This window comes from Halobellus rarus (assembly GCF_024494595.1).
Taxonomy (GTDB): domain Archaea; phylum Halobacteriota; class Halobacteria; order Halobacteriales; family Haloferacaceae; genus Haloquadratum; species Haloquadratum rarum.
The window spans coordinates 55,388-113,058 of sequence record NZ_JANHDI010000008.1; the positions used below are offsets into that span (position 1 = coordinate 55,388).

Here is a 57,671-nt window from a genome sequence, read left to right on the forward strand (position 1 = left end):
CCTCGCTGCGGGCGAGTCGCGCCCCGCCGACACCGACCGCGAAGGGGGTGTGCGCGTGGACGACGTCGACGTCCTCGACGGCCGCGGGGACCCGCGGCGTGCCGATTCGAAAGCCCTCGTACATCGGGAACGGCAGGCTCCGGACCGGATACTCCTCGGGGTCGGGATCGTACTCGGCGCTGCCGGGATAGACGATCCGCATCGTGCCGCCGCGCTCGCGCCAGCGGTCCCGCCACGTCTGGATCGTGTAGGAGACGCCGTTGACTGTCGGCAGATAGGTGTCGGTGAAGGCGGCGACCGAGGCGGGAGCCATCGGCGGCGATTCACGGACGGAGGCTTAATCAGTTGCGAATCTCCCGGACCGTCTCCAGCGTCCTCCGCGGTCGATCGCTCACCCGCTGCCGTCGACTGGTCACCCACCGCCGTCGATCGGCCGCCCCGATCGTTTGGCCTCGCGGACCTCCTGGTAGGTCGCCGCGAGTCGCTCGCCGACCCGATCCAGACTGTGTTCCATCGCGGTCTCCCGGGCGTTCTCGCCGAGTCGCTCGCGGAGGTCTTCGTCCTCCGCGAGACGCTCGACGGCGTCGACGAACTCCGACTCGGTCTCGCGCTTGAGGCAGTCGTGGCCGTCGGTGTAGAACTCCTCGAACACCGGGATGTCGCGGAGGACCACCGCCTTACCGCAGGCCATCGCCTCGAGGACGGCGATGCCCTGGTTCTCGTTCTTCGTCGGGAAGAGGTAGACGTCGCCCGCGCCGTACGCCCCCCGGATGTCGTCGATCCAGCCGGTGAACGTGACGTTCTCGGGAGGGTTCGACGTCCACCGGCGGACCGCCTTCGAGGCGTGCGGGCCGGTGTCGTAGGGGCCGAACCACGCGAAGTCGTAGGGCGTCGCCTCCGCGACCCGGCAGAACGTCGTCAGCCCCTTCCGCTCGAAGACGTTGCCGACGAGGAAGACGACCGTCCCGTCGAGGTCGTAGCGCTCGCGGTACTCCCCGCGGAGGTCCGCGAACCCCGAAAGCGCCTCGACGTCGACGCCGTTCGTCATCGGGCGGATCGGGGCGTCGACGGGGTACGACTCCAGCACGCGCTTCGTGTACTCGGAGGGACAGAGCACCAGGTCAGCCTGCGAGTAGAACCACTTGAGATACCGGCCCAGCGCCGGCGCGATCGTCGTCGATCCGCGGAACGACTCCGCGAAGTCCTCGCGCGTGACGTGCGTGTGGAGGATAAGCGGGATATCGTGTCGCCTGGCGTGGCGAGCCACCGCGAGCGATCCCGGACCGACGAGGTTGCAGTGGGCGACATCGTACTCGTCGAAGAGGCCGTGACCGGACAGGGCTGACCGGAGGCCGGTAGGCAGGTCGCCACCGCGCCACGGCGAGGTCACGACCTCGACGTCCGTTCGTTCGAGGGCGGCCCGCTGCTGGTCCGCCGCGGTACCGATGCCGCTGCGGTCCAGCCGCGATTCGAGTTCGAGGTAGTTGAGCGCGCGGAGAGCCACGTCGTCGTGGAGTTGCTCGCGATCCTATTTATACGTACGACTCTCGACGTCGGGGACCGGGCGTCGCGCGAGCGACGGCGTCGCCTCCTATCGCCTCCCGCGCGCCGGCGGGACGAGGAGGACGTTGTTGTTGCCGCGGGCGACGATCGATTCCGAGACGCTCCCGAGGAGGAGTCGGCGGAGACGGCTCCGTCCGCGCGTGCCGAGCAGCGTCGTCGTCGCGTCGACGCGGGTCTCCTCTTCGAGGATCTCGTCGACGGGGCTCCCCTCGCGGACGTTGACTCCGGCCTCGATCCCCATCTCTCGTTCGACCTCGTCGGCGAGGTCTTCCAGCCGCCGTCGGGGGTCTTCGACCGCCGCGCTGGCGTTCTCCTTCCGCACGTGCAGGAGGTCGACCGCCTGCGTCGCCCCCTTCAGCATCGGGAGGAAGTCGAACGCCTGCCGGGCATTGTCCGAGAAGTCGGTCGCGAACAGGACGTGCTGGAAGAGGTGCTCTTTCACGACGGCCTTCTCCGAGTCCGGAGGCGCGATCCGCTCGACGAGCAGCGGACGCGTGGCCGTCCGCGCGACGTTCCGCGTCGTGCTCCCGACGAGCCGGTTCGCGAGCGGGCTCTCGCCCCGCGATCCGACGACGATCATATCCGCGTCGAGTCGGTCGGCGAAGCCGTTGATTCGTCGGTGCGGCGTCCCGCGGGCGACGTGCGTCTCGACGGTGAACCCCGCCGACTCGAAGACGTCGCGCTGCGGTTTCAGCGACTTCCGGGTGTCCGTCGCGGCGTCCATCCCCGGGAGGCCGCTGGAGACGTTGTCCGGGACGACCGTCACGAGGTGGACCTCCGTGACGCCGATGTTGTCGAGACAGTCCAGACACGTGCGTGACCGGATCGCCGCCTCGTTCGCGTCCGAGAGGTCCGTGGCGAATACGATGCGCATACTCGGGGTTCGCGCTCCACGAATTAATATTGCACGGTTAATACAATAAAATGAAATACCAATCCGACGTCCGGACCCGATACGACTCGGAACGCCTTTGTCCGCCCGAGTCCGTGCGCCAGTATGGGCATCCCGGCCGAGCGAATCGAGCGACTGCACGACCTCGCCCGGGAAGCAACGGCCGGTTCGGACGTCGATCTCGCGCGGGAGTACGTGCGCCTCGCGCGCCGGATCGCCGAGCGGAACCGGATCAGGCTCCCGCGTCGATTTCGGCGTTTCACCTGTGACGACTGCGACGCGTACCTCCGCCCCGGCTCGACGGCGCGGGTCCGGCTCCAGTCCGGGCACGTCGTCGTCAGGTGTCTCTCCTGCGGCGCGACGAAGCGGTACCCGTACGAGGACCGGTAGCCGAGCCCCGCAACACGACACCGCTCGAACTCGTCGGGAGTCTTAAGTTTCAAACCGGATGCCGACGTATCGAAGCCGTATGGACGAACAGGAGCTGCGCAAGGCGGCCCACGATCTGGACGTCACCGTCTGGGTGGGAAAAGGGGGGATCGATCCGGTCGTCGAGGAGGCGACCGATCAGTTGAAAGACAGAGAACTCGTGAAGGTGAAGTTCCTTCGGGCGGCCCGCGGGGGCACGACAGTGGAGGAACTCGCCGCCGAACTCGCCGAACGCACCGGCGCGGAGGTCGTCGAGACGCGGGGTAACACGGGGGTCCTACATCGATGAGTGCGGGGGCCCCGATGCAGGCCGGAATCGGCCTGAACGACTCGATCGCCGGGCTCCTGGCCGGGTTCGGCGTCCCGGACGCGATCGCCAGCCTGCTCGGACAGGCGCTCGCGTTCCTGGTCGTGTTCGCGGTCGTGTTCGTGGTCGGCCGCAGCGTGCTCCTGCCGATCGCGACCCGGATGATGGACTCTCGGGGACTCGAATCGCACGCCCAGCGGCCGCTTCGACGACTCCTCGTCGTCGTCGTCGGCTTCGCCGGCATCACGGCCGCCTTCGGCGCGGCGGGGTATCCCAACTTCCTCCAGTCGCTCGCGACGATCGCCGCGGCCGCGACGCTGGCGATCGGCTTCGCGATGCAGGACGTCCTGAAGAACTTCGTCGCCGGTATCTTCATTTACACCGACAAGCCGTTCAAGATCGGCGACTGGATCCAGTGGGACGGAAACTCGGGAATCGTCGAGGACATCAGCTTCCGCGTCTCCCGGGTTCGAACGTTCGACAACGAACTCCTGACGGTGCCGAACTCGGCGCTGACCGACGGCGTCATCAAGAACCCCGTCGCGAAGGACAAGCTCCGCCTGCAGGTCCCCTTCGGAATCGGCTACGACGACGACACGGAGCGGGCCACCGAGATCATCATGGAGGAGGCCGAGGCGCACGCGGACATCCTCGAAGACCCCGCGCCCTCGGTGCGACTGACCGAACTCGGCGACTCCTCGGTGACGCTCACCTCGCGCATCTGGATCTCCGAGCCGAGCCGCGCGGACTTCGTGAAGACCCGCGCGGACTACGTCCAGTCGGTCAAGCGCCGGTTCGACGAGGAGGGGATCGACATCCCGTACCCGAACCGCACCCTCAGCGGCGAACTCACTGTCGCCGGTCTCGAAGCGGTCTCGCCCGCGGACGACTGAACCGCCAACTCCCCTCAGAGTTCGATCCGTTCGACGAGCTGGTCGCCCGACTTCGTGTTCACCGCGACGATGCGGACGTGTTCTTCCAGCCCAGATCCGTCGAGCTTCGCCTTCAGGAGGTTGTCGACCTGGTAGACGCCGGCGGCGTTGATCATCTCGATCTCGACGAGGACGGCCTTCCCGTCGCCCGGCCGGAGCGACACGTTCTCGATGGCCTGACTCGACAGCGTGTTGATGCCGCGCCCGCCCTTCTCGTAGGGGATGCGCGAGCGGCCGCGTTCCATGTCCAGCGCGTCGGCGACGCGGATGATCCCCGCCTCGGTCGTCAGCGGGTCCTCCTCGGTGTGGTGACAGAGGATCGCGTGGAGCACCTCGGCCTTCAGTCGGACCGCCTCTTCGGTGTCGTAGAAGCCCAACTGCGGGACGAACCGGTCGAGGAGGTCCGCCGCCAGCGGGATCGAGTAGTAGACGTGGTCGTCGCGGTGGACCACGTGTCCGATGTCGTGCAGCGTGGCCGCCAGCGCGAGGATCACCGCTTCGTCGGCCTCGGCGAGGCCCTGGTCCCCGGCCCCGTTGCAGGCGACGTCGCCGCCTTTCAACAGGTCGTACAGACAGAGCGCGCGGTTTCTGACGATCTCGATGTGTTTCGTGCCGTGGTCGTTGTACCCCTTTCGCTGGACGGCGTTGACGTTCTGCGCCTTCAGATAGGTCGTGATCTCCGGGTCCGAGTTGATCTCGTCGAGAACCGAATTGAGGCGCTCGTCGGGGAAGTTGTGCTCGGCCTCGGGATCGTACTCCCGACCCCCGTTTCCGGTGGATTCAGTCATACTCCTCGCTACTCCGGGGACGGCAAAGTATCTGCGGGAGCGACGCAGTCGACGGGAGAACGGTCCGTACTCGGTTCGGAGTTCGTTGCGGCCACGCTTCTCCGTTGCTGCTGCGGCGGTCTGTTGCGGCCGCGGTGCTACGTCGCGTTTTGTCGCCGTTTTCGGGCGTCCTCGGCCGCGGCGGCGACCTCGTCGTAGTCGGGTTCGACGCCGGGGTCGTCGCTCACCCAGGCGTAGGTGATCTCCCGGTCGTCGTCGACGACGAAGACCGCGCGCTTGGCGAGGTTGCGGACGCCGAGGTCCGCGAAGTCCATCGAGACGTCGTAGGCGTCGATGATCTCGCGGTTGGTGTCGCTGACGAGGCCGAAGTTGAGGTCGTTCTGCGCGCGGAACTCGTTGAGCGTGAACGGCGTGTCGATGCTGATCCCGTAGACCGTCGCGCCGACGTCCTCGAAGTTGGCCATCTGATCGCGGAAGGTGCACATCTCGGTCGTGCAGGTGCCCGTGAAGGCCGCGGGGAAGAACGCGAGCACGACGGGGGCCGAGTCGAGGTGCTCCGAGAGCGTGAGCGAACTCACGTCGCCGTCTGCGAGCGGTGCGGTGAAATCCGGGGCGTCGTCGCCGACTGAAACCATACCGGGCTTTGAGAATCGCGCCGGTTGTATGTTGCTTTTGGCCGGCCTGATTTCGCCAGTTGCGGTCGCAACTTCTCGGGATGGCCGAGCAAAAAGCCTATAATTACCACTGGGTTAGACTCTGGTAGCGATGTACGGAACTATCACCCCACTGTTCCCGGGGCTGCCGGGTGGGCCGGAAGTGCTCGTCGTCCTGCTCATACTGGTGCTTCTGTTCGGCGCCAACAAGATCCCGAAACTCGCCCGTTCGACGGGGCAGGCGATGGGCGAGTTCAGGCGCGGCCGCGAGGAAATCGAGGAGGAGCTCAGCGAGATGGACAACGACGACGAAGAGGAAGAAGAGAAGACGACGACGTCGACCTCGACGGAGACGTCGACCGAGACTAACTGACGCGCTGCACCCACCCGGTTCTTTTCGCGAAACCGTATCAGTTTAAGCAGTGGCTATACAATCAGCCGACGGGACGTGTGGCCTAGTGGACCAGGGCGAGGGGTTCCTAACCCCTAGATCGCGGGTTCGACTCCCGCCACGTTCGTTCGCTTCGCTCACTCACGTGGCGACCTCCCGCTCACTTCGTTCGCGGGAGTCCCGCCACGTCCGTTTTCCACCGAGCGATAGCGAGGCGCTAAAACGACCCGCGGGAGTCGAATCAGGGAGGTCGCCGCGTCCAACGCTCCTCGCTCAGAGGTCGACGCGGTCGCCGATCTCGGCGACTTCGAGCGACTGCGGATACTCGTAGCTCCGGGCGTGGTGATGCAGCACCTTCGGATCGGCGGTCATCCCCTTCCACATGTCCCAGTGGCTCGGGAGGAATCGATCGAATGCGAGGTCCGAGGCCGCCTCGACGGCCTCGTTCTCCGTGGAGTACCACCGCGTTCGAACCGGTTCGCCGGTCTGTTTGTCGTCGATGTTGCCGATCGCGCCGAACGCCAACACCCCCAGATCGACGTCGTACCGCTCGCCCAGTTCGTCGAAGTCGTCGTGGGGTTTCGTGTCGCCGCCGTGGAAGAACGTCCCCGAGTCGTGCTCGAAGACGTACGAGACGGGGTGCGTGGAGTCGGGGTCGTTCGAGAACTCCACGTGGACGGTGAACTCACCGACATCGAGGGTGTCACCCTCGACGACTTCGGCGAACTGGTCGTCGTCGAGGTCGTAGTCGTCGAGCCACGCCTCGTCGTCGAACGCGACCGACAGCGAGTCGTCCGGGGCGTAGAAGGACGCGCCGGTGTTCTCGAGAATCGGTGCCTGACTCGGGCCGTGGGTGTGATCGGTGTGCTCGTGGGTGGCGAAGACGGCGTCCATCTCCGCGACGTCCTCGGGGTCGAACGGCACCGGAATCATCCGGACCGTCCGCGGCGGATCGCCCGTCCCCAGATAGGGGTCGATCGCGACGGTCGTGCCCTCGCTGCCTTTCAGAATGAAACCGTTGCAGCCGAGGTACCAGACGGCGACAGTGTCGGGGTCCGCTGCCTCCACGGCGCGTGGGAGCCAGTCTCCCCAGTCGCTTCGAGTCATACGTGTCGCTGCGGCCGGCGGTAGGCTAAGTGTTCCGGAGACGGATGCGGTATGGCGGCTCGGCACCGCCTGGCTTGCCGGTCGAGATCCCATCATCGGTTATAATAACACGAATGATTACTTATACAGTAGAAAAATAGTAATATATGGTAACTAACCAGGGAGTAATAAAATGAATAACGCCATTTCTCTCAGCATATATTTGTGTGATACCGGCGTCCTCTACGGTATGAATCCCCACACGAGAGAAACGGCGAACTTCTCACAGATGGACGCGACGATCCGGGAACTCGGCTCGTGGAGTCCGCGCCCGGAGCAAAAAACTCCTGATCGACGTCGGTGGGGATCCCGTTCGTTCGTGGGCGACCCTCGTTCGTAAACCCCGATACGCGCGGGAAACTGATCACTCGGCGTCGAGGTTTCCGAACGCCTCGTCGACGAGCTCGCCCGTGTCGGCGATGATGTCTGCCATCACGTCGTCGTCGGGTGCCATCCCGACGAGTCGGGCGATCCGCATAATGCTCACGTGATAGACGGTCTGGACGCCCGGTTCTTCCTGCCAGACCACGACGTTGCACGGGAACAGCCCGCCCATACGCCGCTCGCTCGCGTCGAGCGCGCGGTTCGCCACGCTCGGGTTGCACGCGCCGAGGACGTAGTACGGGTCGCGGCCGGCGTCGACCTTCTCGTTCAGCATCTCCGAGGCAGAGAACTCGGTGGCGACGCCGAACCCGGCGTCGGTGAACGCCTCGCGCACGTGTTCGATCGCCTCGTCGTGTTCCATCCGAAGGGTGGCTCGCTCCTCGCCGATGTCGCCCGCCGCGATCGCTTCTGGGTCGATTGGTAACGTCATCGACGTAGCGTACGACGGCGACCGATGAAAACGTATGGGAGTGTGTCTACCACACACTATCGATCCGTCGGGGCGTACGTCCGCCCCGAAACCGGAGTTGCGGACCCGCTCGTGCACCGTTGCGGACCCGTCCGTCCACCGCTCACAGCGGCACCGGGAGCCAGCGGAGGGCGGCGAGGACGTCTTCCGGCGGGAAGATCGGATCGTGCAACGCGAGCCAATCGAGGAGCGTCAGCCCGAGGCCGTGGGCCACGATCGAGGGCAGGAGCGACTGGCTGTGGTAGTCGACCGCGCCGAAGAGGACGTCGGTCGGCCCCGACAGCAGCAGTTCGATCGGGGGCTTCCCGACGTGGTGCAGCGCGTAGACGACGGGGCTGATGAAGACGCTCTTGAACCCGAACTCCTCGCTGACGCCGACGCAGAGCAGTCCGCGGTAGTACGTCTCGGCGGCGACGACGACAAGCAGTTGCTGCAGCGTGTGCGGGAGGAACTCGCCGAGGGCGGTCGTAGTGTGCCACATCGGGTAGTACGCGCGGATGCTCGGCAGCGACGACCCCACGAGATAGAAGGGGAGGACGAACGCCGCGAGGACGAGGGTGTCCCGGAGGGCCACCCGGTCGACGCGGAAGCCGAGATCGCGGCCGTGGGTGGCCGCGAGGCTGGCCGGAATGGCGAGGAACAGCAGTACGTCGCGGGCGACGCGCGCCCCGAGGTCGGTCGGCGGGACCGCCCACGAACTCCACAGGACCGAGAGCGCGAGGCCGACGAAAAGCGCTCGCTGCAGCCAACTCGATCCGTCGGCGAGCGCGCGAATGCGGGCGTGGACGGACACCGTCGCGGGTCGGCGCTACTCGGTTTCGACGGGGCCGTCGCCGACGACGTCCCGGACGAGCGAGACGAACGTCTGACGCGAGTCGACGTAGGTTTCGTCGACCGCTTCGAGCACGTCTTCGAGGGTCTGTGGACCCGACGGCGTCCGGATGACGCTGTCGCCCTCCTGTTCTACGATCCGGCTCATCTCGTGGGGCCAGGTGAGCCGCGCGGCGACGCGCGCCAGCGGCTGTCCCTCGACGGGCGTCTCCTCGCCCAGTTCGACGACGGGGCCCTCGGATTCCTCCTCGTCTGCCATACGCCCGGATTTGCCACCGCCGACAATAATCCCTTCGACACGCCCTGAGAGGGTGGCTCACACCGACTTTTCGAGTTCGAGCGACGGGCCGTCGTGCGTCCGTCTGACGCATCGTTTTGTGTGAGGCTCCCGAAGTAGCGGTATGCCCAGTCTCTCGGAGGTCTACAGGGGAAAGCAAACGGGGGCGAGCCTCCGCCGACTGCTCTTCGGGTTGGGGCTGTTTCTCGCCGGGGCCCTGCTGGTCGTCTCGGGGATCGTCGTCGCCACGACGGATCTCCTCTACGGCACGGAGCCGGTGGCGCTGACGGCCAAGCGGCAACTCGGAGGCGTCCTCGCCGGCGTCGGCGTTCCCGCGGTGTTCCTCGGCATCTTCGCCGTGTTGCCGTCGGGCCGACTCACGAAGGCCGCCGCCGTCGTCGGTGCCGGCATCGCCGTCGTCGGCGTCGCGCTCTTCACCCACGCGTACCCCTGCCGGTGGTCGGGGTCGCTCTGCGGCGCGGGGAAACCGGATCTGACGCTCCTGACCGTCGGCGTCTACTTCCTCGGCGCGATCCTCACGTTCTGGTGCCTGTTCGCCGGCGTGGCGAACTTCAAGACGCGCAACGATCCCGGCGGCACCGCGATGGTGAACGTGACCCGAAAGCAGGAGACGCAGTACGTGCCGGTCGAGCGCTCCCGCGGCGGCCTCGGCGGGATCGGCTTCTTCGGCGGCACCCCCGACGGCGAGGTCGAGACGCAGACGGGCCGCCCGGACGGGACGGGCGGGACCGCCTCCGACGGCGGCACCGAGTCGGAGTCGATCACCTCGCCACTGGACGGATCGCGCGGCGGGGCCGCCGGCACCGACTCTACCGCGCCGAGCGCCCCCGGCGCGGCGAACGGGCGGTCGCGTTCTCCCTCGGGTGCGTCGTCGCCGTCGCCTGCCCCCTCGTCGGCAGGCGCGGACCGGTCCGGTGCGGGGAACTACGACGCCGCGGACACCTACTGCGGCAACTGCGCGCACTTCGAGTACGTCCGAACGGATTCGGGAATCCAGCCGTACTGCGGCGCTCACGAGGAACTGATGGACGATATGGATCCCTGCGAGGACTGGTCGCCGCGTCCGGAACGCGGTCGCTGACCTGCTGTCGACTTCCGTTCTCTCGATCCACTTGGTTCGACTTCCGCTCTCTCGACTTATCCGGGCACGTCTCTCTCCAGCTGTTGAGACCCGGGCTCTCGATGCACAGCGAGTCCGTCTCAGAAACGCGTCTCGTCACTCAGTCAGTACTCGGCGGACCGCTATTTCGAATCTCGAGGGTGGAATAAGCATAACCGTCCAGCGCCCCTCCTAGTAGAGAGAAACACATGGATATCTCTGAGATCCTCTCCACAAAGTTCACCGAGTTCGACATCGGCACACCGCTCTCGAAGGTCGCCGGGGCCTTCGAGAACCAGGAACTCGATGCCGTCATCGTAACGGACGGCGACGAGTATCGCGGCGTCGTTAGTCGCCGACAGCTGGCTTCCTCGTCCAACCAGCCGTCCGCGAAGGTCGGCTCACAGGTACAGCACGTCCCGACGGTCGACCGCACCGAGGACGTCCGTGAGGTCGCGCGACTCATGATCGGCAGCGACGCCAAAACGCTCCCCGTACTCGACGACGACCGTGTCGTCGGTGTGGTGACCGGCGATGCCGTCCTCGAAGCAGTGCGTCCCTTCCTCGACGCAGCGACCGTCGAGGACGCCTACACGGAAGAGTTGATCAGCGCGACCCCCGAAACCACGATCGGGAAAGCGCTCAATCTACTTCGAGAAGCCGGGATCGCCCATCTCCCGGTCGTCGACGGGGACGACCTCGTGGGAATGCTGAGCCTGTACGACGTCATCGACTTCACGACGCGGGGGGGCACTAAGAGCCAGGGCGGTTCGTCGAGCGACTTCGGTAGCCGCGGCGGCGGCGGGCAGAACCGTGGCGGGTTCGGCGCGCGCGAGGGCGATGCCGACCGGATGCTCGATCTGCCAGTGCGGGACCTGATGTCCGACGCAGTCGCGACGGTCGAGCGGAGCGCACCGCTCGACGAGGTCGTCGAGACGATGTTCGAGCGGGAGATCTCCTCGCTCGTCGTTATGGCCGACGACACCGCCGATCCGATCGGTATCGTCACGAAAACGGACGTCATCGAGGCGCTCACCTGGGAGCGCGACGACCGGAACGCCGTACAGGTGATCGGGATCGACTTGCTGGAGGGGATGGACTACGACGGCGTCTCCGCGCTGATCGAGAGTATGACCTCGAAGTACGGCGAGATGAGCGTGATCAAGGCCAGCATCGAACTGCAGGAGCACAAGGAACAGAGCCGGGGCGTACCGCTGGTGCTGGCACGGATTCGTCTGGTCACCGACCGCGGCTACTTCACGGCCGACGGGGAAGGCTACGGTGCCTCCCACGCTCTCCGTCTCGCAGCGAACGCTGTCGAACGCCAGCTCCTCAAGGGGAAGACCTACGGCCAGTCGAAGAAGCATCCGGACACGGACGAGCAGGAACAGCTCTACGGCTGGTGGCTCGGCGGGTGAACGTCTCGACGCCCGGCCCGCTATCGATAGCCTCCCTCCCTGTCGGGTATCTCCCCTCAGTCGCGGCGTCAGAACAGTGCGGGGCTTCTGAGTGATCGGGATTGCGGCTTCGGTACCGTACTCGCAACAGTCGTCGCAGCCGTCGGTCTCGGGCACTTCTGGTGATTGGCAGTGTAACGGGAGCGGCCGATTGAAAGCCGATCTGGAGCGGTTCCCGATCGCTGAATCGGTCGAGAACCCGGCATCACAGCCCCGCTAAACCACTGTAGTCTCAACTTCGTCTCTCTGTTCTCGACTCTCTGTTCTCGACTCTCTGTTCTCGACCTACTCTTTCACGTCCGCGAGCGTCGCGGCGACGTCGTCCCAGTGGCTTCCCCTCCAGAAGACCTGCCCGCACTCTCGACACCGCCAGCAGTCCGTCTCCCCTGGATCAGGGGCGTACGCCGGCAGCGACTCGCCGGCGGCGACGGCGCGGAGTTCGCCGTTGCACGTGCTGCACCGACGCGGCTGCGCTTCGAGCGTGAGTTCGTACCCCGCCAGGTGAAGCGTCCGCAACTGCTCGCGGACGTCGCGCGACGACAGCAGGACGGCCTCGTCGACGCGCGCCGCGAGGTCGACGTCCCGGGTGAGCAGCGTCCGATCCGACTGTTCCGCCCAAGTCGCGATGGCGTCGTCGGAGGGGTCCGCTTCCGTTTCTGTATCTGATTCTTCGGCCACGTCCCGATCGAGCACGTACGCGGCGTCGTAGCCACACATCCGCAGGTACGTCGCCAGTTTGCCGAGCATCGCGTCGAGGAGGAATCGTTCGGACATCGTCTCAGTGGACACCCTCCAGCATCTCTCAGTGCAGGAACGCCAGCAGCTCGTCGGCGTCGCGGGCGTTCAGCACGTCCGCGCGCTCGCACCACCCGCGGCGGGCCGTGTGAACGCCGTATCTGATGACGTCGAGCGCGCCGGGCGCGTGCGCGTCGGTGTCGACGGCGATGGTCGCGCCGGCGTCGACGGCGACGCGTGCGAGTTCGCCGCGGAGGTCCAGCCGCGCGGGGTCGGCGTTGATCTCCAGCGCGGTCCCGGCTTCTGCGGCCGCCTCGGCGATCCGGTCCACGTCGAGGTCCAGCCCCTCGCGCTCGTTGATGAGCCGCCCCGTCGGATGGCCCAGGATATCGACGCTCGGGTGCTCGACGGCGCGGACGAGCCGTTCGGTGGCCGTCTCGCGGTCCTGCCCGAGCGCGGCGTGCGGCGAGGCGACGACGAGGTCGAGTTCGGCGAGCAGGTCGTCGTCGGTCGAGAGCCCACCGTCGGCGTCGACGTTCGTCTCCACGCCGTGCAACAGCGTCAGGTCCTCGCCGAACTCCTCGCGGGCGTCCGCGATGGCCTCCCGCTGTTCCCGGATTTCCGCCTCCGAGAGGCCGACGCCGCCGACCATCCCCGGTCCGGTCGCGTGATCCGTCACGGCGTAGTAGTCGTAGCCGCGCTCGGCCGCCGCGGCGACCATCTCCGAGAGCGTCGCGCGGCCGTCGGACCAGTCGGTGTGGATGTGGAGGTCGCCGCGGACCTCGTCCGCCTCGACGAGATCGGGCAGTGTCCCCTCGCGCGCGGCGTCGACCTCGCCGGTCCCCTCGCGGATCTCCGGGGGGACGAGCGGCAGGTCGAGCGCGGCGTACATCGATCTCTCCGTCTCGCCGGCGACGCGCTCGCCGACGCGCTGGCCGGCGTCCGGATCGTCGACCGCGGAGACGTCGAAGACGCCGTACTCGTTCATCTTCAGGTCGCGATCGATCGCGAGGTTCCGGAGTTCGACGTTGTGGTCCTTGCTGCCGGTGAAGTACTGCAGCGCCGCGCCGAACTCCCCGGGAACGACGACCCGGAGGTCGATCCGGATCTCCTCGACGCGGACGCTCGCCTTGTGCTCGCCCGACTCGATGACGTCGCTCGCGGCCGGCCACTCGACGAACGCGTCGACGACTCGCTCGCTCGACTCGGACGCGACGAGGACGTCCACGTCGCCGATGGTGTCGCGCCAGCGGCGGATCGACCCCGCCACCTGGGCCCGTTCGACGGCGTCCTGACCTCGTAGGTGTTCGAGCACGTCGTCGGCGAGGGGACGCGCGTCGCCGAGCCGTTCGCGCTCGGTCGCGTGTCTGGCGAACGCGATGTTCTCGCGGATGTTCTGTTCCGTCTTCGCGCCGAACCCCTTCACGTCCCGTATCTCTCCCGCCTCGGCCGCCTCCGCGAGTTCGTCCAGCGTCGCGATTCCGAGCGCGTCGTAGAGCGTCCCGACCGTCTTCGGGCCGACGCCCTCGACGCGCGTGAGCGCCTCGATGTCGACCGGCAGCTCTGCTCGAAGCTCTTCTAACTCGGCGATTTCGCTCGTCTCGATGTACTCGACGACCTTCGAGGAGATGGCGTCGCCGACGCCGTCGATCTCCTCGACTGCGGATTCGCCCTCGGCGGCCAGGTCCTCGATCGGCTCGGGGTACTCCCGGATGTTCTCGGCGGCGCGCCGGTAGACGTTCGGCTTGTACTCGACGCCGTCGGCCTCCAGGAGGTCGGCGAATTCTTCGAGGCGGCGCGCGACCTCCGCGTTCCGGGTCACAGTCGCCCTCCGCCCCGACCGCTCGTGCCGCCGGTGTCCCTGTGGCCGAGGGCCTGCTTCAGGAAGCGCATCCAGCGCTTCCGGTCGGCGGTCTCCTGTACCTCGGCTTCCTGTTCGAGGTCGACCGGGCGTAGCTGTTCGAGCGCGTTCAGCGCGCGGTCGATGCCCACGATGCTCTCGGCGAGGCGTTCGCCCTCCTCGTAGGAGATCTCACCGTCCTCGATCTTCTGGAGGCGTTGCAGACGCTCCCGACGGAGGTTCTTCTTCGCCTCCTCGACGCGGTCGCGCTCCCCTCTCGGGACCGTGTCTCGGCGCTTGATCTCGAAGACGAACTCCCGGAGTTCGATCTCCTCGCCCTGGACGTCGATCTCGTCGGGGATCTCCGCGCCGACGGTCGCGCCCTCGCGGTTGACGCGCTCTAACAGTTGCTTTCGCTCGAACTCCTTCACGGCTCTTGTACTCACTTGCGGCGGCGTCTACTTCGCTCCTTCGCCGCTCGCCGACGCTCCCCTCGTCTCGACTCGCGCACGTCCGCTCGACCGCGACTTTGCGACCGCGACTTTGCGACCGAGAACTGGCCGTTACTGATTTTCGAGGGCGTCGAGGATGCACGCGGCGGCGATCACCGCCTCTTTCGGGACGTTGCTGGCGTCGTCGATGCTGACCGTGTAGGTGTCCCGCAGCGAGAACTGCCCCTCGATGTCGCCGACGTGACCCCCGTCGGCGTCGAATATCTCGTACTTGTTCGGGACGAGGTTCGCGACGGAGACGAGGTGACGGAGCGCCGAGAGGAGCTTGTTCTTCGATCGGATGGTCGCCAGCGCCTCCCCCGTCTCGGGGTCGCGAATCGTCCAGTTCTCCACGAACAGCGAGAAGTCCTCGTCGAGGACGACGACCTCCTCGCCGGTGCCCGCGTCCGTGATGGCGTAGTTCCCGGCGACGTCGAGGATGCCGCCGGCCTTCACCGTGAAGGCGTCCCCGCCGTCGCCGGTGACGAACGGGAACTCCTCTTTCATCTTGAACATCTTCTGCTTCCCGCGCAGGACGACGTCGCCGGCGCTGTCGCGGACGACGTACTTGTTCCGGATCGCCGACTGCTTGACTTCGTAGCGGTCGTCGGTGAGGTCGACCGTGGAGATGTCGTAGGGCGACGACGCCGATCCGGGGGCGGAGGGCTGACTCATCGGTACCTCCTGGTTCGCGTTCGGAGAAAAACGTTCCCCTCCGGGCGGCCGGCGAGGTGCGACGGTCTCCGTCGAGGAGCGCGTCACCGCCGCCGAGCGAGGAAGGCCCCAACGCCGAGCAGCGCGACGATCGCGACTGCAGGCGACAGCGGAAGGCTGGATTCGGACGCGCCGCTCGGTGCCAGTGCGGTCCGGGTGACGACCGGGTACGGCGTCGCCGTCGGCGTCGGTGTAGCAGTCGCAGTCGGACTGGCCGTCTCCGTCGGTGCCTGCGGGAAGGCTACGTCCGCAGTGTCGTTGACGACGGAATCGTTCCCGCTGTATACGTACGGGTCCGCATCGGGGTCATACGACTGGTCTTCGCCGGCCCTGCGCATCTCGACACGGACGGGTTGGGATTCGAAAAGCGGCGTGCTCAGTTCCGCGGTGACGTTCGTGTACTCCCCCGGTTCGAGATAGTCACTGCGTCCGATCGACTCTCCGTCTGCGTCTTCCAAATACACGAACCCTCCTTCGGGGATCTCGGCGCGCTCTATCGTGACCGTCGTCCCGTTCGCCGTCTGATCCGCGATCGTTACCTCCGGATCCGGCGCGACGAGATATATCCGTTGGGACGTTTGCGAAGAGTGGTTGTAGACCCACAGCGTCGCGTTCGTCCCTCGCGGAACTGACGACACGTTCAGAGACGACTCGAAACTCCCGTTCGAATCGACCGTCGCATTACCCAGTTCCAGGAACGAATTCGCTTCGTATCCGCGGAGGCGAACCTCCAGGGGCGTGCCCGGCACTCGATTCGTCCGGCCTTCCACGGCGAACGTTTCGTTGTCCCACGGGTAGTGGACGGAGTCGTTGACCGGCGACAACGACATCGTCGACGCCCGAAGGTCGAACTCGGTGGTCGCCAGCGTCGTCTCCTCCTCGACGAAGCCGCTCTTGGCCGTTAGTGTGATCGTCGCGTGGTAGCGATTGCGGTCCGGACGGGACGCCACTTCCAAGCCTCTCGTGTTCCAGACGACGTAGATCTCGTCGTCGGCGAAGTTCGGCAACACGGTGACTCTGGAGCTCTCGGTTGCGACGTACTCCAAGGCGTTCTCGTTTGGATGGCCGCGTTCCTGTTTGACGCTTATTTTGAGCCCGTTCGACGCTGATGTCCCTGTGAGATTATCCGGATTCAGCGCGGTCTCGAGGCCGCTTTCTTCGAACTTGGCGACGGCGTAGTCGCGGCGCGTCACGTTCGTCCCCGCGATCATCACCTCTTGTAGCGGATCGACAGCGGCGTCCCCATCTTCACCCTCTCCCAGATGTTCTGTGGGTTCGAACGAACTGGGCGCGCGGTAGGACTCGCCGCTCATCTCCGCGCGCGCCTCGACGTTCAGTATCGTCACGTCGCGTTCGACACCGTCGATATCCACGCTGAGGGGGTACCGGGCGGGCTTCATCGGTTCGTCGAGCGGCTTGGAGTGAAGCGTCGCCGACCCGCCCTCGATGAACTCGCCCGCATCTGCCGCGGTTGTTCGGCGGGTATCGAGTACGACTTCGCTCGTGCCGCTCCCGCCGAGATCGACGGTCACGTTGAAGCCGTAGTCCTCCCCGCCAATCGTCAGCGTCGCCGGATCGGAATGTGAGACTGTGATCGTAACCTCATCTCCGCGAGTGACGGTGATGTCGCCGCCACTGATGGATGCGTCCCCTTCGTCGACGTCCGAGTACGCCTGGGAATCGCCAATCGCCGCGACCGTCGCTCTCGTGTCGGCATCCGTCTCGGGGGAAGCCGGCTCGACGCGGTCTCCTGCGGCCGACGTCACGCCGCTGGTCAGGACTGAGAGCACGACGACGAGCGTGAGGAGATACCGTATGCGGGACATTGGAGGACGGTTGGTTGTCCGCGAGTACTGACTACCTCGTATAAAATACTCCGTTGGGAGAATCAAGAGTGATAAAGATACGAGCGCTTACAGAAAATCGAGGAGAACGCCCACGACTTTCCAGTAGGTGCCGAAGTAGCTGAGTCGTCGTTTTCGTTGTTGGTGACCAATCTGTGGTATGATCCACGCAACTGAGGCGAAACAGCTGTCTCGTGCTGCTTCTGCGCTACTATTCACGCATCTTGATTTTGCGACGAAACCGAACGGACAGTATCCGAGCGAGGACTTCGAGAGAGTCCTCGCTCGGAGTGCCTTCGACGGCGAATTTGTCCATACAACCGCGAAAGAGCTTCAGGTCGCTCGGAGTGAAGACATCGATCTCCAGCAACGGAGTCCGCTTGCCAAATCACTGCTTTACCACCTTCGTGGACTGAGCCCGGACGCCATCGACGCTCAGTTCGATGGCGTCCGAGCCGCAATATTCGCTCACGCCCGCCGCCAGCGGGCGTTCACTCGTCCTGTCGATGTTGCGCGAGATATTCACGAATGGCTCTACTACGGATCGGCCGATACACCGCACGTCTGTGCGGTCAATCCAGACCGCGGAACAAACCTCGCGTACGCATTTGTTACACTCTGTATCGTCGATCCCGCCGTTCGATTCACGCTCGCATCAGAATCTGTCGAGGCGAATGACTCCCACACGCTGCGGGAGTCGATTCGCCGACTCGTCGCCACTGCTCGGCAATTCGTTGAGATCAACCGCGTCTACTGTGATCGCGGCTTCTACCGCGTGCCACTCGTTGAGACGTTAGTCGAGCTTGACGTCGACTTCGTCGTACGTGCGCCACAGACTGTGGGCGTCAAGCGTGCGCTTGACGCCCACGACGCTTTTCCATTCGTCACTGACTACGAGATGGTGCGAAAGAATCCACCGACTGGTCGAGTGCCAGTAACACTCGTCGTCGTCCCGCACCGCAGACGGGACGACGACTCGTTTTGTCTTGTAACAAACTGTGCGGTGTCGGAAGATGCCGCTGAACCGCTTGCAGAAGCATACCGCCGCCGGTGGGGAATCGAAACCTCCTACCGGAAGATCGGTGAGTTTCTGCCGCGCACATCGTCACCGACGTTTGCGGTGCGGCTGTTCGAGTTTCTGTTCGCGGTGGCGATGTACAATCTGTGGATTCTGGTGTGTCTGTTCCTTGCTGATAAGCGAGAATTAATTGATCGACCAGCCGTCTCGACAGCACTGTTCCGGCGGTTCGTGCTGTCAGTTCCAGATGGATAGCGACAGATACGGCGGCTGACCCGGAGGAATCCGGGTCAGCACGCCGCTGACTACTGACGAGACCGTCAAACCACTCGCTAGTGCCATTCTCTTCGCTCTCGGACAGTAGTTCGCTGAGAAAAACATCGACTTGATCGGTCGTTCTCGACCACGAGGAATGGAAACCAACTGTATCTCTCAGATACTTCGGCACCTACTGTTCAGTCGTGGGTGGATGTCAAACTCAGTCGCCGTCGACGTACAGTCGGTCTTCGAGATAGCTCGCGATCTCGGACGTCGCTCGCGTCACCCACGCGTCGCTGTCGTCGGTCGAGCGGCGAAGGACGATGCCGTTGAAGAACATCACGAGCGCCGTCGCGACCGCGTCGGGGTCGACGTCGCGGAATTCCCCGGCGTCGATGCCGGCTTCGATCACGTCCGCGAGGTGCGTTTCGAATACGCGATCACTGCGGTTGAAGTGCCGTTGATATCGCTCGTCGTGGATCGCACGTGCCCGCAGTTCGAGCAACGTCTCGAGGTGTGCTTGCTCCGCCGACGAGTTACACATCCGTTCGACGAACGTTTCGAGGTGCTCCCGCGGCTCGGTAATTTCGTTCGTCGTGAACTGCGCTTCGAAGCCGTCCAAGAGAAATTCCAGCGTTTCGAGCACGAGTTCGTCCTTGTTTTCGTAGTGGTAGTACAGGAGGCTCGTGCTCTTGTCGAACTGGTCCCCGATCCGCTGAATCGTGAGGTCCGAGTACCCGTGCTCGTGCAGCGCTCGATACGTGGCCGCGAGTATCTCCTCTCTGGACCCCTCGGGATCCTCGAAAATGTCGTCGTTCACGGGCTCTTGAATGTCCGCTCGGGTGGCTGTCTCGCGGGTGACCGACTGGCGACGGGAGTTCGGTCACGAATCCTTCTAGACTGCTGATCTCGGGCGGAATACACTATTATCTCCGAATTAGCGTGGAACTACTTAACGAAGTTGACTGAACAGACAATCAAAAAGGGTATAGCCACGGAGTAAGACTGTCCGACAATGAGATCGAAGTCCCCGTATCGCGCCCGGACTCCTCCCAGACAGATTGCACGCGATCGATCAGCGACGGGTGAGCGGAACAAGTACGCCGTCGACTCACGGTGGCTCCAATGAAACGGGGCCGACAGGCGCTCGTCGGTGGCTTTGCGCTGTTACTGCTCGTTGGATTGACCGGCGCACCGGCCCTCGTGGCGGCCCAACAGGGCGGCGGCGTGACCAGCGGTGAACCGGATCTCGAAGTGTATCTCCCGGACAACGAACTGTTCCCTGGGACCGAAACGACTGTCGATTTCCAGATCGCGAACGGCGGCGGGGTGAACTACGGATCAGCTGTCGAAGAAGTGACGACAGCACGCGCCGTGACCCTCGAGGTCGAGGACAGCGGCCCCTTCGAGGTGAAGACGGGCGAGACCCCGGTTGGATTGATTCAGGATGGCCAGGTCAGTGATGTCTCCCACCGGATCGTCGTCCCCGAGGACGTCGAACCAGGGACCTACGACATCGACGTCCGGGTCCGATACGAATACACGAACCGGGTCACCTCGAGCGACACCCAGCGGCTCTCCGAGAGCGACAGACAGACGATCACGATCGAGGTCCCCGAGGAACCTGAGTTCTCCGTCTCGGACGTCGAAACGTCCGTCGGGCCGGGATCGAGTGGCGACGCAACGCTTGAGATCGAGAATACGGGGACAAAAACGGCCTACGGCGCGGAGGCGACGATCACCGGCGGATCCGGCGTCGTCATCGGCGGCGAGAGCGCCGAGGAGGTGCTCGGCGACCTCGAACCGGGCGATTCGGTGCGCGTGACGGTGAACGCCGAGATCGCCGAGTCGGTCAGCGAGAGTGGTGCGAAGCCGCTGGACGTGGCGTTCACCTACGACGACGAGGACGGCGTCGAACAGGACGGCGACTCGGTAACTGCGAGTCTGGCACCCGCGGCCGAGCAGACGTTTGCCGTCTCCGAGGTGCGCAGTTCGCTTAGAGTCGGCGAGACGAACACGCTCTCGGGGACGATCACGAACACCGGGCCGAACACCGCCGACAACGCCGTCGTGACGTTCGAGGACCCGGGTCCGACCGTCACTCCCATCGAGACCGAGGTCGCCGTCGGCTCGCTCGATCCCGGCGAGTCCGCGGCGTTCGAGTTCGACGTGGAAGTGACGAGTAGTTCCACGGGGGGCCCGCGCCAGTTCGAGCTCGGCGTCAGGTACTGGGACCAGGACAACACGGCCCAGCAGTCGGACACGCTGCCGACGCGCGCCGAGGTCGGGGCGGAGTCGCCGGAGTTCGACGTCGAACCCGTCAACGGAACGCTCGGGGCGGGCTCGGGCGATGAGTTCAGGGTGACTGTGACGAACACGCGCGAGTACACAGTCTCCGACGTCTCCGCGAAGATCTACACGGACTCGCCGCTCTCGACGTCCGACGACGAGGCGTTCATCGATAGCCTCGAACCCGGAGAGTCCACCGAGATCGTCTTCCAGGTCAGCGCCGACAGCGACGCGACCGCGAAACTGTATCCGGTGAAGATGGACTTCCAGTACGACGACGACGACGGTGACACAATCGTCTCCGACACGTATCAGGTCCCCCTCGACGTCACAGAGCCCACCGACAGCGGGGGACTTCCGATCATTCCGATCGCCGTCGCGCTTTTGATCCTCGCCGCCGCCGGCGGCTTCCTCTATTACCGTCGGCAGGGCTGACCGATGGACCTCGACTACCAGCGCTTCGTCGACTGGGCGGACGACAAGATCGTCAACAGCCCGGAGCGGGTGATGCTCACCTTCCTCCTCGTGACGGTGGTGTTCGCCGCCGGGCTGGGCAACGTCTCCACGGAGGCGGGGACCCAGCAGTTCGCCGAGGACATCCCCGCGGCGGACGCGCTCGAACGGATCGAAAACGAGTTCGAGCCGCCGTTCAGCTCCGATCCCGGGAGCACCCAGCTCGTCCAGCGGAGCGGGAACGTGCTCTCGAAGGAGTCGATGCTCGCGATGCTGCGGGCCCAGCAGGCGCTCGAGGAGCGCAACGATATGTACGTCTCCAGCACCTCGTCGTCCGCGGCGCTCGTGGCGCAGACGATCGACCCGGAGGCGACGACGCTCGAACGACAGATCACCACGCTCGAACGCGCGACGCGGGCGGACGTCAGACAGGCCGTCCGGGAGAACGCGGACAATCCCGGGTTCACCGGACAGTTGAGCAACGACTTCAACGAGCGATCCGCGTCGGCGTCGGCGACTATCGGCGTCGTGCAGCACGACCTGCCCGGCGGGGCCGGCGGCGGCACGGCGGGGCAGTCCGGCGACAGTCCGCTGACGCCGATCCAGAAGGACGCCCAGCGTATCATCGACGCGGAGCTCGACGCCGACATCACCGTCTTCGGCAGCGGGATCATCGCCGACGAGTTCGGCACCGTCATCACGGACTCGCTTCTCATCGTGACGCCTGCGGCCGTCCTCCTGATCGTGGGCTTTCTCGTCGTCGCCTACCGGGACCTACTCGACCTCATCCTGGGAGTCACCGCGCTGGCGATGGCCGTGATCTGGACGTTCGGCTTCCTCGGCCTGGCGGGCATCCCGTTCAACCAGATCATGATCTCCGTGCCGCCGTTGCTCTTGGCGGTGGGGATCGACTTCGGGATCCACGCGATCAACCGGTACCGCGAGGACCGGGCGACCGGGCTCGACATCGAATCGGCGATGCAGGCGACGACCGACCAGCTGTTGGTCGCGTTCTTCATCGTCACCGGGACGACCGTCATCGGCTTTCTCTCGAATCTCGCCTCCGACCTGCCGCCGATCCGCGACTTCGGCGTCGTCGCGGGCGTCGGCATCATCTTCACGTTCTTCATCTTCGGCATCTTCCTCCCGGCGGCGAAGGTCTGGATGGACCGCCGTCGGGACGGCTGGCCGATCCCGACGTTCAGCCAGCGCCCGCTTGGCGAAGAGGGCTCGGCGCTCGGCGAGGTGCTCTCGGTGGGCGTCACGCTCGCGCGGACGATCCCGGTGGTCGTCCTCATCGTGATGCTGCTTTTCAGCGCGGGCGCGGCGGGGTACGCCACCGGCGTCGACACCTCGTTCTCCCAGGAGGATTTCCTCCCGCCGGAGGAGGTCTCGCCGCTGTTGAAGTCACTGCCCGAACCGTTCGCGCCGAGCGACTACGGCGTCGTCGGGACGCTGAACTTCCTCGAAGACAAGTTCACGAGCACGCAGGGGGGGTCGGTCACCATATACCTCGAGGGGCGCATGGAGAACGACGCGGCCCTCGAACGGATCCACCGCGCGGGCGAGGACCCGCCCTCGGAGTTCGTCACTGACGGGAACCGCCGCGCGGAGTCGACGAGCATCGTGACGGTTATCCAGGATCGGGCCGAGCGGGATCCGGAGTTCGAGGCGCTGGTTGAGCGCAACGACCGGAACGGCAACGGCGTCCCCGACGACAACCTCGACACGATCTACCGCGAACTGGAGTCCTCGTCGGCCGGCGACAGTGCCTCGCAGTACCTCGCGGAAGATCACCGCAGCGCGCGCGTCGTCTACACGGTCTCGGCGGACGCCACCGACCAGGAGGCCGTGGCCGCGGCGCACGAGGTCTCCGATCGGTTCCGCGTGGACGCGACGCCGACGGGGCAGACGGTCGTCTTCCAGGCGGTCTCGGATCTCATCTTCACGTCCGCGATCACGAGTCTCGCGCTGGCGCTCAGCCTCACGGTGGTGTTTCTGGTGGCCGTCTACTGGGTACTGGAGGGGCTGCCGTCGCTCGGGATTGCGAACCTGGTGCCGATCGTCGTCGCGGTCGCCTCCGTCGCGGGGACGATGCGCCTGCTCGACATCTCCTTTAACGCATTCACCGCGACGATCCTCTCGCTGACGATCGGGTTGGGCATCGACTACTCGGTCCACGTCGTCCACCGGTTCGTCGACGAGCGCCGCGAGCGGGCGCTGATCCCCGCACTCCGCCGGACAGTCATCGGCACCGGCGGCGCGCTCCTTGGCAGTATGGCGACGACGGCGTTCGGCATCGGTGTGCTCGTCCTCGCCGTCCTCTCGGTGCTCGGACAGTTCGGCGTGCTGACGGCTATCTCGATCGTCTACTCGTTCCTCGCGTCGCTTCTCGTCCTTCCGTCGGCGCTCGTGGTCTGGGACCGCTTCGTCAACGGCGATCCCGAGGTGCCGATGGGATACCCCGACGACGGTGAGGCGGCGATGGCGGCCGACGGCGGGGTCGTCGTCGAATCACCGTCGGAATCATAAGATTGTTGCGTACATAACACGTAGAGTGGAAGCCTACAATTCACAGTACGTGCCGGAGTAACTGAACCGGTGTTTTAGTCGTCGGTGACGTGTCTATGGTATGATCAATAAAACGGGGGTAAATTGCCTCGGGGTCAAGGCCCGAGGCTCTCGCGTGGACTCCCGTTCTACCCACTAACAGTGGGAGGCGAATACTCACCGTTCACGTTCAGGATCCCGCGATTCAAGCGCACATCTACGGGTGCGCCTCCGTCGTTTGCGTATTGCCGACGACGGGGATACTGCAAACCGATATTCTTCGAAGCGTTGTAGTCGTCGTGGTTCTCGTCCCGCACCTCTGACAACAGAACGATTCGCCCGACCGATTGTCGTCGTGGGTACACCCGCACGTCGAATACCGTTTGGACGTATTCCAAGGGCCAACCTGTACGACTGCCACGCCGTACTCCTCGGCTTTGTACTCGGCGTACTCATAGAGGCGCCGGAATGTCCAGATGTGTTGCCACGTCGCCTCCGAGATGTTTTCCCGAATATGGGTTAAGTCCTCAAACACGATGTGTGAGCAGTCGTGTTCGACAGCCTCCTCAATGAGTTCTTTTCCCACCGAGTGCAAGTATATCTCGAAACGGCCTGTTTCTTGGCGACCGACATTTTCGATATTCTCGTGGCCGTAACGAGAACCTCCTGCTGGAGCGACCCCACAACGCTTCTCGTACTCGTTGCGCCAGTGGTTGAACTCTTCTGCTGGCCAGAATCGCCCTGTTGAAGCAACAGCGATGTTGTTGACACCTAAATCCACACCAGGGACTGTTCTGTGCTTGGAATCGGATTCGAGCGGCTCCTCGTCTATCTCGGCCTTTCGCATTGAGGCGTGGAGATACCAGTCACTGTCGCGGTACTGCAAGTGTGCCATCCGAAACTCGAAGTCCTCGTCGGAGACGTACTTGGTTGGCGGCGTCTCCGTGCCGTCAGGGAGAATGTAGTCACACTCGACTCGCCCGTCTACGGTAGACAGCGAAACATAGTCGCGGTGGAACGTCGCGCTCCGCTTGTCGTACACCGCACTATCTGCCGAAAAGTGCGGTTGCGACGCATTTTCGCTATGTTTGAGGTGTTCGACTCCGCTTTTGACGGCTTCGACCGCTCGCCGAATCCCTTTCTGAACGAGATTCGCGGTGAGATCGGTTTCGTTGCGGAGCTGGTCGTAGAGGTCGTGTTCGGCTTTGGCTTTTGAGGTGACGTGGTAGCCGTCGTCGTCACCAGAAACGCTCGGCGTTTCTGGTTGGCAGCCCGATTCTGTCGGAATCTGGTGACGCCCGTGCCAGCACCACTCGCTTGCAGTGTTGACACAGTGTTTGAATTGCTCGACAGCCTCTCGAAAGGAATCGTCGGCTTCCTTTCCGAAGTCAAGCCTCGGAATATCCGCCTTCACTCTTCTGTGAAACAGCCGTCTCGTGCCGCTTCTTTGGTGCTATTCAGGTACCTTGATTTTGCAACGAAACCGAACTACCTGTCTCCGGGGAAGGACTTTCTCGCTGTCACGAAAGACGACTGTCTCATCTTGTCTGTACGATCACTGTTGCCGAACGGCCGGTGGACGACTGTGCGGTTAAGTTCTGATGCTTGCGGGGATCGCTCACCGGGGCGAGATATAGATACTAAATATGATAGTTCAAACCACTCTCGTCTTCGAGGGCATTTCCCAACCCTAGAATAATCGGTTATCAAGCGGTTAGGGATAAATTAACGATTATCTCCGTCGTTATTCATTCACTTACGGCAGAAAACATATATCGGGGTAAATCCATCATTGATTCGCCCCTACCCCCGAAGTCGGCTGCGGCACGGAGTAGTCAGTCGCTCTCGCTCGCGGACGCGGCCGTGAGAGTGGACTGTCGAAACCTGCTGTGGTCGCACTGAACACAAACGAAACAAACAATGACAGAACGAAACTATACACGAAAGGCACGTGCGCTGTTTCTCGCAGCGCTGATGGTCTTCAGCGTTTTCGCTGGGACCGTTGCGTTTGCGGGCACGACAGCGGCTTCTGTAGACTCCCTAGACAACGCGAGTGCTACAGATGTCGACGCGTACAGTGCTTCAGCCGAACAGGAAGTAACGTTTGATGTAGGTGTCGCGGATGGTGAGGAAGACACCTTCACTATTGACGTCAGTACCGTTGATGACATAACACTGAATGATGTTGCAGGTGTTGAATCAAGTAACCCAGATGAAGTGAGCGTCAGTGCCTCCACAGACGGGGATACTGCTGAAATCACTACCACTGACGAAAATGATGATGGCGTCTCTGAGGCAACAATCACTGTCACCTTGGACGTCGACACCGATGGTGTGGCACACACCGTTGATATCGGTGCCTACACAGTCAACGAGGATGGTGGTGCTGCAACTGCTGACACCAACACCTTCTCTGTTATCCCACCAGACGGTGACCAGACGCTCGACTCTGGCTCAACCTTCTGGGCCGGTCAGGAACTAGCACTTGGGACTGGCGCTGAACTGAGTGCCAACGACGAACTCCAAGTCCGCGAATGGGATACCAGCGGTGACACCAATCGAATCGGCGGTCTCGAAGAAGAGTTCTCGCTTGATGGTGACGGTGTCGCCACGCTTGACACCGGCGACTATGACGATGGTGAGTACATCATCGTTGATGCCGATAACTCTAACAATGCTGTCGAATTCACTGATGGGTTCGCTAGCGCTACCTCTACCACCGCAGCCGACTACGGTGGGTACACGTTCGAAATAACGACGCAGAACCTCGACGTTGAGATCGATGAGGACAGCGTCACCGACGATGGTGAAAACGCTGTCACCGAGATCGATGTCGACTCCAACCGAGCGAATTACGAACTCAACGTCAGTGCAAACGGTGACCTCGACGTCAGTGAACTTAGCGATATCTTCGTAGCTAACGGAGATTACCAGCTCGAAGACGACAACGCTAACGATGACGATGACGAGATCACCATCACCCTTGATGGCACGACCGCCGAGGGCGATGGACAAGAAATCAGCTTCGAAGGGATCGATGCAGGTGAATACGATTTCACCTTCAGTGTCCCTGACTCGACAGCTGAAAGCAGCGACACTGTCGAAGTGACGGAACAGGACATCGACTCCGCATTCAGCCAGGGCGTCTCCTCGGATACAGCCGGTGACATCGCAGAGTTCACCGTCGAGCTCGAAGACACCGACGAGATCTACGTCCAGTTCGGTGACGAGGACGTCGGTTTCATCGACGTGCTCTGGCTCGAAGATGACGACGACGACGGCGAGGTTACCTTCGAGGTCAACACGCGGACGCTCGGTAGTCCCGGTGCTGATACCGCTGAGGTGTACCACTCCGAGGACGATAACATCGAAAGCGAGGTCCACGGTGACGACACGGATGCGACCTTCTGGGACGAAGACACCGACTCCGAACTCGGTGACGGGACCTTCGGGGACTACCTCGAAGAGCTCGATCTGATCGACGATGTTGACGACGATCCGCGGACGCAGCTCACGCGGCCACTGCAGCCGGCCGACTACGAACTGATGGCCGCGGCGAACGGCGAATTCATTGTCAACAGCGATGGTGACACTGAGGCCGAGAGAGAAATCGACTCGGCGCTGTTCGAGCTAACGGCACCGAGCCTCGATGGGATCACGACGCATGTCGCCCCCGAGGACAACGCTGATGCGGACGACGAACTCGAAGATCTCCTCGATGCGGCTACTGCACGCGAGGAGATCGCCGAGGATGACCGTCTCATCATCCAAGTTGAGGCCTCCGGCCTCTACGGTGCGATCGTCCACGCCAACGGTGGCGACTTCAGCGTCCTCGAGGACGGCACGACGCTCGCCTCCCTCGGCGTCCTCACGGGGGAAGACACGGACGAGCAGGACTGGACAGGAGAAGGAATCTCCTTTGACGTCGAGGCCGACGATGCCACGGGCAACCAGGAAGCCACCTCGCTCGACTTGGAAAACAATAACGCGGGCGACGGCTACGTGCTCTACGACGAGGAGAATGGCCAGTTCTTCGTTGTTGTTGATACCACGGGTGACGCCTTCACCCAGGACGTCGGAGACGGTGACGAGTTCGACGTGACAATGGAGTACGAGACCGACTCCAACGACCGCTACGAGTTCATCGACGACGCAGAGGCTCCATACGAGGGTGGTGCTGGTGGTGACATTGGCGACGAAGCGTACCCGTACTTCCAGACGGGGTCCTCTGAAGAGCTCACTAGCACGGTTGAGATTGTCGAGCAGTCAGTCACGTTCGATAACGTGAACAACGGCGTGCTCGAAGTCGAAGCGGGCGAAGAGGCAACAATCTCGGGTATGACGAACATCGCGCCCGGCTCGGACGCCGAGATCCGCGTCTCCTCGACGGATGCCGACCCGTCGTTCCGCAGTACGTCTGACGTCGACATCGAAGATGACGGATTCTTCGAGGCGACGTTCGACTTCAGCGAGCAGTCTGAAGGCGACCTTGCTGATACGACGTTCCGTGTCGGCGGCAGTTCGGTCGACACGATCGACACCGAACTCGTCGACGCTGTGAGCGAAGAGACGGACACGCCGGAACCGGATACGGACACGCCGGAACCGGATACGGATACGCCGGAACCGGATACGGATACGCCGGAACCGGACACGCCCGAGCCCGATACAGACACGCCCACCGAAACGGATACCGGAACACCCGGCTTCGGTGTGGTTGTCGCACTGACGGCGCTCATCGCTGCAGCCCTGCTTGCGGTTCGACGCGACTGAATCGAACGACTAACCACCGGGCTTTCGCCCGGCCGTCGACTTCCCTTTCTTTCGGACGCGACACCCGAGAGCGACAGTGATTGATTGTTGGTTGTCCTCGCTGAGTCTTATCACCCGCCACTCGTCCTTTGTTGGAACTTTCGACACCACAGAGCACCGAATTGTGTCGCAGGCGGACGTCAGACATGAGTCGACAGCGTTTGGCGAGATGGTTGGGTAATTGTGCCTTTGCTTTCGCGACGGTCACTCGTTGACGTCAGCTTCACGAACGTGACCTTCGACGATCTATGAATGGGCCGTTCATTAAGTCACTGCGCAGGCGGGCGATGCTGAGAGAGCCGGCAGTCACACGGATCCTCCAAGAACGGGAGCATCGCCCAGTCAGCAGGAGATCAGTTAGTAATCGTGGGCTCTGCTTACATTCCACTGCTGTCCTGCAAACCATCCGGTTGATCGGATTAACAGCCACTTACTCGTTATGAAGCTTGTAACTTGTACCGCTCAGATACACAAGACATTTAACACAATGGCAGTGACGTTTCAGTACCCCTACCCGAAAGTCGGCTGCAGTATGAAGTAATCAGTCACGCCCGGCTGGTCGGAACCCAGAGATACAGTCGGTCCACGTCGACGGCGGGGGATGATGGCTGCTTGAAACTGCTGTGGCTGCACGCGAATGCGAACACACGACAAATAATGACAGAACGAAACTATACATACAAGGCACGCGCGCTGTTCCTCGCAGCGCTGATGGTCTTCAGCGTTTTCGCTGGGACCGTCGCGTTTGCGGGCACGGCCGCTGCTAACGCAGAACAGACAGATAGTGACGTGACCCTCAACTCGGGGTCCACGTACTGGGATGGTCAGGAAGCCGGTATCTACATCCCGGACGATGTAGACGGTGACACCACCTCCACTACTGACTACCAGGTTCGATCGTTCGATCCCGACGGCAACGACGGGAGCGGCTCGATCGGCGGTCTCGAAGAAGAATTCTCCCTCGACGGGGATGATCGTACGGCCGTCATCGACACCAGCGGCTACGATGGCGAGTTCGTCATCACACCCGCCGATGACAGTAGCACCGCGATCGTCTTCGTTGACGGAAACGCGGACAGCACTGAAACTAGCGACGGTAACCTCGAAGATGCCGCCTTCGAGGTGACCACGCAGAACCTTGACGTCGAGATCGACGAGGACAGCGTCAACGACGAAGGTGAAAACGCTGTCACCGAGATCGACGTCGACTCCAACCGCGCGAACTACCAACTCAACGTCAGTGCAAACGGTGACCTCGACGCTGGCGAACTCAGCGACATCTTCGTGAACAACGACGGCGATGACGCTGACTACCAACTCATTGACGAGAACGAAGGTGACGACGATGAGATTACTATCGCCCTTGCGGAGAACTCTGAAACTGCCGAGGGCGACGAACGGGAGATCAACTTCACCGGTATCGATGAAGGTGAATACGGCTTCAACTTCAGCGTCCCTGACTCGACGGCTGAAAGCAGCGACACCGTCGAAGTGACCGAACGCGACACCGATTCCTCCTTCAGTGAAGGCGTCACCACCGACACCGCCGGTGACATTGCCGAGTTCACCGTCGAAATGGACGACACCGACGAAGTGTGGGTCCAGTTCGGTGACGAAGACGTCGGCTTCATCGATATCCTTCGTCTTGAGGACGACGATGATGACGACGAAGTGACCTTCCAGGTCAACACCCGTACCCTCGGTACGAGTGCTGATCGTGACGATGTGTACAACTCCGAAGACGACATCGTCGAGAGCGAGGTCCACGATGACGACACCGGTGCGACCTTCTGGGACGAAGACACCGACGAGCAACTCGGTGGCGGTGAGTTCGTCGACTACCTCGACGAACTCAACCTCATCGACGCTGATGGCGATGCGGATGAAGATGACGTCGACGAGCAGCTCACGCGGCCGCTACAGCCCGCCGACTACGAGCTGACGGCTGCGACTGACGGTCAGTTCATCGTCAACTCCGATGGTGAAACTGAGGCTGACGAAGAACTCGACTCGGCGCTCTTCGAGCTGACCGAGCCCGGCATCGAGGGCGTTACGATCCACAAGGCGTCCGCCGACAATGCCGACGAGGATGACAACGTCGCCGATCTCCTCAACTCGACGACCGCCATCGAAGGCGGCGAGGAAGTCGCGATGGACGATCGCCTTGTCGTTCAGGTTGAAGCAACTGGCCTCTACGGCGCAGCCGCCTACGAGGCTGATAGCGGCTTCGACGCCCTCGAAGACGGTACCACGCTCAACCAGTTTAACCGCATCCTCACGGATGATAACCACGGTAACAACTGGGCGGGCGAAGGTATCAACTTCGAGGTTGAAGCCGACGACGCCACGGGCAACCAGGAAGCGACTTCCCTGGACCTGACTAACAACAACGCAGGCGATGGCTACGTGCTCTACGACGAGGAGAACGGCCAGTTCTTCGTCGTCGTTGACACGAGCGCTGACAGTAACGTCTTCAGCGACGAACTCGACGAAGGCGCGGAATTCAGCGCGGAATTCGAGTACGAAACCGACAGCGACAACCGCTACGAGTTCAACAGCGAGAACCCGGCACCGTACCAGGGTGACGCTGGTGGCGACGGCGACGGCGACGCCGCGTACCCGTACTTCCAGGCAGACTCCACGCAGACGGAGTCGACCTCCTTCACCGTTGAAGAGCGGACGGTTACGTTCGACAACGTGAACGATGGTGTCCTGGAGATTCCGGTCTCGGACTCCGCAGAAGTGACCGGCACGACGAACGTCGCGCCCGGTTCGGACGCTGAAGTGCGGATCTCCTCGACGGACGCTGATCCGTCGTTCCGCAGCACGGCTGACGCTGAAATCTCCGAGGACGGCACGTTCTCGGCGGAGTTCGACTTCAGCGACCAGTCTGCAGGCGACCTCGCTGAGACGACGTTCCGCGTTGCGGGCAGCTCCGTCGACACGGTCGACACGGAACTGGTCGAATCTGTGAGCACGGAGACTGACGCTCCGGATACGGAGACTGACGCTCCGGATACGGAGACTGACGCTCCGGACACGGAGACTGACGCTCCGGACACGGAGACTGACGCTCCGGACACGGACACGGCAACTGAGGAGCCGACCTCGACGTCCACGCCCGGCTTCGGTGTGGTTGTCGCGCTGACGGCCCTCATCGCCGCTGCCCTGCTCGCAGTCCGCCGCAACGACTAACTACCGGAGCTAACTCCGGCCTTTCGACACATTCCTTTCTTTCGGACGCTACAACCCAAGAGCGACAGCCAACGAGTACACTTCGTGTCGTGATACAGTGACGAGCGCATACCCCATCTTTTGGCGGGGGAAAGCGGACATAGCGTCCACCTCCACTAAAGGCCGCTTCGCTGGAATCCGCAAGCTTTAGTCAGTACCAAGGGATCTGCGGGATAGGATGCTTCGAGTTCGGATCCCACTTGTCCCACGGTCGCTTCGGTGGGGTGTCGTCCTCGCGGTCGCGGCGACGATTCTGTATTACTCTGTCTTCACGCCCCCGGGTAGCGGTATCATCCGGACCGGCCCCTTTGGCGTGCTCGCGTATGGAACGTGGCTTCACGGGCTTGCCTACGCCGGGCTTGCAGTCACGCTTGCGTACGCCTTCCAGGATCGTCCGTGGCGTGATCGAACCGTCTTGCTCGCTGTGTTTTTGGTTGCTGTCGGATACGGCGCAGGGATCGAGCTACTGCAGTCGACGCTTGAGACGCGGACCGCCGATATCGTCGACCTGCTCGTGAACGCGGCCGGGGCGGCGATTGCTGCCGTCTGTTGGCGACTCCTGGCGCGACGGGTTCGGTTCTATCGCGCGCGGCGACTGGCGGCCCTCGAGATGCCGGTGCAGTAACGAGTCCATTCAAATACACGCAGTCGCCGGACCTTTCTCAGCGAGGGACGGCCGACAGCGTGATCGGGATGAGAGAGGGGAACCGTATCGATTCGCTCGGGATCGTCGCTTGCTTGCCGGAGTGGATAAGCGAGGCAGCTCCCGCTGAAAACGTAGTGTCTGTTTGTAGTAACGATGTGGTGCTTCCCGGGTGGGGGTCCGACTGGCGACTGCTCGGAGAGCCGGAAGCTAAGACGTTTTTCCCCGACAAGGAGCGAATCTCTACTCTGTAAATTCTCGTTACTCGGGACGGGGCATCTCCTCGATTTCAGCGATCTCGCCGGTCTTCTCAACGCGAGCGTACTGTCGCTGCCAGGCGTCCTCCGGGAATAGATCGTTTCGATCGAATAGCTCTCGGGCTTCCGGGGTGATCTGATAGAACTTGTACGGGTACCCACGCACGCGATTGCCCGGCTCAACGACCAGCTCCGCAACAACGCCGATATCTTGTAACACCCTGAGATGTCGACGGATCGCGTCCTCACCGAGCGCAGGGTTCATATAGTCGAGTTCTTGGACGCTCGGAGCTTCTTGTGGGTGGCCGACGATGTCTGCGATCAAGTTTGCACGGGTTTGATCAGTAGCCTTCTGGAGTGCCGTCCACGCTTCGAACCCATCGGGCTCTCCACCAGTGTCCGCCGTGTTCGTCTCTGCGAGGTGGGGATGCATACGCGCTACTACGGATAGGTGGAGCATAAACACTTGGTTGCTAGATGCAATCGATTACTCAAGTAGTTACCTAACCAGTATCACTATCAAACTACAAACTAGATAATGGTGTAGAATGCCAGACGGTGACGCCGATGACAGCCGCGATACTGTTCGTGGTGATATCGACGGTGAGAGACGTGATGACGACGATGCTGTCAGTGAGGCCATTCACCACTCAGAAACAGGTCTTATTGGCGACATCGAAGATGGGGAACTCTATGATGAAGCGACGTTGTCTCTCACACCCGAGCAACATCAGCGACTCAAGGACGGGCTCCACGGGGCCCGTTTTGACGATATCCGTCGTGCCAGCCGTCGGTATCTCGTGGTCGGTAGCGGATCGAGTGAGTCCGGGGAGCGTCGCCGGCGCGTGTGTTCCCGGTTGGATGACCGGCGGGATGCCGTCGCGTTCCGGTTAGAGGAGTTCGGGTTCGATGCTGACGACCTTGATCTGTGGGCGCCGGCCTTCGAGGTGTTGTCGGCGCAGGCGACGTGGGTTGTCGGCGTGATCGAAGACTTCGACGGCGGCTATGTCTGGGAGCTTGGCTACCTGTATCGACGGCAGACGAGTGTGCGAGATGTGTTGTGGCTCCTCAAGCGTGTGTACGACGATCTGGAAGAACAGCGGGCGCAGTACGAGAATGGGATGGCCGCGTCCCACTTGGCCGCCCTTGAGGCAGCGGTGGGCGAACGGGTCGTAGAGTGGTCAACTCTCGATGAGCTCGATAGCGCCGTGGATCGGATCCCGTGACGGGGCGTCAACGCACTCGTACGTTGGCTTGTCGTAGCTAGCTGGGGAGAGAGGGTCGTGTTTGTGAAGACGCGGGAATCCCACGGTACCGTACCGCTGAGTTGGGATATTAGGGTTTGCAGTCTACCACTTGTTCCTGCGGTAAGAATCCGCTGGACAAGTTATGAAGATAGACTGCTGGCTGTGCCAACCAGCCGGTACTCCTATCCCCGCCCAAACTGGACGCTGACTCGGAGTTACCTGAATTGAGGCGCTAAGTCCCCTTCCTCAACGAGCGAGCGGAGCGAGTGAGTAGGGAGGGGTAGTTCACCGTGTCAATGAACCACTCCACCGATGGATCTTTATTCGTTACTGATGGACGACTCCCTACATGGCTCGTGCTGTCGGATATCGAATCATGGCACTCGGGGTCTCTGTCGTACTTCTCAGTGCACTCTTTGTGCTTGCTGGCGCAGGATATCCAGCGCCCACAAGTCCGGGGCCTGACCTCGCGGATCCTGACGTAGCACCAGCCGATCTGGCCGGCGACCATGTTGAAACTGGTGGCGTCGTGATCGCAACCGACCCTGTAATCATCGAGATCACCGACGGCACCACCACACAACAACTTCCTGTCGAGAATGTGCCGGCCGTCGCCGTTGGCCAAGACATCATCGTCGATGGCACGCTCACGACGGACGGGACGCTGACCGCAACTCGGGACAGTACAGTCGTCCGAGAGCCGTGGGAGACGACATATATGTACGCGATCTCGCTGCTTGGAGCGCTATTCGTTGCCGTTCGCATCGTCGATGGGTGGCGATTCGATCCGGAGACGGTCACCTTCTCACCCCGGGACACACCGCTTCGCACCCGTTATCTATCGGAGGATGAAGCCAGTGGCTGATCTCTTCACCCATATTTTGGTTGGGTACACCCTCGCGATCGTGCTCTCGTGGCGGTACGAGTGGATCTCCTATCCGTTCGTCACGGCGGTGATGATTGGATCGACACTCCCAGATCTCAATCGGATCGATCTGTTGCTCCCTGAGGAAACGATGACAGCTCTCTTGGGGCTGCCGTTCACGTGGAGTCCGCTCCACCGTGTTGGTGGCACGCTCCTGATTGTGTGTATTGGCGCACTCGTCGTCCCGAACGCGTATCGGTGTGTCGTGTTCGCCCTCTTGAGTGTTGGCGCTGGGTCTCACTACGTGCTCGATTTTCTATTGTATAAGCCGTCCGGGATCACAAGTCCGTTGCTGTGGCCGTTCGTCACACATGGCTTTGCTGTCAATGGGTTTTATCTCAGTAGTGATCGGTGGCCGATAGTCGCTGCGACGGTGCTTGCTGGTCTCGTTTGGGTCGTCGATCGTCGCTGGATGCACACCGGTCATCCAGACACGTGACGACGAACCTGCGAACCTCCTGCTGAAACTGCTCATAGCTTCCGTTTCTGACCGTTAGGTCAGAACGGCAGCGGGACAAGTCACGCCAGCGAACCTGTTGGAGCAGGTCCGCTGTGACCGATTCCGACCCAAACACATCTAGCGGGATCATCCGTCTCGGGCACCGCTGAGGCGGTGTGCTTGTCCTCTTCGACTCGACAGCGATAGCTCAGCAGTATCAACAATCTCCTACAGAAGAGAGGTCATCAATATTCGGCTCAGTGAGAGGTTCCATTTTCGAGAACGGCAACGACATCGGACAGATCGAAGAGGCGGAGATCATCACGCTCGTCTGCGGCTTCTTTGACGGAGGGTTTGAACCCAGAGCGGCTGAACAAGGCGAATTCATACGTGGGCTCACCATCCCCCGTGGGTGTCCAGTCGATGTGCTCCACGTCGTCTTCGAGATCTGAAAGCACATCATAGCGGAGGGGGGCGGTAGTGAATTTCACTTCACCAGCGATCAGCGTTGACTCGTCAGTCGGCGCGACGATATCCACCTCCCGGCTCTTGTACCACCACTGGCTTGGCACTTGTGTGAGCTGGTAGTCTGCATAGAGCGCCGGCACCGCCTGGTGACAGAGCGATTCGAACGTTTCGCTGACGAAGTCGGGCAATTCCGGTTCGATGAGATCCGCGTAGGCGTTCTCACCGTAGAGTTCGTACTGCCCCCCGCGGCCGTAGAGATAGCGGAAGTAAAACCGGAATACGGGATCTCGAATCCGGTATCGTGTCCGCTTGCTGCGTGCCGGATCGGCGAGTGCCGGATGGTGTTTCTCGATGATCTGAAGCGTTTCCAGCCGGTCGAAGTAGTACGACGTGTTGGTGCTCTCGATGCCGGCTCTCTGGGCGATCTCGTTTCGACGACGGTTCCCGCTAGCCATCGACTCCAGCACGGAAAAATACGTGTTCACCTCATTGAGCTCCATCTGGAGGACGGTTTCGGGCTCGTCGTGGAGTGGGCCATCCGGATCGCACAGCAGCCGCGTGATGTTTTCTCCGAGGCTCTGTGATGCATCGAGCGGGCTGAGATATCGGGGTGTGCCGCCGAAGACGCCATAGACGAACACCCGTTCTTCGGGATCGTACGTCGGCACGAACTCTTGGATGGAGCGAAACGGGAGCTGTGTGAGTTCGAGGCGGCCGTTCGGTGTCTGGGACACCCGGCCGTAGAGTGGTGCACCGCCATCGAGGACGTGGGTATGAATCATACCGATCGCAGAGCCCGTGAGTACGAGCGTTGCCTGGCTCTCGTCGACAGCGGTATCCCACAGGTGCTGAATGATCGACGGGAGCCCCTCGTTCGATTCGATAAGATACGGGAATTCGTCGATGACGATGATGGCATCTCTGTCGGCGAGGTACGCTAAGAGTGGCTCCCACTCCTCTTTGACGGCCGTGATGTCTGGATACGTCGTCGCTGCTGCCTCGACGAACCGCCTGAGCTGTGTTGTCGCTGTTCCCTGGACTGCTTGATAGTATACGGCATCGTCGCGGTCGACAATCGATCGGCGGACGAGTTCGCTTTTGCCGATCTGGCGACGTCCATAGATGATTGCGAGTTCCGCAGCGCTACTCTCATAGAGGGTCTGTAACCGGTCGAGTTCATCGATTCGATTGACGAACTGGTCCATACCCCCAGTTGTTGTGGGGACTACATATGCACTCCGATGTTAGAAGACAAACAATAATAGTTTAAACAATAATAGTTGAAACTCTAAGAGAGATAGGCGTTGAAACAACACTCGATGGTATAGATAGACTGGTGGCTGTGCCAACCAGCCGGTACTCCTATCCCCGCGCAAACTGGACGCTGACTCGGAGCTATCTGAATTGAGGCGCTAAGGCTTCTTCCTCAACGAGCGAGCGGAGCGAGTGAGTAGGGAGGAGATACAGCGTTCACGAGAGCTCTGCTCTCGTGTGCGAACGAGACGCGAAGCGTCTCGTCAACGCCGTCATCGTCTTTCATCAATGCGATACTGCCGGCCCGCAGGCCCACGTTATCGATAGCGTTATGTTTATACTTAGTTTAAATATAAATAATGGATCGGTACGAGATTGAAGGGCACGAAGTCCACGAATCCGAGGTCAAACCTACCGGCAACGGAGCTCACGTCCTCGTCCCGAAGAGATGGCGTGGTGCCACCGTCAAGGTCGTTCGCGTCACTGATCCATCCGACGAGTAGACTATGCGCTACAACTACAGGTATCGACTCAACCCAACCGACGAGCTCCACGAGCGATTATCGTGGACCGTCGATACCTGCCGACAGGTCTACAACCATTTCCTTCACCGACTCAACCGGGTAGACGGGACCTCCGCTTACTCCGAACAGTCGCTTCTCCCCGACCTCAAACGTACGTGGGACGACTTGAAGGACGTTCACTCGAAGGTCCTTCAAAAAGTCGTACAACGACTGTACGACAACCTCTCGACACTGAAGGGGCGGAAGGACAACGGCTACCGCGTCGGCGAACTGAAGTGGAAAGCTCCGCAGGAATATCGCTCGATCACGTACAGTCAAACCGGCTTCAAGCTCAACAACACGAGCGGTCGGCCTGTACTCTCTCTTTCAAAGATCGGCGACATTCCAATGGCCTACCATCGAGACGTCCCCGACGATGCCACGATCAAGGAGGTCGTTGTGAAACGGGAGCCTACGGGCGAGTGGTTCGCTGTTCTGGGAATCGAAACCGAGAACGACGCGCCGCCAAAACCCGAGCATCCCGAGAAATGCGTCGGTATCGACGTGGGAATTCTAAAGTACGCCCACGACAGCGACGGAACCGCCGTCGAAGGCCCCAAACTCTCCGAGGAACGCGAGCGGTTGGAACGCGCACAACGCGATCTCTCGCGGAAGGAACACGGCTCGGCGAACTACCGCACGCAACAGCGCGTAGTAGCCCGTCGCCATACCGACCTAAAGCGAAAGCGTCGGGACTTCCTGCACAAACTTTCGAACTACTACGCTCAGGGATACGACCTCGTAGCGGTCGAAGACCTCGACGCCAAGGGTCTGATGGAACTCCCGTCCAACAGTCGAAACCGTGCCGGAGCGGCGTGGGGGACGTTCCTGCAGATGTTGGTGTACAAGTGCGAACGCGAAGGAACCCACTTTGTCGCCGTGAATCCACGTGGAACGACGAAAGAGTGTTCCAAGTGTGGCGTTTCGACCGACAAACCGCTGTGGGTCCGCGAGCACTCGTGTCCGTCATGCGGATTCGAGGCGGACCGCGACCTCAACGCAGCGTACAACATCCTTTCACGCGGACTCGATCAGGTAGGGGTGGTTCACCCCGATTCAATGCCTGCGGAGACTGCGCTCCCTACGGGAACCGATTCGGTTCCTGCAAAGCGCGTCATCGAAACAGGAAGCCCCGTCCTCAGCGAGGCCGTCAGGCCGAGCAGGGCGGGGTAGTTCACTAAGTACCACGCCGCTGAATCTAACGATATGAGCAGCATCGATCTCCCGTCGGACGTGCTGGACGCGATCGCGGCACCGCCGGAGGATCGCGAACCGATCGTCCGGCAGGAACTCGCGGTGTCGCTGTATCGGGAAGGATACCTGTCCTTCGGGAAGGCACGAGAGCTAGCCGGTCTCTCGAAGGCGGAGTTCCACCGGCTTCTCGGTGAACGCGAGGTGGAGCGACACTATACTGAGGAGGATCTCGCGCTCGACGTCGAGTACGCGCGAGAATGACGGTCGTCTCGAACACGTCACCGCTGTTGAATCTGGCACTCATCGAGCGGCTTCGCCTGATCGACGCCCAGTTCGGTGAGGTGGTCGTTCCGACGGCGGTCTGGAACAAGCTCACAGCCGGGTTCGACGGCCGCGACCGCATCGAAGCGTTCCGCGATCAGGGCGGGATTCGAGTCGTGTCGCCGGACCCGACGGACCTCCGAATTGAGTTCGAGCGGGAACTCGATCACGGAGAGGCTGCGGCCATCGCGTACGCCATCGACATCGACGCGGACCGGGTGCTCATCGACGAGCGTGAAGGCCGGGCGACCGCTACGCGTCACGACGTACCGGTGACCGGCGTTGTGGGGATCCTCCTCCAGGCGTCCAGCCGGGGAAAAGTCGACCTCGAAACGGAACTCGACGCGCTCCGCGAGGCGGGCTTTTGGATCTCGGACGCACTGTACGAACGCGCGCTCGAGATGGACGCAGAGTGAGCACCGTCGCTCCCGGCCAGAATACAGGTCCGACGCCAGGCACAACGTTGAAACGGCTACGCGCGGCGTCTCGCATATGGACGCGGTCATCCCTGCTGCCGGGCCAGGCAGTCGACTCGGCGAACTGACGGCGGACCGACCGAAGGGGCTCGTCGACGTTGCGGGGCGGCCCCTGCTCGCGCACGTCTTCGAGACGGCAGTGGACGCTGGGGCCGACGAGCTGGTCGTGATTGTTGGGTACGAGGCGGCCCAGATCGTCGACCGGTTCGGCGACGCCTTCGAGGGAGTCCCAATCACGTACGTCCACCAGCGCGAGCGGCTGGGTCTCGGCCACGCCGTGTTACAGGCCGAGCCGTATGTCGACGGGACGTTTCTCCTATTGAACGGTGACAACGTCTTCGCCGAAAGCGTCGAACCGGCGGTGAAGGCTGTCGGGGAGGCGGACGTCGCGCTCGCTGTCGAGGAGGTGTCGCCCGCAGTCGCGAAGACGACCGGTGTGATACGGACGGACGAAACAGGAGATGTGACGGGAATCGTCGAGAAGCCGGCCGAGCCGTCGTCGGCCCTCGTCACGACCGGGTGTTACGTCCTGCCTGAGGACGCCTTTCACGCGTGTGCGCTGCTCCGGCCGTCGGCCGAGGGAGAGTACCAACTGAGCGAGGCCGTAGGGCTATTGGTGCGGGCGGGGTACGAGGTCTCGACAGTGCGGCTCGGTGAGCGCGTGAACGTGAACACGCCGGAGGACGTTGAACGGGCGGGCGAGTTGGTCGACTGACAGCAGTCTATGTCTTGTGCTTGCCTCTCTGGCGATGATGGCGTGATCGGTTCGGAGTGAGAGAGTACGTTTCGTGTGCTTTCCGTCTTGGCCTCGGAAAATACGAGGATATGACGGGCGAGCTAGCGGGCCAGTGGAGCAAAGTGAGGCGAGTACTCGACACCCCACCGCGTCGAGTGCTTTCTCACTGGGGCAGCAGTCGGACCCCACACCCCACTATGTCGAGTGTTCTCGGGGACAACCAACGACAAGTCTCGTGTCACACCCCACCGCATCACGTGTTCGACGTGGATGACGCTCGCGTTCGAGCAGGAGACCCCGGAGCAGATACGGGAGGTGTAGCCGCTGTATCGACGTATTGCGGAGGGATCCAAGTTGGAGCGCGTGCGCTGACGGTGGCGGGGGACACACCTCGTTTCGTCTGTCCTGGAAACGGCCCCGGCAGGGTTCCCTTGATTACCACTCGCTCACTAGCAAAGCGAGAGAGTACGTTTCGTCTGTCTTCCCGCCGAAGTGTCACGGGTCGCGTTCCGCTTCGATCTCTCCTCTGATGTCGAGAACGATCTCGGGGTCGAGATCGAGGCCGTATTCGTAGTATCTGCCGCCGCTCTCGCCGCGATTCCGATCACTTCGTCGCAGGAACCCAAGCATATGGAGGTCCGAGAGGTGGTTCTGGATGCTCTTGAGTGTCGTGAGTGGGTCCACGGCGTGCGAATCCGCTACGCTCTCGTATCGGGTCTTGATTGTCTTCGAACGGGCTGGCGTCTTCTCACGCTGCTCGAGATATGCGAGCGTTTCGAGCAGCAGTTGGGCGTGCTGGGTCTGATCGCGGATCCGATTTCGCAATCGACCGCGTTGGACGAGTTCCTGGGCTTCGATAATATGTGAATCATCGACGTAAGGATCGCCTTGCTTTTTCGCCACCTCGCCGCCGACTCTGAGGAGGTCGATTGCTTGACGTGCGTTCCCTCGATCCTTCGCTGCGATCGCCGCCGCCCTCGCGACGGCCGAGTCGTCACAGACGCCGTCGACGAACGCACGATCGGCACGATCGGCGAGTATCGCTCGAAGTTCGCTTGCGTCGTACGGGCTGAACGAAATCTCGGCTTCCATCAGCGTGTCCTTGACCTTTGGCGAGAGGCCCTGTCGAAACGTATAGTTGTTGCTGATCCCGATGACGCCGACCTTCGAGTCCGTGATATGACCGATCGAGCGTGCCCGCGGGAGTTCATACAGAAGCGTATCGACGTCGCCGAGGTGATCGATCTCGTCGAACACGACGAGGTGTGTCCCACCCCGCCGGTCGAGTTGCGCATACAGTTCCTCGAATGCGTCGGCCGTACTGAGCCCACGTTTCGGGAATTCACTCGCCGTCTCCGGGAGCAGCTCGTTGACGAGCGTTCGGACGACAGAGTATACGGTCTTTCCGTTACAGTTCAGTTCGTGGACGAACAGTTCATCGGCGTCAGGACGCTCCGTGACTTCGTCTCGAAGCGCCTCCATCATATACTTCGTCACCGCGGTCTTACCGAGTCCGGCCCTCCCGTACAACATTACGTTCTGTGGCGTTCGGCCGAAGAGAACGTCCTCGAGCGCGTGGCGATACTCGTCGATCTCATCGTCACGCTCGAGTATCCGATCGGGCTGGTAGTCTTCGGAGAGGACCTCTTTGGCGGCGAAGATCGAACGCTCGATGTCGCTGAACGGCCCGTCCATTTGTCTATTCGTCATAAGTCACTAGGCATATTTAAAGCCTGCTTTTGTTTGTCTCGTTTGTCTTCATTCATTGCGCAACATCACTCAACGCCCACCGAGACGATATTTGATCACCACTTCGTCAGAAGACAGACGAAATCTACTCTCTCCTTTCTGAACGAGCACGGAGCCGAGTGACCGCGGTCGTTCTATAGCCGGGATCGCAATCGAAGACAGACGAAACGTACTCTCTCCCTCCGAATGTGTATTCGTCGACCTACGGACGCGTAGAAAGGATCCGACACGAGCCCACTGGCAGATTAACCAAGATCCACTGCTGGGGAGATCGAGACAGACGAAACGTACTCTCTCACTGACCTAGTGTGTCGACGAGGTCGTGGATCCGCTAGTTGGCTTGCGGTGAGGGGAAGGCGTTCAGGATGTCGTCCGGTGTGAATAGTGAGACGTCGTCTCGATTTGTAGCGGCCTGTTTGAGGTCGGCTGAAAACCCGGAGCGACAGAAACAGCAGTAGTGGTGGTCGCGGTCTGTCCCTGCTGGGGGTGACCACTGGATGTGTTGTGTAGTCCGCTCTAGGTCGGCTAGATCCCCTTCAGTCATCTTTCGAGTCGTGTATTTACACTCGCCTGCGACGAGTGTGCCGTCGTCAGCAAGCCCGACAACGTCGAGTTCGTGGTGTTGGTGCCACCAGTAGCCGATTCCATTGTACACGTTGGGAACGAGTGACGGGAGGGCGTTCTGGCAGATCTGTTCGAACATCGGCCCCATATACTCAGTGAATGTTGGTTCAACCAGTTGCTCGTATGCGTTATCGCCGACCTGTGCGAGTTTTCCATCCTGTCCATAGACGTATCGGAACCAGAAGCGGAACAGCGGCTCTTTGAGTCGATACCGGCTTTTCCGGGTTGCATTCGGGTTTGCTGTGACTGGGATATCCCGTTCGATGAGCCGAATACGGCGGAGTTTCGCGAGATATGAGCCAAGTGCGTTGGAGTCAATGCCGACGAAGTCAGCGATCTCGTTGGCGGCACGCTTGCCGGTTGCGATCGCTCGGAGAATTGTATAGTAGGTCTGTGGTTCGCGGATCCCGAATTCGGTGCGGAGCAAGAACTCTGGCTCATTATGGAGAACGCCGTGTTCCGAGAGGATGTGTGAGTTGATATTCTCGGCTAGTGACGCAGTTGGTGTGAGGGCTTGCAGATAGAACGGGGTGCCGCCAAACACGCCCCATGACTGGAGGATTGAATCCGGGTCATCGGTAGGATAGAGCTGTTTCGCATCGGCGAGAGCAAGCGGTGGCAGGTCGATTGTTCCAGTCCGTCGCCCGTACAGGGGGCTGCCACCACCGAGGACTTTGTCCTCCATAATGCTGATTGAGGACCCGACGAGTACTAGTGTGATTTCGCTCTCTTGGAGATGAAGATCCCAGACGCGCTGAATCTTCGACGGGAGTGCCTCATTGGATTCGATCAGGTAAGGGAATTCGTCGAGGATGACGACCGCGTCTTCTCGGCTCAGTGCTCGGAGGAGGGCCTCCCAGTCGCGCTGGATGTCCTCAAGAAGTGGGAACGTTTCGCTTGCGGTTTCGACGAAGTTCGTCAGCTGTGCGTCGTCGGTTTCTTCGGTTGCCTGCCAGTAAACTGTATTCTCGCGGTCTTGAATTGCTTCACGAACGAGCGCGCTTTTCCCCAGCCGTCGGCGCCCATACACGACGAGCAGGTCGGCTCTCTCACGTTCGACCCGCGATTCCAGGAACTCGAGTTCGTCTTCGCGATTAACGAACCGCGGTCGCTCCATACGTACTATCCTACCCTACCAACCGTAATACTACCGATTATCTAAATTACGATTTTACTAATTGTGATTTTACTAATTGTGAGCTAGCTTTGAGAGCCTCTGTTACCCACCAGTACAGAATTACCGTCTCAAAATCGCCTCATCTAAGATTTCGAGAGGAACAAATCTCTCCGGCATCGATTTGATTCGACATCTACCGTTTACGACGGGGTGGATGTCACTGCCGATCGAAAGCACACGAAATCTACTCTCCCCTTCATTGAGTCTGCGGTCGCGAAGATGATGGGCGTGATCCGGGCGAATTCGATTGACGAGTGTCTGTACACGGATCGGAGAGAGAGAGCAAGGCGAGACCGACGACATTATTCGGGTCGCCATCCGAAATCGGAACAACTCACCGCTATGTCATCGTCAGATCCCGAACCGGTCTCCAGACGCGAGAAACTCGATGCCCTCCGTGACGTCGCGAAGTACAACCCGACGTACACGACAGCAGTGGTCGTGCTCGGGGTCGTCGCCGCGGTGCTTGAGGGCGTCGGCCTGAGCTTCATCCTCCCAATCGTCGAACTCGTCCAGCTTCAGGACCCCGCCGCGGAGGCGGAGGGACTGCTCGCGGTGTTCGTCACGGCCTACCAGGCACTCGGGGTCCCCTTTACGCTCGGATACGTCGTGGTGGGCGTGTCGGCTGTGATGGTCGCGCGGTACACGACCAGCTTCGCAGTCGCGTGGTTCCGGGAGGCGCTGCGGACCTACTACATTCGAGATCTCCAGACGCGAGCGTTCCGAAACGCGTTGAATGCACGCGTGGAGTACTTCGATAAGGAAGGGTCTGATGACATACTGAATGCGATCGTGACGCAGACGTACTATGCCGGGCGGGTGATCCAGCGAGGAATCCAGACCTTCGAACAGTTCTTTCTGGCCGGAATATACTTCCTCGTGGCGTTGATCATCGCGCCGGCACTGACGATCATTACCGGGCTCGTCCTCGGCGGGTTCACGATTTTCTTCCGGCGCGTCCTTGACTCGGGATACGATGTGGGTGACGAAGTCGCTGAGGCGAACGAGAGACGACAGGAGGCCGCACAGGCAGGGACACAAGGGATCCGCGACGTGCGGATCTTCGGACTCGCTGATGAACTCTTCGAGGATTTCTCACAGGCGGTCAACCAGTATACAGAATCACGTATCACGCTACGACGAAACGAAGCCGCGATCGACAAGTTCTATAATCTCGTCGTCGCTGTCTCGGTGTTCGTGTTGATCTACCTCGCGCTGACGTTCGCGAGCCTCTCGGTCGGCGAACTGGGCGTCTTTCTTTTCGCGATGTTCCGACTCGGGCCGCGAGCGAGTAATGTGAACAAGCTCTACTATCAAGTCGAGAACGATCTGCCGCATCTCGTAAGGACCCAAGAGTTCATCGAAGAGCTGGAGTCGTACGAAGAACCGAGTGAGTCAATTCGGGAAGTCCCCAAGGAGATCCAAGAAATCGAATTCGATGACGTCCACTTCTCGTACGACGACGAAGAGAAGGTGCTCCGCGGGATCGACTTCACCGTCGAGAAGGGTGAGTTCGTCGGATTTGTCGGACAGTCAGGTGCGGGGAAATCGACGATCGTTTCACTTCTCGCCCGGCTGTATCCGGTCGATAAAGGTGAGATCCGAGCAAATGGGATCCCGGTCGACGAGATGGATATCGCAGAGTGGCGCGACCGACTCTCGATGGTTAGACAGGACCCGTTCATCTTCAACGATACGCTCCGGTACAACCTGACGCTCGGGAATCGAGAGGTGTCTGGTGAGGAACTCGATCGGGTGTGTTCGATAGCTAAGGTCGATGAATTTATCGACGAGCTTCCGGCTGAGTACGATTCGCTTCTTGGCGACGATGGGGTTCGGCTGTCGGGTGGACAACAGCAGCGCGTCGCGCTCGCGCGGGCACTACTCGAGGACGCGGATGTATTGATCCTTGACGAGGCGACGAGCGACCTCGACTCGAATTTGGAGAAACAGGTCCAGCAAGCGATCGAGGAGATGGATCGGGACTATGCGGTCGTCACGATCGCGCACCGACTGTCGACAGTGAAGAACGCCGACCGGATCTACACGATCGAGGAGGGCCGGGTTACGGAGACGGGACAGCACAGTGAACTCGTTGAAGAAAATGGGAAGTACGCGGAGTTATACGGGATTCAGTCAACGGATTCGTTATAGTATGGTACTTGACTTCGCACGTTCTGTTGTTGGAACGCGGAGAGACTACGTGAACCGTTGTTGCTGCCGATCACATTGTTCCTGTTATGTCCTGAGCCAATCGACCAGTTCGAGTGCTTCTTGACGAGGTAGAAACACCACGCCAAGACCTACGTCACAGATCTTGTTGCCGCCAGCAACAACACCATTCAGAGTTTCTCGAATATTGTTCTCCTGGCCAAGAGAACGCCCCTTGAATAAGTTCCTCACCATATACAATGGGACGAAGAACAGCTCAACAAAGAACGACTCGAGCTACTCCAGCAGACCGATGAGACGCGATAGACCAGTAAAGGTGTTGTCACCATCGACAACACCTTCACGCACAACACGGGTGAAAACATTCCTCACACAGGGAATTCTACGATTACGGAATTCACAGCTATAGTAGTCATTAGAAATAATTGCTCATATTAGGGAGCGAAAGTTGGTCGAGAGCGGTATCGATCGTGGTGGTCAGTTGCTCAAGCGAGTCGAAGAACCGGTTGCTGAGGGCGTCTTGGAGTTGTCGTCAGCACTCTTCGACACGGTTGAGTTCCGGCGAATACGCCGGTAACGTGACGAAGTCGAGGTCGTCACGGGCCGCCAGGTCCGTGACGACCGACGCCTGGAAGTACGGCGCACCGTCCAACACGACGATCAAGTCTTTTTCGAATTCTTTGCATAATGCGAGAATGAAATGTTTTGCGTGATCGGCGGTAACGTACTCGGTGAACCGTGAGAAAAAGCAGTCGCCGTCTTCGGTGATCGCGCCAAGCAGGCACGTCCAGTCGCGTTGGCCGGACAGTTCGACGCTCGGCCGCGTTCCGCGCGGAAACCACGCGGCACGCGGCTCGACCTGCACGGATTTTTTGGTTTGGTCGACGCAGACTATTGTGGCGTCCATCTCCGCCCGCTTTTTTGATCTCGTCATAGAACTCCTCTTGGTCGGATTCCTCGGCTTCGGCGGCTGTACGGCGAGGTTTTTGATAGTTTAATCCAGCTTCTTCCAACAGCCGCCGACAACTCGGATAGGAGTACTCGACGCCGTAGGTTTCTTCGAGAAATTCCTGGACGAGCGCCGGCTTAATCAGCGGTCTCACGTCCTCTTCACGCAGTTTCTCACGTAACTGCATCCAGTCGTAACCTTTGTCGGCGGCGAGGCTGGTCAGGTCGCCTGCGTTGCGGGAGGCGACCTGCTAGCCGAGCTGTGTGTCGTGCGTTTTCTCAGTCGTACAGTGAGCGTCAAGGACAGCTTGAGATTCTGTATCGACGAGAGCGGTCGCTTTGAGTGTCTGAACGCGGTAATTCGTCCGGCGGCAGTAGTGCTTGCTCGCGTTTTCGCGGTCGAAGAACGTAGCACCGATGGCGGCGTGACCTGAGAAGTCGCGCAGCAGCACTCGCCAGACCTTCATCTGGAACCTATCAAACGCCTTAACCAGCGTAGAGTATCTGGGAGATTGCCCTCTTCGAGGCCGATCTCCCCAAGAATATGCGGCATTTCGCTCAACAGATCCAGAGCATTGCGGTACGACGCATCAAGGTAAATCCGCAGACAGTGCAGCGAGACGAGAGCGTAGTCGGCGAAGCCGCCACCCCCTTCGGGGGCGGCGACTTCGCCTCGGCCACCAACGGCATTTTTAGCTAACGTGACCGCTTTCTTCGTGAAGCGGGAGATTTTCGACATAGCCATCGACACTCTCCCGCTTCATCTTCCAAGTTCTAACGGTCGAACTTGACGCTGTCTAGTGATTCTCCAGAGCCCCTCAGTTACTTCTATTCATCACGGATTCAAATCAATCTCCCCAAGAATATCCTTAGCAATGAATGTATTTATATTCCCAATACCGGTAGAGTGCTGATTATATTCCGTCTTATCAACCAGTCCGTACCAGGCTAATGGATGGTTCTTATACATCTTCTCCCTTTTATATCTATAATAAAATGGTTTCATAGCATTTCCAACTGAGGTCCCTCGGAGGTTAGTTTTGATTTTTTCAGAGATCGTTGATCTTTCTGTTCTTACCTCTGTCCCTGGTTTGAACGTACCCACTTCACTACATCTCCTCGAGACATAATCATTGTATAATTTTCTGTTGATGCGTTCACGAACTGGGACTGATAGCCAAAATTGTACTAATTCACGGTCCCAAAGAGGGAGATACCAATCATAATTAAATGTATCCCACAACCGAACCGAATTGATAATGAATTTTGACTGTCGATTGTTGAAACCCCATCGTTCATACGCTTCTAGAGCTGAATTACGGGTCTCGATATCTGGAGAGTCAATCGTCCTTCTAATACGGGATCTTACCCGCTCTTTAACGTCGTCGGACATCGATGATAGTGTATAGTGTTCATCCATAACTAGATTAATAACATCTTCTAGACAAACCTGCTTTTTTTGGTGTATCGTTTTGGGCAGACTTGCGCCAGAAATTGTATCTCCACCGTATCCAGGAGTAAATACAGAATCAGATGTGATTTGATTTTTTTCTTCTAGATACCATAATGCTGGCCCGGCTTCGATGTGCGGAATTGAAACAAGTGTATCTGAGTGTTCGTACAACTGCTCACGGCGATCAGAATTATACCATCTTCGCCAGAGTTCTTCAGTATATGGGATATGAATCCATTCTAAATCTAATGAGTTTGCTGTCTTTTTTGCTAATTGGACCTCTTTACTGTTTCTTCGACCATATGTAAAACATAATACATTTTTGTAAGCAGAATCTTTAAGTTCAGTAGCAATTAACCGAGAATCAATACCTGCACTAAGTGGAAGAACTATTTGTCTCCCATCTGCATAATCAGTCAACCGCTGTATCGCGGTTTGAGTAACTTGTCTTAGGTTATTATTACCACTCTCATTAATATACTTAAAATCAAAGTGTGAATTCGTGCTTAATTTTTTATTCTTTCGGTCGTATCTACATATGCTTCCGGGAAGTAACTGTTTTATTTTTGGATTTCTGGTATCATTGTCAACAACATATCCTGTTGTTCTAAATTCAATATTATATATCTGATCACGGAAAGTGCCTACCTTATTTTCTATCCATTTAATGCTGTCACTAAATATGAAATCATCCCCTATTTTCGAATAAAAAATAGGGATACTTCTAACGTGATCCACAATTAGAATTACTTCATCATCGGTTACGCGGGCTAAAGCATAGAATCCATTATTCTGCGACAGTTTATTTGCATTCGTATTGAGCGTGGGATCAGCTGCTTGGTCTGATCGTACGTGCCAACCTTTCTCTGTATGCCAGTCAGAATTAAGTGCATACTCTACCTCAGCCATATTATGAAAGATAGAGAAACAGCGACAAAAATATTCTCTTATTAGAGGGTGTCATAGAACTTTTCTCACACTGTGATCACGGTACTGCCTGGTTGTCTCCTCGTTCATAGTTGGTGATAACGACGACAAGGCGAAGGCACAGGGTCGCGTTAAGTTAGAGGATGAGGCGTTCGAGTTCTGAGTGTCTATGGCAGAATCCGAACGCCTCAGCGAGTGTATCGAGTGGATCGACTTGTCGTTTGTGGAGCGAAAGCGGACTCCCGAGTGGGCGATTCAAGTGGGCATCCGGTGTCATCTTGCCAGTATGTCAACGAGGGATGCCAGTCAACTTCTCGATGAGTTGGGAGTCCAGCGCAGTCACGTCACTATTCACAACTGGGTGCACAAGGCTGATCTACAGCCGATTTCGACGGTCACTACAGATCAACTCGCGATTGACGAGAAAGTGATCCGCGTCAACGGCGACGACTACTGGCTATACGGTGCCGTGGATCCCGAAACGAGCGAAATCTTGCACGTCAGGCTGTTTCCAACGACGACGAAACAGACGACGCGATGGTTTCTGGCCGAGCTTCATCGACGATATCAACTCAACAACGTCGAATTTCTCGTTGATGACGCCGATTACTTGGTGAATGTCCTTGAGGAAGACGGGTACCGATTCCAGATGATTTCACATGGGAATCGGAATGCCATCGAACGTGTCTTTTGGGAAATAGAACGACGAACGTCTTCGTTTGCAACTAGCTTCAATCATCTCAATCCGAAGACAGCAGAATCGTGGCTCCAAGCTCTCGCCGTCCGGCACAATTCACGCCAAAGTTAACGCGACCCGGTGTTTATGTCACAATCTCACAGCCGAATCAGCCGTGAAACTCTGCTTGCGTATCTATCAATTGGTCCGTTCCAGTGCCTCGATTGTTTCTTCAGCGAGGGTTGCCACAAGTTCATCTGCTGGTTGCTCCTTCTGGGTTAATCCTGCGCTCTGTCCTGCATAAAGCAGCAGTTCTTTCACGGCGCCTTCTATACCGGGGACTGCAAGCGAATCCTCATACCGACGTATCGGTGTGCCATCATCCGTTTCTGCGACAACCTCGTCCTCTCCCGGGCGCTCGGTTTCTGGCTGTCCTGCCGCTTTCCAGTCCGCGACAGTCGTGTTTTCAAGTACTCAATGCGGCACATCCGGCCAGCCTTCGTCGAAGAGAGCCGAGTAGACCGTTTCGGTCTCATCCGCTCTGAGTACCCGCTGTCGATATAGTCGATGGACGTGAGCTTCCTCCGTTACGAGAAACCGCGTGCCGAGCCACGCACCAGTCCCCCCGAGCGTGAGTACGGCGGCAATTCCACGCCCGTCTGCGATTCCGCCAGCAGCAATAACTGGTGTGTCAGGAACTGCATCAACTATACGTGGCACCAGTGGCAGTGTTGCAACCGTACTCTGCACGTGACCACCTGCTTCCCACCCCTGTGCAACGAGAACATCGACACCCGCATCAACGGCTGCTTTCACCTCTGCAGCACTCCCTACCGTCTGAAGGACAGTACCGTCGTGCGAGTGGATTTGCTCAATGTAGGGCACAGCATCCCCGAATGAAAAGGAGAAAATATCGGTTCCTTCGTCAAGGCAGACCTCCACGTGGGTCTCCATCGGAATGTCTTTTGCGTCTGAATCCGCAACAACGTTTACGCCAAAAACACCATCTGTTCTGCGGTTTGTTTCGGTGATAACCTTGCGAGTCGCCTCTTCGTCTCGCTATGTGACAGCGAGCATCCCGAGTGCGCCAGCGTCAGCGACAGTAGCTGCCAGTGCGGGGCAGGTCGCGCTTCCAATCGGCGCTTGAACGATGGGAACGTCAAGACCAAGGGTATCAGTGAGAGTCGTCGTCAGTTGTGACATCGTAAATCAGGTAGATCTCTAATGGAAAATTCTTGATTCTGATGATATGTGAACACTCTTCACTGAGCGATTCTGGGAGCGGAAATACAGGTGTGCTAACCGTTCTATGACACCCTGGTGTTTCTCCAACTGACCTCACCGACTACTCTTCATCGCGAGGTAAACGTTCTCTCAGGGCCCGACTCTTCGCAGACCACTTATCGGCGTCGCCGTCCACTTACATTCCCAACATTCATCTAGCTCACTGTCTAAGTCCTCGTTGAGCAGGTCTGCAAGATTCTGGATAGGATACTTAACAGCCTGCTCGTTCCTAAATCTACGCTAACGAGACAGTGCCCTCTACTGGATCACTTCACGCTTATTAGAGGTTTGAATAGATGAATATAGAATAGCGAGAGCAATACCAACTACTAACCCATGGGTTAGTAGTGTAGTCGTAAGGGCGCTATTTATGAGACTGAAAAAAGGAATGATGACCGCAGTAGTGGCGATCGGATCGGTTGAATCAATCATACTATTCGCAATAAGAAGTACAAACCCCAAAACGATAGATACAATTAAAATACCCAGTAACCCGAGTTGAGCGTATCCATCAGCGAAGTATGCCGCATTTGCGGATGCCCCAGAGAAATACTCACGACCGATAATCGTTGGAAGTGATTCTTCATACACCTCATCAATGAAGAATCCCACTCGACTCATAGAAAAGTATGCAAATTCATTCTCGGAAAAATAATCGTAATAGTGTGTCTGAGCTTTTGGAGGCAAAAAGAAAACGCGTCGGATCATAATTGAAGGTATGATCAGAAGGTCGGAAAACAAATAAACAATATATGATGAAACAACAGAGATAGAAAGAACCTTACTTAGTGTAAGAGAAACACTTCCCTCAAAAAGAATCCAAATAAGAAGAACAACTAACCCAATTGAAAATAAGTATATTTTATGAGATGTATATAAATAAGTACCAAGCTGAAGACAGAAAGCAACTAGCCCCACCATATATTTTTTATTTGTTATCCCATATGCGATTAAAAATGGATTCACTACCTTTGCCTGCCAAGAAACTAGGTAGACAAATAGCGTTCCACCATATATTGTCGTACCACGGACCTCATAGACATCTCTTAGATCTAGAGCAGTTAGCTGAGGTAATCCATTCTGGATTAATAGCCATAATCCGATAAAAATTGAAAAAGAAAGAAGCAAAGTTGTTAAATTATATATATTTATTGGGAGAGAAGGGCGAGTTAAGTGTATTCCTAGGTCGCTTATCAAAATAGTAAGTATAAAGCCAATACAGATAATAGAGGTATAGATCAAGTTCCCCGGACCCAATATCGTATAAACAAGTAAAGGGACAAGAGAGAATGCGAATAAAAAATGTAGGATTATTAACCGCAAACTTGTCTCTTTTACTGGTAGAGACAAGCCTATTATAACAAATAACGTAATACATATACCCAACTCATATGGTGATAATGACATCGAGAAACCAGAATATGAGAACATCGGAACAACAAATATTATATAAAAGAGAGACAATATAAGAGCAAAGACTATATAGTAAAACACCATTAATAATTTGGATTTGTAAATAGTTTGATATGGATTGATTTTATTTAATTGTGGGTTCATATAGCGCTTATTCTCTTATAGACCGTTATACTCGTTAGTTAATAGACTTGCTAAAACAGTAGCTATCTTGTTGGGAGTTACAGGTAGTGTTTAGTTTGGACCATTCTGCCAGCGAGCGAGGCTTGGAGCCATGATTCGGCTGTTTCTGGTTCGACGTGGCTGAAGCAGGTCGAAAACTACGAGGTTCGGCGCTTCAACTCGCGAAAAATCCGTTCGATGGCATTTCGATTTCCGTATCGAGATATCTGAAATCGGAGGCCGGCTCGGTGAAGCGCGGTTTGGAGGTGTTGGGCGCCATCGACGAGGAAGACGGCAGTTTCGACATCGTGTTTTTCTCGCAGTTCGCGGAGGAAGATCTCGGTGAGGGCGGTTGTCGTCGTCGAAAACAGGTGGATATGAAGCAGTTCGTTCGTCGCTGGATCGCCAGCAGCGTACACAGAATTGCTGGTCGTTGATGCGAATCACGGTTTCGTCGAGCGCGACCTGATTCGGTTCTCGGCCGGATTCGGGCTGTAGATCGGCTTTTTGCACCCAATCGTGGATCGCTTTTCGGCTCCGCTGGACACCCAGGTCTTTGAGCAATTCGACGGTATTCGACAATGAGAGCCCCCCGCAACGTGCGATTGAATACCGAGTCCCATCGCTGACTCGGGTGTCCGCTCTCGCTCCACAAAGTCCAAATCGATCCAGTCTCTATGTCTGGTGAGGCGGCTGATTTCTGGCATAGGCACCAAGAAATTGGTCCGCTTCACTTTTCACGCTTAACTAAACACGACCCGGCAGGCTGCCGAAACTTACTTCACGCAAATTATCCTGCGCATCTCAGCCGGAAATCACGTGCTGCTGGGATGAAGTACGCAAAGTCGCGTCCAATGGATCCGCGTCGCCCGGAGAACGCAGAGGAGATTCTCGCCGAGAAACACGATCTTTCAGACACTGAGTTTCTGGTCGATGACTACGGATACTTGACTGCCCTCTTTCGCGTCGGATTGAGCGGTCACCTAGACTACGTTGACCGAAACCTCATCGAAAAATGTCCTTGTTTCGAGGTGATAAAGTCACCGAGCAAGCGACTCGACAGAATCCGTCGAATGACTGTATATGTGCTCGAACAGTACAACATTCTCAGGAAGAACAGCCGGGAGAGGAAGTCCATTTCGGGTCATCCTCCGGAGTTGGACGAGAAATTCACAGACTGAGGAGAGCTGCCGCTCACAGCGGCGGCGCTCCAACCACTGCGAGACGAATTCAGCCGTAGGTTCGCAACGCCGTGTTCCATCGTGTGCGGATCGTTCGGATCGCTTCCGGAACGCCACTCCGAAGTGGGTGGCGCTGCCGGAACCACTTGACCAGCATATACCCGATCAACGTACAGAAAATATCGAATAAAACGCCATTCAGCGATTGTGAGTGGAAATTTTTGATATTCGTGTACTGTTTCAGTTCTCGGAAGACGATCTCAATCATAGTTCGAAGCGTGTAGATGCTCATCACCTCTACAGGTGCGTATCCTGACGACAACGTCGTCAGATACGCGAGTTCTTCGCCATCGACGTCTTCGAAGACAATGCGGCGAAATTTCTCACCGGTCTCAGCTAGCTCAATTCGTTCATCGCGGAGGTGTCGTGTCTCCTGTTCGTCAGTAATCTCGACATCTTGGACGTGCTTCAAGATGTCGGCCCGAGCGTCAGATTGGAGTAGACAGATGAAGTCCTTGCCACGCTCCTTGAGTGAGCAGAATTGCTCGTAATCGAGGTAGCCGTGGTCGAACACGTGAATTGTCGAGTCGAGGTCTGCAAAGACCTTGACGTCGCTCTGGAGATGACCAAATTGGGTCGGTTCCCGCATCACGCCTGGCGTAATCGTGACACCAAATGGAGACTTAGCGTCGCCGTCAACGCGAGCGGCAGGATTGAGATGGAGCCCTTCCTCACCCGACAGAATCACCCGCAGGGTCTCGCTGTCACGGCTCTCGCTCGGCATAGCAATTGATCTGGTGAGGGTGAGATTCGTAGCATCAGTTGCCACAACGGCTCGCTCTAGCCAGTCGAGGCGTTTGCGTTGGACCCCGCGTTGGTGATCGAGTTGCGGTGAATGAAGTAGCTCGAAGAAGAGACGAACGACCGCGCGGTAGTCGCGGTCGTTCGTCAATCGAGAGAAGGTCGAGCCAGCCATATACGCCACCTGCTCGTGGGTGTTGGTTTTCTCATCGACCTCGGCAAGCGAGTGGGGGGTGAATTCCCTCAAGAATAGCGACTTTGTGGTGGTTGTCGAAATCGTGTTTCGCAGTGTAAGTGCTGATTTCGAAATCGTCAGCAATGGACTTGCTGTCGACTGCGTCGAGCAGCGAATAATATTCAGCTCCGACGGTTAGTGAGGAGGTGCTTTCGATCGGGCATTCAGTTTGTGTTCCCATCAGCCCGGATCTAACTACTCGAAACGGGACAGATTATACTAAGTCCAAATCAGGTCAGTTATACGTCTGCTCCTCACCTGTTGTTGTGATGGATAGTCTACACCTAACAACCGCCCATACGCCGATAGACACCCGGATCTTCGACAAGGAGGCCACCAGTTTGATACAGGCGGGGTTCGATATCGGGATCCTCGCACACGATACGCCGGATGAAGACCGAAACGGCGTTCGATTTTTTGATCTCGGATCGGTCGACACACGCGCTAAGCGATGGCAGAGCATTCCACAGGTCGCTCGAACGGCAAAACGTCTCGACGCGTCGATATACCACTTTCACGATCCGGAGTTGATCCCAGTTGGCCTTTACCTCTCGGCGACGACTGATGCAGCCATCGTGTACGATGTCCACGAAGATTACGGACACATCGTTACGACGCGCGAGTGGATTCCGAAGCCGGTATCGGTTCCGCTGTCGTATACAGTCCCCAAAATCGAGAGGTACGCAGCAGAGCAGTTCGACGCCATAATTACGGTTTCCGACTGGATTGCTGCTCCGTTCCGCGATCGAGGGATACCTGTTACAGTCGCCCACAATTTTCCCCGGACGGAATCGTTACAGCAGGCAACGAACTCGATCAAGCGAACCCGAACACACGTCCTCTGTTACGTCGGTGGGTTATATGAGCTACGTGGGATCTACCGAATGCTCGAACTCCTCGAAACGTTGCTGGAGCGTGACGTTGATATCGAGTTGTGGGCACTCGGGGAGTGGTCTCCAGACGAGGATCACGCGCGAGTGAATCGTTTCATTCAACAGCGAGATCTCAAAGACCACATTCGATTCCCTGGTTATCTTCCGTACGAAGATATGTTCCTGTACCTCCACTCTGCCGACGTCGGGCTCGCATTGCTTGACGTCGAACACTACAAGAAAGGCGTTCCAACGAAGTTCTTCGAGTACCTCTATGCGGGCCTGCCGATCGTGACGACTCCCGTCGATGCAGTTGAGGAGTTTATGCCCGAACAGTACTGCTATGTCGTTCCACAAGGAGATACGGAGGCCACGGCAGACGCCGTTGAGAAAGCTATCACGACCGACTACGGCGCGGAAGTGATGCGCTCCCTAGTCGAGAAAGAGTACAGCTGGGAAGCTGAAGCCGAGAAACTCGTCGCTCTGTACGAGGATCTACTCCGATAGCTCACTCAACGCCCGAAAGATCGTCTCCCCCGCTTTGCCGTCTCCATAGGGCTCTGAATCCGACGACGACCGAGGTGGGTCAGCCAACGCCCCCGTGATCGCGTCGGCGTCCGCACCCACCAACACGTTCCCACCGGCTGCGACTGTCTCCGGCCACTCCGTTTCTTCACGCAGCGTCACGCAGGGAACGTTGAGGAAGAACGCCTCCTTCTGAATGCCACCGGAATCGGTCACGATGATTTCCGCACCGGCCTGAAGCATAACGAAGTCCAGATATCCAACTGGATCGATGAGCGTGAGATTTTCTTCGGCCATCTCCAGAAGATCGTATCGCTCTAACCGTTCGATCGTCCGCGGGTGAGTTGGGAAGATGACGGGACGCGGATCGGCAGCAAGACTCGCAAGGATCGTCTCCAAGCGTGCCCGATCGTCTGTGTTCCGAGGTCGGTGGACTGTCGCGAGGAGGTACTCCGTGTCCCCAACGCCGAGATACTCACGGATCGTCGAATGTTCTGCTCCTTCCTCGCGCGCCCACAACAACGAATCGTACATCACGTCGCCAACGTTGTACACTCCGTCAGTGATCCCCTCGGATTCAAGATTGTCGACGGCGCGTTCGCTGGGTGTGAACAGGATATCCGCGGCGTGATCGGTCAAGATTCGATTCATCTCTTCGGGCATATCCCGATTAAAACTTCGTAATCCCGCCTCAACGTGTGCCAGCTTCACGTCCACCTTTGAGGCGACAATTGCGGCCGCGAGCGTCGAGTTCGTGTCCCCGTAACAGAGCAGTACGTCCGGTTCGTACTCGTCTACCAACTCCTCAAGTCCGATCATCATCTGAGCGGTTTGAGTGGCGTGACTATCCGATCCGATACCGAGGTTGTGATCCGGCTCAGGGATTCCCAGTTCCTCGAAGAACACGTCGGAGAGTTCCTCGTCGTAGTGCTGACCGGTGTGGACGAGTATCTCGTCGTGGTCGCGACGCAATTCACGGGAAACCACGAAGGCCTTGATGAACTGTGGTCTAGCTCCGACAACCGAAAGAACGTCCATATCGGATATCGATAACTCCAGAACCCAGTTATAC

General features: G+C 59.3%; 45 protein-coding genes, 1 tRNA gene and 9 pseudogenes (1 of these 55 cut by a window edge). 25 read left to right on the top strand and 30 right to left on the bottom strand.

Annotated elements, in window-relative coordinates; all coding sequences use genetic code 11:
- From NO876_RS10110 to NO876_RS10120, 3 genes are all read right to left on the bottom strand, one after another.
- A protein-coding gene (locus NO876_RS10110) for a glycosyltransferase (protein WP_256421560.1) crosses the window boundary here: on the bottom strand, nt 1-313 show its 5' portion. Its footprint begins 806 nt before the window's first position; the window shows 313 of its 1,119 coding nt (coding positions 1-313); it begins with the start codon at nt 311-313; its stop codon lies off the left edge, out of view.
- A gap of 99 nt (nt 314-412) precedes the next feature.
- Complete coding sequence (locus NO876_RS10115) at nt 413-1,504, bottom strand: glycosyltransferase family 4 protein (RefSeq protein ID WP_256421561.1); 1,092 nt, start codon at nt 1,502-1,504, stop codon at nt 413-415.
- 87 nt (nt 1,505-1,591) lie between these two features.
- On the bottom strand, nt 1,592-2,437 hold the full coding sequence (locus NO876_RS10120; protein WP_256421562.1) for a universal stress protein: 846 nt from the start codon (nt 2,435-2,437) through the stop codon (nt 1,592-1,594).
- Between the two features lie 123 nt (nt 2,438-2,560).
- Between NO876_RS10120 and NO876_RS10125 the strand changes: the two genes are divergently transcribed.
- The 3 genes from NO876_RS10125 (at nt 2,561) to NO876_RS10135 (ending at nt 4,084) form a co-directional block, all read left to right on the top strand.
- Nucleotides 2,561-2,845, top strand: a complete 285-nt coding sequence (locus NO876_RS10125) for a ribonuclease P protein component 4 (RefSeq protein ID WP_256421563.1) — start codon at nt 2,561-2,563, stop codon at nt 2,843-2,845.
- Between the two features lie 79 nt (nt 2,846-2,924).
- On the top strand, nt 2,925-3,173 hold the full coding sequence (locus tag NO876_RS10130; protein WP_256421564.1) for a YhbY family RNA-binding protein: 249 nt from the start codon (nt 2,925-2,927) through the stop codon (nt 3,171-3,173).
- On the top strand, nt 3,170-4,084 hold the full coding sequence (locus NO876_RS10135) for a mechanosensitive ion channel family protein (RefSeq protein ID WP_256421565.1): 915 nt from the start codon (nt 3,170-3,172) through the stop codon (nt 4,082-4,084). The genes NO876_RS10130 and NO876_RS10135 overlap by 4 nt, the downstream gene beginning before the upstream one ends.
- 14 nt (nt 4,085-4,098) lie before the next feature.
- On the opposite strand, the gene NO876_RS10140 is transcribed toward NO876_RS10135, so the two are convergent.
- Together NO876_RS10140 and NO876_RS10145 are read right to left on the bottom strand one after the other, a co-directional pair.
- Nucleotides 4,099-4,911, bottom strand: a complete 813-nt coding sequence (locus NO876_RS10140; RefSeq protein WP_256421566.1) for an HD domain-containing protein — start codon at nt 4,909-4,911, stop codon at nt 4,099-4,101.
- A gap of 137 nt (nt 4,912-5,048) precedes the next feature.
- Nucleotides 5,049-5,546: a redoxin domain-containing protein gene (locus NO876_RS10145; RefSeq protein ID WP_256421567.1), complete on the bottom strand. Its 498-nt coding sequence runs from the start codon at nt 5,544-5,546 to the stop codon at nt 5,049-5,051.
- 130 nt (nt 5,547-5,676) lie between these two features.
- On the opposite strand from NO876_RS10145, the gene tatA reads away from it, so the two are divergent.
- The gene (gene tatA / locus NO876_RS10150) at nt 5,677-5,937 is read left to right on the top strand and encodes a twin-arginine translocase TatA/TatE family subunit (protein ID WP_256421568.1); all 261 of its coding nucleotides are present in this window, start codon (nt 5,677-5,679) and stop codon (nt 5,935-5,937) included.
- Nucleotides 5,938-6,008: 71 nt separating this feature from the next.
- Nucleotides 6,009-6,082, top strand: a tRNA-Arg gene (locus NO876_RS10155).
- Nucleotides 6,083-6,228: 146 nt separating this feature from the next.
- On the opposite strand, the gene NO876_RS10160 is transcribed toward NO876_RS10155, so the two are convergent.
- The 4 genes from NO876_RS10160 to NO876_RS10175 all read right to left on the bottom strand — a co-directional run bounded on the left by NO876_RS10160 (nt 6,229) and on the right by NO876_RS10175 (nt 9,044).
- Nucleotides 6,229-7,062, bottom strand: a complete 834-nt coding sequence (locus NO876_RS10160; protein ID WP_256421569.1) for an MBL fold metallo-hydrolase — start codon at nt 7,060-7,062, stop codon at nt 6,229-6,231.
- A 403-nt stretch (nt 7,063-7,465) separates the two neighbouring features.
- Nucleotides 7,466-7,915 carry a DUF302 domain-containing protein gene (locus tag NO876_RS10165; protein WP_256421570.1) on the bottom strand — a complete coding sequence of 150 codons (450 nt, stop codon included), beginning with the start codon at nt 7,913-7,915 and terminating at the stop codon, nt 7,466-7,468.
- A 142-nt stretch (nt 7,916-8,057) separates the two neighbouring features.
- Nucleotides 8,058-8,747: a CPBP family glutamic-type intramembrane protease gene (locus NO876_RS10170; RefSeq protein ID WP_390276534.1), complete on the bottom strand. Its 690-nt coding sequence runs from the start codon at nt 8,745-8,747 to the stop codon at nt 8,058-8,060.
- 15 nt (nt 8,748-8,762) lie between these two features.
- Nucleotides 8,763-9,044, bottom strand: a complete 282-nt coding sequence (locus tag NO876_RS10175) for a DUF5789 family protein (protein ID WP_103991503.1) — start codon at nt 9,042-9,044, stop codon at nt 8,763-8,765.
- Between the two features lie 142 nt (nt 9,045-9,186).
- On the opposite strand from NO876_RS10175, the gene NO876_RS10180 reads away from it, so the two are divergent.
- Complete coding sequence (locus NO876_RS10180; protein ID WP_256421571.1) at nt 9,187-10,164, top strand: cell division protein CdpA domain-containing protein; 978 nt, start codon at nt 9,187-9,189, stop codon at nt 10,162-10,164.
- A gap of 227 nt (nt 10,165-10,391) precedes the next feature.
- On the top strand, nt 10,392-11,600 hold the full coding sequence (locus NO876_RS10185) for a CBS domain-containing protein (RefSeq protein ID WP_256421572.1): 1,209 nt from the start codon (nt 10,392-10,394) through the stop codon (nt 11,598-11,600).
- A 324-nt stretch (nt 11,601-11,924) separates the two neighbouring features.
- Here the strand turns inward: NO876_RS10185 and NO876_RS10190 are convergent, their stop codons facing one another.
- From NO876_RS10190 to NO876_RS10210, 5 genes are all read right to left on the bottom strand, one after another.
- A complete protein-coding gene (locus NO876_RS10190) occupies nt 11,925-12,413 on the bottom strand; it encodes a Mut7-C RNAse domain-containing protein (RefSeq protein ID WP_256421573.1) in 489 nt (162 codons plus the stop codon).
- 28 nt (nt 12,414-12,441) lie between these two features.
- Nucleotides 12,442-14,196 (bottom strand): DNA polymerase/3'-5' exonuclease PolX, encoded by a 1,755-nt coding sequence (polX, locus tag NO876_RS10195; protein WP_256421574.1) that lies wholly within the window; start codon nt 14,194-14,196, stop codon nt 12,442-12,444.
- Nucleotides 14,193-14,645, bottom strand: coding sequence for a DUF5788 family protein (locus NO876_RS10200; RefSeq protein WP_256421734.1), 453 nt, complete (start codon nt 14,643-14,645; stop codon nt 14,193-14,195). The genes polX and NO876_RS10200 overlap by 4 nt, the downstream gene beginning before the upstream one ends.
- Before the next feature lie 132 nt (nt 14,646-14,777).
- Nucleotides 14,778-15,380, bottom strand: coding sequence for an LURP-one-related/scramblase family protein (locus NO876_RS10205; RefSeq protein WP_256421575.1), 603 nt, complete (start codon nt 15,378-15,380; stop codon nt 14,778-14,780).
- An 83-nt stretch (nt 15,381-15,463) separates the two neighbouring features.
- Entirely contained in the window at nt 15,464-17,245 is a 1,782-nt protein-coding gene (locus NO876_RS10210; RefSeq protein ID WP_256421576.1) for a DUF7282 domain-containing protein, read from the bottom strand.
- A gap of 178 nt (nt 17,246-17,423) precedes the next feature.
- On the opposite strand from NO876_RS10210, the gene NO876_RS10215 reads away from it, so the two are divergent.
- A complete protein-coding gene (locus tag NO876_RS10215) occupies nt 17,424-18,536 on the top strand; it encodes a transposase (protein ID WP_256421577.1) in 1,113 nt (370 codons plus the stop codon).
- Nucleotides 18,537-18,759: 223 nt separating this feature from the next.
- Here the strand turns inward: NO876_RS10215 and NO876_RS10220 are convergent, their stop codons facing one another.
- On the bottom strand, nt 18,760-19,359 hold the full coding sequence (locus tag NO876_RS10220; RefSeq protein ID WP_256421578.1) for a TetR/AcrR family transcriptional regulator: 600 nt from the start codon (nt 19,357-19,359) through the stop codon (nt 18,760-18,762).
- A 305-nt stretch (nt 19,360-19,664) separates the two neighbouring features.
- Here NO876_RS10220 and NO876_RS10225 point away from each other — a divergent pair, with 305 nt between their 5' ends.
- Together NO876_RS10225 and NO876_RS10230 are read left to right on the top strand one after the other, a co-directional pair.
- Nucleotides 19,665-21,263 carry a COG1361 S-layer family protein gene (locus NO876_RS10225; protein ID WP_256421579.1) on the top strand — a complete coding sequence of 533 codons (1,599 nt, stop codon included), beginning with the start codon at nt 19,665-19,667 and terminating at the stop codon, nt 21,261-21,263.
- Nucleotides 21,264-21,266: 3 nt separating this feature from the next.
- On the top strand, nt 21,267-23,813 hold the full coding sequence (locus tag NO876_RS10230) for an efflux RND transporter permease subunit (protein WP_256421580.1): 2,547 nt from the start codon (nt 21,267-21,269) through the stop codon (nt 23,811-23,813).
- Nucleotides 23,814-23,980: 167 nt separating this feature from the next.
- Here the strand turns inward: NO876_RS10230 and NO876_RS10235 are convergent.
- Nucleotides 23,981-25,245: pseudogene (locus NO876_RS10235) on the bottom strand (RNA-guided endonuclease InsQ/TnpB family protein).
- A gap of 506 nt (nt 25,246-25,751) precedes the next feature.
- Here NO876_RS10235 and NO876_RS10240 point away from each other — a divergent pair.
- The 3 genes from NO876_RS10240 to NO876_RS10250 all read left to right on the top strand — a co-directional run bounded on the left by NO876_RS10240 (nt 25,752) and on the right by NO876_RS10250 (nt 32,502).
- Nucleotides 25,752-28,604, top strand: a complete 2,853-nt coding sequence (locus NO876_RS10240) for a BGTF surface domain-containing protein (RefSeq protein WP_256421582.1) — start codon at nt 25,752-25,754, stop codon at nt 28,602-28,604.
- Nucleotides 28,605-29,300: 696 nt separating this feature from the next.
- The gene (locus NO876_RS10245) at nt 29,301-31,838 is read left to right on the top strand and encodes a BGTF surface domain-containing protein (RefSeq protein WP_256421583.1); all 2,538 of its coding nucleotides are present in this window, start codon (nt 29,301-29,303) and stop codon (nt 31,836-31,838) included.
- A gap of 217 nt (nt 31,839-32,055) precedes the next feature.
- Nucleotides 32,056-32,502, top strand: a complete 447-nt coding sequence (locus NO876_RS10250) for a VanZ family protein (protein ID WP_256421584.1) — start codon at nt 32,056-32,058, stop codon at nt 32,500-32,502.
- A 279-nt stretch (nt 32,503-32,781) separates the two neighbouring features.
- On the opposite strand, the gene NO876_RS10255 is transcribed toward NO876_RS10250, so the two are convergent.
- Entirely contained in the window at nt 32,782-33,210 is a 429-nt protein-coding gene (locus NO876_RS10255) for a helix-turn-helix domain-containing protein (protein ID WP_256421585.1), read from the bottom strand.
- 115 nt (nt 33,211-33,325) lie between these two features.
- Here NO876_RS10255 and NO876_RS10260 point away from each other — a divergent pair, with 115 nt between their 5' ends.
- Nucleotides 33,326-34,003, top strand: coding sequence for a DUF8170 family protein (locus NO876_RS10260; RefSeq protein ID WP_256421586.1), 678 nt, complete (start codon nt 33,326-33,328; stop codon nt 34,001-34,003).
- A gap of 109 nt (nt 34,004-34,112) precedes the next feature.
- Here NO876_RS10260 and NO876_RS10265 read toward each other — a convergent pair.
- Nucleotides 34,113-34,253 (bottom strand): annotated as a pseudogene (locus NO876_RS10265) (RNA-guided endonuclease InsQ/TnpB family protein); the annotation flags it as partial.
- A gap of 120 nt (nt 34,254-34,373) precedes the next feature.
- Here NO876_RS10265 and NO876_RS10270 point away from each other — a divergent pair.
- On the top strand, nt 34,374-34,889 hold the full coding sequence (locus NO876_RS10270) for an OB-like fold-containing membrane protein (RefSeq protein ID WP_256421587.1): 516 nt from the start codon (nt 34,374-34,376) through the stop codon (nt 34,887-34,889).
- On the top strand, nt 34,882-35,388 hold the full coding sequence (locus NO876_RS10275) for a metal-dependent hydrolase (protein WP_256421588.1): 507 nt from the start codon (nt 34,882-34,884) through the stop codon (nt 35,386-35,388). Before NO876_RS10270 ends, NO876_RS10275 begins: the two co-directional genes overlap by 8 nt.
- 19 nt (nt 35,389-35,407) lie before the next feature.
- On the opposite strand, the pseudogene NO876_RS10280 reads toward NO876_RS10275, so the two are convergent.
- Nucleotides 35,408-35,539, bottom strand: a pseudogene (locus NO876_RS10280) (IS1595 family transposase); the annotation flags it as partial.
- A gap of 106 nt (nt 35,540-35,645) precedes the next feature.
- Nucleotides 35,646-37,061 (bottom strand): ATP-binding protein, encoded by a 1,416-nt coding sequence (locus NO876_RS10285; RefSeq protein WP_256421589.1) that lies wholly within the window; start codon nt 37,059-37,061, stop codon nt 35,646-35,648.
- Nucleotides 37,062-37,469: 408 nt separating this feature from the next.
- Between NO876_RS10285 and NO876_RS10290 the strand changes: the two genes are divergently transcribed.
- The 5 genes from NO876_RS10290 to NO876_RS10310 all read left to right on the top strand — a co-directional run bounded on the left by NO876_RS10290 (nt 37,470) and on the right by NO876_RS10310 (nt 40,379).
- Entirely contained in the window at nt 37,470-37,613 is a 144-nt protein-coding gene (locus tag NO876_RS10290; protein WP_129115280.1) for a DUF2080 family transposase-associated protein, read from the top strand.
- A 3-nt stretch (nt 37,614-37,616) separates the two neighbouring features.
- Complete coding sequence (locus tag NO876_RS10295) at nt 37,617-38,846, top strand: RNA-guided endonuclease InsQ/TnpB family protein (RefSeq protein WP_256421590.1); 1,230 nt, start codon at nt 37,617-37,619, stop codon at nt 38,844-38,846.
- Nucleotides 38,847-38,879: 33 nt separating this feature from the next.
- Nucleotides 38,880-39,128, top strand: coding sequence for a UPF0175 family protein (locus NO876_RS10300; protein ID WP_256421591.1), 249 nt, complete (start codon nt 38,880-38,882; stop codon nt 39,126-39,128).
- The gene (locus tag NO876_RS10305) at nt 39,125-39,604 is read left to right on the top strand and encodes a PIN domain-containing protein (protein WP_256421592.1); all 480 of its coding nucleotides are present in this window, start codon (nt 39,125-39,127) and stop codon (nt 39,602-39,604) included. Before NO876_RS10300 ends, NO876_RS10305 begins: the two co-directional genes overlap by 4 nt.
- Nucleotides 39,605-39,680: 76 nt before the next feature.
- Nucleotides 39,681-40,379 (top strand): sugar phosphate nucleotidyltransferase, encoded by a 699-nt coding sequence (locus tag NO876_RS10310; protein WP_256421593.1) that lies wholly within the window; start codon nt 39,681-39,683, stop codon nt 40,377-40,379.
- Nucleotides 40,380-40,895: 516 nt separating this feature from the next.
- On the opposite strand, the gene NO876_RS10315 is transcribed toward NO876_RS10310, so the two are convergent.
- Both NO876_RS10315 and NO876_RS10320 read right to left on the bottom strand, forming a co-directional pair.
- Nucleotides 40,896-42,095, bottom strand: a complete 1,200-nt coding sequence (locus tag NO876_RS10315; RefSeq protein ID WP_256421735.1) for an orc1/cdc6 family replication initiation protein — start codon at nt 42,093-42,095, stop codon at nt 40,896-40,898.
- A gap of 385 nt (nt 42,096-42,480) precedes the next feature.
- A complete protein-coding gene (locus tag NO876_RS10320; RefSeq protein ID WP_256421594.1) occupies nt 42,481-43,890 on the bottom strand; it encodes an ATP-binding protein in 1,410 nt (469 codons plus the stop codon).
- Nucleotides 43,891-44,292: 402 nt separating this feature from the next.
- On the opposite strand from NO876_RS10320, the gene NO876_RS10325 reads away from it, so the two are divergent.
- Nucleotides 44,293-46,104, top strand: coding sequence for an ABC transporter ATP-binding protein (locus tag NO876_RS10325; protein ID WP_256421595.1), 1,812 nt, complete (start codon nt 44,293-44,295; stop codon nt 46,102-46,104).
- A 433-nt stretch (nt 46,105-46,537) separates the two neighbouring features.
- Here the strand turns inward: NO876_RS10325 and NO876_RS10330 are convergent.
- The 3 genes and pseudogenes from NO876_RS10330 to NO876_RS10340 all read right to left on the bottom strand — a co-directional run.
- Nucleotides 46,538-47,219, bottom strand: a pseudogene (locus NO876_RS10330) (IS630 family transposase); the annotation flags it as partial.
- Nucleotides 47,208-47,809 (bottom strand): annotated as a pseudogene (locus NO876_RS10335) (IS5 family transposase); the annotation flags it as partial. The pseudogenes NO876_RS10335 and NO876_RS10330, both read right to left, overlap by 12 nt.
- Before the next feature lie 96 nt (nt 47,810-47,905).
- A complete protein-coding gene (locus NO876_RS10340; protein WP_256421596.1) occupies nt 47,906-49,432 on the bottom strand; it encodes an asparagine synthase-related protein in 1,527 nt (508 codons plus the stop codon).
- 187 nt (nt 49,433-49,619) lie between these two features.
- Here NO876_RS10340 and NO876_RS10345 point away from each other — a divergent pair, with 187 nt between their 5' ends.
- Nucleotides 49,620-50,258: an IS6 family transposase gene (locus NO876_RS10345; protein ID WP_256421597.1), complete on the top strand. Its 639-nt coding sequence runs from the start codon at nt 49,620-49,622 to the stop codon at nt 50,256-50,258.
- A gap of 66 nt (nt 50,259-50,324) precedes the next feature.
- Here the strand turns inward: NO876_RS10345 and NO876_RS18025 are convergent.
- The 3 genes and pseudogenes from NO876_RS18025 to NO876_RS10365 all read right to left on the bottom strand — a co-directional run bounded on the left by NO876_RS18025 (nt 50,325) and on the right by NO876_RS10365 (nt 53,692).
- Nucleotides 50,325-51,329 (bottom strand): annotated as a pseudogene (locus NO876_RS18025) (NAD(P)H-dependent flavin oxidoreductase).
- 339 nt (nt 51,330-51,668) lie between these two features.
- Nucleotides 51,669-52,817: a hypothetical protein gene (locus NO876_RS10360; RefSeq protein WP_256421600.1), complete on the bottom strand. Its 1,149-nt coding sequence runs from the start codon at nt 52,815-52,817 to the stop codon at nt 51,669-51,671.
- A 240-nt stretch (nt 52,818-53,057) separates the two neighbouring features.
- Nucleotides 53,058-53,692, bottom strand: a pseudogene (locus NO876_RS10365) (IS6 family transposase).
- Between the two features lie 183 nt (nt 53,693-53,875).
- Here NO876_RS10365 and NO876_RS10370 point away from each other — a divergent pair.
- Nucleotides 53,876-54,008 (top strand): annotated as a pseudogene (locus tag NO876_RS10370) (IS6 family transposase); the annotation flags it as partial.
- 207 nt (nt 54,009-54,215) lie between these two features.
- Here NO876_RS10370 and NO876_RS10375 read toward each other — a convergent pair.
- Nucleotides 54,216-55,383 (bottom strand): annotated as a pseudogene (locus tag NO876_RS10375) (IS4 family transposase).
- Between the two features lie 88 nt (nt 55,384-55,471).
- On the opposite strand from NO876_RS10375, the gene NO876_RS10380 reads away from it, so the two are divergent.
- Nucleotides 55,472-56,581, top strand: a complete 1,110-nt coding sequence (locus tag NO876_RS10380; RefSeq protein ID WP_256421601.1) for a glycosyltransferase family 4 protein — start codon at nt 55,472-55,474, stop codon at nt 56,579-56,581.
- Here NO876_RS10380 and wecB read toward each other — a convergent pair.
- The gene (gene wecB, locus NO876_RS10385; RefSeq protein ID WP_256421602.1) at nt 56,570-57,637 is read right to left on the bottom strand and encodes a non-hydrolyzing UDP-N-acetylglucosamine 2-epimerase; all 1,068 of its coding nucleotides are present in this window, start codon (nt 57,635-57,637) and stop codon (nt 56,570-56,572) included. The genes NO876_RS10380 and wecB overlap by 12 nt on opposite strands.
- Nucleotides 57,638-57,671: the final 34 nt, after the last annotated feature.

Excerpts from the sequence above, each read along its gene's own strand:
- NO876_RS10290 (WP_129115280.1), top strand. The coding sequence starts at position 37,470 with ATGGATCGGTACGAGATTGAAGGGCACGAAGTCCACGAATCCGAGGTC.
- NO876_RS10225 (WP_256421579.1), top strand. The coding sequence starts at position 19,665 with ATGAAACGGGGCCGACAGGCGCTCGTCGGTGGCTTTGCGCTGTTACTG.
- NO876_RS10205 (WP_256421575.1), bottom strand. The coding sequence starts at position 15,380 with ATGAGTCAGCCCTCCGCCCCCGGATCGGCGTCGTCGCCCTACGACATC.
- NO876_RS10260 (WP_256421586.1), top strand. The coding sequence starts at position 33,326 with ATGCCAGACGGTGACGCCGATGACAGCCGCGATACTGTTCGTGGTGAT.
- NO876_RS10295 (WP_256421590.1), top strand. The coding sequence starts at position 37,617 with ATGCGCTACAACTACAGGTATCGACTCAACCCAACCGACGAGCTCCAC.
- NO876_RS10310 (WP_256421593.1), top strand. The coding sequence starts at position 39,681 with ATGGACGCGGTCATCCCTGCTGCCGGGCCAGGCAGTCGACTCGGCGAA.
- NO876_RS10185 (WP_256421572.1), top strand. The coding sequence starts at position 10,392 with ATGGATATCTCTGAGATCCTCTCCACAAAGTTCACCGAGTTCGACATC.
- NO876_RS10380 (WP_256421601.1), top strand. The coding sequence starts at position 55,472 with ATGGATAGTCTACACCTAACAACCGCCCATACGCCGATAGACACCCGG.
- NO876_RS10230 (WP_256421580.1), top strand. The coding sequence starts at position 21,267 with ATGGACCTCGACTACCAGCGCTTCGTCGACTGGGCGGACGACAAGATC.
- NO876_RS10135 (WP_256421565.1), top strand. The coding sequence starts at position 3,170 with ATGAGTGCGGGGGCCCCGATGCAGGCCGGAATCGGCCTGAACGACTCG.
- NO876_RS10140 (WP_256421566.1), bottom strand. The coding sequence starts at position 4,911 with ATGACTGAATCCACCGGAAACGGGGGTCGGGAGTACGATCCCGAGGCC.
- wecB (WP_256421602.1), bottom strand. The coding sequence starts at position 57,637 with ATGGACGTTCTTTCGGTTGTCGGAGCTAGACCACAGTTCATCAAGGCC.
- NO876_RS10345 (WP_256421597.1), top strand. The coding sequence starts at position 49,620 with ATGGCAGAATCCGAACGCCTCAGCGAGTGTATCGAGTGGATCGACTTG.
- NO876_RS10300 (WP_256421591.1), top strand. The coding sequence starts at position 38,880 with ATGAGCAGCATCGATCTCCCGTCGGACGTGCTGGACGCGATCGCGGCA.
- NO876_RS10245 (WP_256421583.1), top strand. The coding sequence starts at position 29,301 with ATGACAGAACGAAACTATACATACAAGGCACGCGCGCTGTTCCTCGCA.
- tatA (WP_256421568.1), top strand. The coding sequence starts at position 5,677 with ATGTACGGAACTATCACCCCACTGTTCCCGGGGCTGCCGGGTGGGCCG.
- NO876_RS10175 (WP_103991503.1), bottom strand. The coding sequence starts at position 9,044 with ATGGCAGACGAGGAGGAATCCGAGGGCCCCGTCGTCGAACTGGGCGAG.
- NO876_RS10340 (WP_256421596.1), bottom strand. The coding sequence starts at position 49,432 with ATGGCTGAGGTAGAGTATGCACTTAATTCTGACTGGCATACAGAGAAA.
- NO876_RS10145 (WP_256421567.1), bottom strand. The coding sequence starts at position 5,546 with ATGGTTTCAGTCGGCGACGACGCCCCGGATTTCACCGCACCGCTCGCA.
- NO876_RS10130 (WP_256421564.1), top strand. The coding sequence starts at position 2,925 with ATGGACGAACAGGAGCTGCGCAAGGCGGCCCACGATCTGGACGTCACC.
- NO876_RS10180 (WP_256421571.1), top strand. The coding sequence starts at position 9,187 with ATGCCCAGTCTCTCGGAGGTCTACAGGGGAAAGCAAACGGGGGCGAGC.
- NO876_RS10240 (WP_256421582.1), top strand. The coding sequence starts at position 25,752 with ATGACAGAACGAAACTATACACGAAAGGCACGTGCGCTGTTTCTCGCA.
- NO876_RS10255 (WP_256421585.1), bottom strand. The coding sequence starts at position 33,210 with ATGCATCCCCACCTCGCAGAGACGAACACGGCGGACACTGGTGGAGAG.
- NO876_RS10360 (WP_256421600.1), bottom strand. The coding sequence starts at position 52,817 with ATGTCATTATCACCATATGAGTTGGGTATATGTATTACGTTATTTGTT.
- NO876_RS10305 (WP_256421592.1), top strand. The coding sequence starts at position 39,125 with ATGACGGTCGTCTCGAACACGTCACCGCTGTTGAATCTGGCACTCATC.
- NO876_RS10165 (WP_256421570.1), bottom strand. The coding sequence starts at position 7,915 with ATGACGTTACCAATCGACCCAGAAGCGATCGCGGCGGGCGACATCGGC.
- NO876_RS10270 (WP_256421587.1), top strand. The coding sequence starts at position 34,374 with ATGGCTCGTGCTGTCGGATATCGAATCATGGCACTCGGGGTCTCTGTC.
- NO876_RS10325 (WP_256421595.1), top strand. The coding sequence starts at position 44,293 with ATGTCATCGTCAGATCCCGAACCGGTCTCCAGACGCGAGAAACTCGAT.
- NO876_RS10160 (WP_256421569.1), bottom strand. The coding sequence starts at position 7,062 with ATGACTCGAAGCGACTGGGGAGACTGGCTCCCACGCGCCGTGGAGGCA.
- NO876_RS10210 (WP_256421576.1), bottom strand. The coding sequence starts at position 17,245 with ATGTCCCGCATACGGTATCTCCTCACGCTCGTCGTCGTGCTCTCAGTC.
- NO876_RS10190 (WP_256421573.1), bottom strand. The coding sequence starts at position 12,413 with ATGTCCGAACGATTCCTCCTCGACGCGATGCTCGGCAAACTGGCGACG.
- NO876_RS10315 (WP_256421735.1), bottom strand. The coding sequence starts at position 42,095 with ATGGACGGGCCGTTCAGCGACATCGAGCGTTCGATCTTCGCCGCCAAA.
- NO876_RS10285 (WP_256421589.1), bottom strand. The coding sequence starts at position 37,061 with ATGGACCAGTTCGTCAATCGAATCGATGAACTCGACCGGTTACAGACC.
- NO876_RS10120 (WP_256421562.1), bottom strand. The coding sequence starts at position 2,437 with ATGCGCATCGTATTCGCCACGGACCTCTCGGACGCGAACGAGGCGGCG.
- NO876_RS10320 (WP_256421594.1), bottom strand. The coding sequence starts at position 43,890 with ATGGAGCGACCGCGGTTCGTTAATCGCGAAGACGAACTCGAGTTCCTG.
- NO876_RS10250 (WP_256421584.1), top strand. The coding sequence starts at position 32,056 with ATGCTTCGAGTTCGGATCCCACTTGTCCCACGGTCGCTTCGGTGGGGT.
- NO876_RS10215 (WP_256421577.1), top strand. The coding sequence starts at position 17,424 with ATGATCCACGCAACTGAGGCGAAACAGCTGTCTCGTGCTGCTTCTGCG.
- NO876_RS10125 (WP_256421563.1), top strand. The coding sequence starts at position 2,561 with ATGGGCATCCCGGCCGAGCGAATCGAGCGACTGCACGACCTCGCCCGG.